The 57,671-nt window shown below is 68.7% G+C and carries 34 protein-coding genes and 5 pseudogenes; 14 read left to right on the forward strand and 25 right to left on the reverse strand.

The annotated features are described in order from the left end of the window. The 4 genes from E1294_RS15345 to E1294_RS52705 form a co-directional block, all read right to left on the reverse strand. A partial coding sequence (locus E1294_RS15345; RefSeq protein WP_220447750.1) for a hypothetical protein occupies nt 1-810 on the reverse strand: 810 nt, incomplete at its 3' end. Continuing rightward, nucleotides 807-3,188, reverse strand: coding sequence for a hypothetical protein (locus E1294_RS15350; protein WP_132509050.1), 2,382 nt, complete (start codon nt 3,186-3,188; stop codon nt 807-809). The genes E1294_RS15345 and E1294_RS15350, both read right to left, overlap by 4 nt. After that, entirely contained in the window at nt 3,185-6,817 is a 3,633-nt protein-coding gene (locus E1294_RS15355; RefSeq protein ID WP_220447751.1) for a DUF6603 domain-containing protein, read from the reverse strand. The genes E1294_RS15350 and E1294_RS15355 overlap by 4 nt, the downstream gene beginning before the upstream one ends. A 114-nt stretch (nt 6,818-6,931) precedes the next feature. Then, on the reverse strand, nt 6,932-7,717 hold the full coding sequence (locus E1294_RS52705) for a hypothetical protein (protein ID WP_165977299.1): 786 nt from the start codon (nt 7,715-7,717) through the stop codon (nt 6,932-6,934). Nucleotides 7,718-8,082: 365 nt separating this feature from the next. Here E1294_RS52705 and E1294_RS15365 point away from each other — a divergent pair, with 365 nt between their 5' ends. Continuing rightward, complete coding sequence (locus tag E1294_RS15365; protein WP_132509054.1) at nt 8,083-8,433, forward strand: hypothetical protein; 351 nt, start codon at nt 8,083-8,085, stop codon at nt 8,431-8,433. A gap of 948 nt (nt 8,434-9,381) precedes the next feature. Here the strand turns inward: E1294_RS15365 and E1294_RS52710 are convergent. Further along, complete coding sequence (locus tag E1294_RS52710; RefSeq protein ID WP_165977297.1) at nt 9,382-9,741, reverse strand: hypothetical protein; 360 nt, start codon at nt 9,739-9,741, stop codon at nt 9,382-9,384. Here E1294_RS52710 and E1294_RS58030 point away from each other — a divergent pair. The 3 genes and pseudogenes from E1294_RS58030 to E1294_RS15375 form a co-directional block, all read left to right on the forward strand. Beyond that, nucleotides 9,725-9,802, forward strand: a pseudogene (locus E1294_RS58030) (hypothetical protein); the annotation flags it as partial. The gene E1294_RS52710 and the pseudogene E1294_RS58030 overlap by 17 nt on opposite strands. A 178-nt stretch (nt 9,803-9,980) precedes the next feature. Then, complete coding sequence (locus E1294_RS57170; protein ID WP_281284437.1) at nt 9,981-10,337, forward strand: ABC-2 family transporter protein; 357 nt, start codon at nt 9,981-9,983, stop codon at nt 10,335-10,337. A gap of 204 nt (nt 10,338-10,541) precedes the next feature. Beyond that, nucleotides 10,542-11,975 carry a DUF7507 domain-containing protein gene (locus E1294_RS15375; RefSeq protein WP_220447752.1) on the forward strand — a complete coding sequence of 478 codons (1,434 nt, stop codon included), beginning with the start codon at nt 10,542-10,544 and terminating at the stop codon, nt 11,973-11,975. Between the two features lie 1,061 nt (nt 11,976-13,036). On the opposite strand, the pseudogene E1294_RS58035 reads toward E1294_RS15375, so the two are convergent. Then, nucleotides 13,037-13,468 (reverse strand): annotated as a pseudogene (locus E1294_RS58035) (DUF4158 domain-containing protein); the annotation flags it as partial. Nucleotides 13,469-13,619: 151 nt separating this feature from the next. Between E1294_RS58035 and E1294_RS15385 the strand changes: the two are divergent. Further along, nucleotides 13,620-14,129 carry a hypothetical protein gene (locus E1294_RS15385; RefSeq protein WP_220447753.1) on the forward strand — a complete coding sequence of 170 codons (510 nt, stop codon included), beginning with the start codon at nt 13,620-13,622 and terminating at the stop codon, nt 14,127-14,129. Between the two features lie 75 nt (nt 14,130-14,204). Further along, entirely contained in the window at nt 14,205-14,411 is a 207-nt protein-coding gene (locus tag E1294_RS15390) for a hypothetical protein (RefSeq protein WP_132509060.1), read from the forward strand. 75 nt (nt 14,412-14,486) lie between these two features. On the opposite strand, the gene E1294_RS15395 is transcribed toward E1294_RS15390, so the two are convergent. Continuing rightward, nucleotides 14,487-15,050, reverse strand: a complete 564-nt coding sequence (locus tag E1294_RS15395; RefSeq protein WP_132509062.1) for a GNAT family N-acetyltransferase — start codon at nt 15,048-15,050, stop codon at nt 14,487-14,489. Between the two features lie 368 nt (nt 15,051-15,418). After that, nucleotides 15,419-15,583: pseudogene (locus tag E1294_RS15400) on the reverse strand (transcriptional regulator); the annotation flags it as partial. A 29-nt stretch (nt 15,584-15,612) separates the two neighbouring features. Here E1294_RS15400 and E1294_RS15405 point away from each other — a divergent pair. Further along, complete coding sequence (locus E1294_RS15405; RefSeq protein ID WP_132509064.1) at nt 15,613-15,954, forward strand: hypothetical protein; 342 nt, start codon at nt 15,613-15,615, stop codon at nt 15,952-15,954. A gap of 19 nt (nt 15,955-15,973) precedes the next feature. Here the strand turns inward: E1294_RS15405 and E1294_RS15410 are convergent, their stop codons facing one another. The 5 genes from E1294_RS15410 to E1294_RS15430 form a co-directional block, all read right to left on the reverse strand. Beyond that, nucleotides 15,974-16,594: a response regulator gene (locus tag E1294_RS15410; RefSeq protein ID WP_132509066.1), complete on the reverse strand. Its 621-nt coding sequence runs from the start codon at nt 16,592-16,594 to the stop codon at nt 15,974-15,976. After that, nucleotides 16,591-17,799, reverse strand: coding sequence for a sensor histidine kinase (locus tag E1294_RS57175; RefSeq protein WP_132509068.1), 1,209 nt, complete (start codon nt 17,797-17,799; stop codon nt 16,591-16,593). The genes E1294_RS15410 and E1294_RS57175 overlap by 4 nt, the downstream gene beginning before the upstream one ends. A 36-nt stretch (nt 17,800-17,835) precedes the next feature. Next, the gene (locus E1294_RS15420; protein ID WP_132509070.1) at nt 17,836-19,656 is read right to left on the reverse strand and encodes a hypothetical protein; all 1,821 of its coding nucleotides are present in this window, start codon (nt 19,654-19,656) and stop codon (nt 17,836-17,838) included. Further along, nucleotides 19,641-20,408, reverse strand: coding sequence for an ABC transporter ATP-binding protein (locus E1294_RS15425; RefSeq protein WP_132509072.1), 768 nt, complete (start codon nt 20,406-20,408; stop codon nt 19,641-19,643). The genes E1294_RS15420 and E1294_RS15425 overlap by 16 nt, the downstream gene beginning before the upstream one ends. 537 nt (nt 20,409-20,945) lie before the next feature. Further along, nucleotides 20,946-21,263, reverse strand: a complete 318-nt coding sequence (locus tag E1294_RS15430) for a hypothetical protein (RefSeq protein ID WP_220447754.1) — start codon at nt 21,261-21,263, stop codon at nt 20,946-20,948. Here E1294_RS15430 and E1294_RS15435 point away from each other — a divergent pair. The 3 genes from E1294_RS15435 (at nt 21,247) to E1294_RS15445 (ending at nt 24,331) form a co-directional block, all read left to right on the forward strand. Continuing rightward, nucleotides 21,247-21,747, forward strand: a complete 501-nt coding sequence (locus E1294_RS15435; protein ID WP_220447755.1) for a cytochrome P450 — start codon at nt 21,247-21,249, stop codon at nt 21,745-21,747. The genes E1294_RS15430 and E1294_RS15435 overlap by 17 nt on opposite strands. Before the next feature lie 761 nt (nt 21,748-22,508). Further along, nucleotides 22,509-23,282 carry a phosphotransferase family protein gene (locus tag E1294_RS15440; RefSeq protein WP_281284438.1) on the forward strand — a complete coding sequence of 258 codons (774 nt, stop codon included), beginning with the start codon at nt 22,509-22,511 and terminating at the stop codon, nt 23,280-23,282. A 731-nt stretch (nt 23,283-24,013) separates the two neighbouring features. After that, nucleotides 24,014-24,331 carry a hypothetical protein gene (locus E1294_RS15445; RefSeq protein ID WP_132509076.1) on the forward strand — a complete coding sequence of 106 codons (318 nt, stop codon included), beginning with the start codon at nt 24,014-24,016 and terminating at the stop codon, nt 24,329-24,331. Between the two features lie 636 nt (nt 24,332-24,967). Here E1294_RS15445 and E1294_RS15450 read toward each other — a convergent pair. After that, complete coding sequence (locus E1294_RS15450; RefSeq protein WP_246083037.1) at nt 24,968-25,828, reverse strand: recombinase family protein; 861 nt, start codon at nt 25,826-25,828, stop codon at nt 24,968-24,970. Between the two features lie 504 nt (nt 25,829-26,332). Between E1294_RS15450 and E1294_RS52715 the strand changes: the two genes are divergently transcribed. The 3 genes from E1294_RS52715 (at nt 26,333) to E1294_RS15465 (ending at nt 29,971) form a co-directional block, all read left to right on the forward strand. Further along, nucleotides 26,333-26,575, forward strand: coding sequence for a hypothetical protein (locus E1294_RS52715; protein WP_165977301.1), 243 nt, complete (start codon nt 26,333-26,335; stop codon nt 26,573-26,575). 186 nt (nt 26,576-26,761) lie between these two features. Then, a complete protein-coding gene (locus E1294_RS15460; RefSeq protein WP_132509078.1) occupies nt 26,762-27,289 on the forward strand; it encodes a pyridoxamine 5'-phosphate oxidase family protein in 528 nt (175 codons plus the stop codon). A gap of 162 nt (nt 27,290-27,451) precedes the next feature. Beyond that, on the forward strand, nt 27,452-29,971 hold the full coding sequence (locus E1294_RS15465; protein WP_132509080.1) for an excinuclease ABC subunit UvrA: 2,520 nt from the start codon (nt 27,452-27,454) through the stop codon (nt 29,969-29,971). 345 nt (nt 29,972-30,316) lie between these two features. Here the strand turns inward: E1294_RS15465 and E1294_RS52720 are convergent, their stop codons facing one another. The 11 genes and pseudogenes from E1294_RS52720 to E1294_RS15515 form a co-directional block, all read right to left on the reverse strand. After that, complete coding sequence (locus E1294_RS52720) at nt 30,317-30,466, reverse strand: transposase (RefSeq protein ID WP_165977298.1); 150 nt, start codon at nt 30,464-30,466, stop codon at nt 30,317-30,319. A 146-nt stretch (nt 30,467-30,612) separates the two neighbouring features. Continuing rightward, nucleotides 30,613-31,155: pseudogene (locus E1294_RS58040) on the reverse strand (transposase); the annotation flags it as partial. A gap of 1,259 nt (nt 31,156-32,414) precedes the next feature. Beyond that, nucleotides 32,415-37,352 carry a non-ribosomal peptide synthetase gene (locus E1294_RS15475; RefSeq protein WP_165977302.1) on the reverse strand — a complete coding sequence of 1,646 codons (4,938 nt, stop codon included), beginning with the start codon at nt 37,350-37,352 and terminating at the stop codon, nt 32,415-32,417. Between the two features lie 19 nt (nt 37,353-37,371). Further along, nucleotides 37,372-38,124 (reverse strand): thioesterase II family protein, encoded by a 753-nt coding sequence (locus tag E1294_RS15480; RefSeq protein WP_165977303.1) that lies wholly within the window; start codon nt 38,122-38,124, stop codon nt 37,372-37,374. Beyond that, nucleotides 38,111-39,421, reverse strand: coding sequence for an MFS transporter (locus E1294_RS15485; RefSeq protein WP_165977304.1), 1,311 nt, complete (start codon nt 39,419-39,421; stop codon nt 38,111-38,113). Before E1294_RS15485 ends, E1294_RS15480 begins: the two co-directional genes overlap by 14 nt. A 2-nt stretch (nt 39,422-39,423) precedes the next feature. Beyond that, entirely contained in the window at nt 39,424-42,645 is a 3,222-nt protein-coding gene (locus E1294_RS15490; protein WP_132509090.1) for a non-ribosomal peptide synthetase, read from the reverse strand. Then, nucleotides 42,639-48,311: a non-ribosomal peptide synthetase gene (locus E1294_RS15495; protein WP_165977305.1), complete on the reverse strand. Its 5,673-nt coding sequence runs from the start codon at nt 48,309-48,311 to the stop codon at nt 42,639-42,641. The genes E1294_RS15490 and E1294_RS15495 overlap by 7 nt, the downstream gene beginning before the upstream one ends. 218 nt (nt 48,312-48,529) lie before the next feature. Beyond that, nucleotides 48,530-51,478: a type I polyketide synthase gene (locus E1294_RS15500; protein WP_132509094.1), complete on the reverse strand. Its 2,949-nt coding sequence runs from the start codon at nt 51,476-51,478 to the stop codon at nt 48,530-48,532. After that, nucleotides 51,475-52,722, reverse strand: a complete 1,248-nt coding sequence (locus tag E1294_RS15505; protein ID WP_132509096.1) for an ATP-grasp domain-containing protein — start codon at nt 52,720-52,722, stop codon at nt 51,475-51,477. The genes E1294_RS15500 and E1294_RS15505 overlap by 4 nt, the downstream gene beginning before the upstream one ends. A gap of 71 nt (nt 52,723-52,793) precedes the next feature. Further along, complete coding sequence (locus tag E1294_RS15510) at nt 52,794-56,051, reverse strand: AfsR/SARP family transcriptional regulator (protein WP_132509098.1); 3,258 nt, start codon at nt 56,049-56,051, stop codon at nt 52,794-52,796. A gap of 319 nt (nt 56,052-56,370) precedes the next feature. Then, complete coding sequence (locus E1294_RS15515; protein WP_132509100.1) at nt 56,371-56,949, reverse strand: ABC transporter substrate-binding protein; 579 nt, start codon at nt 56,947-56,949, stop codon at nt 56,371-56,373. Nucleotides 56,950-57,301: 352 nt separating this feature from the next. Between E1294_RS15515 and E1294_RS58045 the strand changes: the two are divergent. Further along, nucleotides 57,302-57,580 (forward strand): annotated as a pseudogene (locus E1294_RS58045) (DUF6444 domain-containing protein); the annotation flags it as partial. Between the last annotated feature and the right edge of the window lie 91 nt (nt 57,581-57,671).

The following is a 57,671-nucleotide window of genomic DNA, read 5'->3' on the forward strand; positions in this document are numbered from 1 at the left end:
GTCCTGGCCGGGGTCGCCGGCCAGGCGGGGGTCCTGCCAGCCGAGGTGGGCGAGGTGGTCGGCGTAGGAGGTGCCGGGCGGGCGGGCGGCGAGGACGTCGGCGTCCGGGCGGGAGTACCAGCCGATGACCTGGTAGCCGAGCGTGTCGGTGGTGGTGACGTCGGACAGGTCGTCCAGGAAGGAGAAGACGTTGCTGTTGTGGGAGGTGTAGGTGGTGAAGTAGGGGTCGCCGGTGGCCATCGCGGTGACGAACAGCGGGACGTCCGCGGCGCGTTCCGTCCAGGGCGCGGTGTCGGTGAGCGGGAAGGCGAGTCCGATGAGGACCTGGTGGGCGCTGGGCGGCATGGTGTTGCGGTAGGGGTCGGGGCTGGACCGCCAGGCACGCAGGGTGGCGTCAGAAACCAGATAGGCGCTCGACCTGTCGTAAGGATGCCCGTTGCGGTAGGCGGTGGCGCTGTAGGGGCAATCGCTCTCGATTACCCACGCCTTGGCGCGGCGGGTGGCGGTGCCACTGAACCGGACCACCAGCCACCGGTTGGGCACCAGCGGATAGCGAACCTCTTCGGTGGCCGGGTCCTGGACACCGTGGCGCAGCCCCCGGGGCAGCGTCCAGTGCAGGTGCACGCCGGTGTGGTTGTGGACCTTCGCGTTGCTTTGCCGGTCGCCTTCGTCCGGCTCCGGGCTCATGTAGTCGTTTAGCGCCTGGTAGTTGTGCTGCCAGGTGCGGAACCCATCGCGGCCCTGCAGGGCGGTGTTGACCGCGAGGGCGTCCAGGCCGACGGGGACGACGAGGGTGGGGCGGGTGGTCACCTGGGGTCTCCGTTCGGGCCGGTGAAACAGATGGCCTCGGGGACCTTGACCATCTGCATGGCCAGGTCGGCGGGCCCGACCGGGCCCACGCTGGTGCCGTGCGCGGCGTCCAGGGCGGCCCGTAGTGCGGGGATGAGCGAGCCGATGTCCAAGACCCGGCCGCTGGTGCCGGTCCTGAGGTGGTCCCAGACGGGGAAGGTGACGTCGGTGCCGATCTGCTCGCCGAGCCGCAGGCCCCCAGCAGAGTGCGGCAGCAGGTTCCGCAACGGGATCAGGCCGTGGTCTTCGACGCCGAACCGGAAACCTTCTTGAGGTTCGGCCAGTTCGACCGTCGCGGGGATGCCGTCGAACAGGCACAGCAGTACGGTGGGGGCCAGGTGGTCCATGCGCAGCACCGGCAGGAGCGCGCCGCCGGGGGCGCCGGCGCGGACGGCCAGGTTCGGCCAGCCGGACACCAGCGCCGAGCGCAGCAGCAGGCCGGAGATAGGCCGGGCTGAGGTGCCCAAGTCGTCCCCTGGATCAGCGGTGTCTGCGGCCTCCTCAGGGCCTGGGGCATCGGACGCGGTACCGCGCAACGTATCACGGTGTGCCGCCGCCACCCGGGCCGCCGCCGCCCGGACGGTCGCGGCCACGATCTGATCCTGCAGGGTGTCCCGGCTGGATTGGGCGCCGATACTCAAGGCGCCGGACAGCAGCGCGTCCAGCCAGCTCGGGTCGACGTGGAAGAACCGCAGCGACTCCTGCGGCAGCATCCGCTCATCCGGCACCAGGTGGGTGAACGGCACGGGGTAGAGCAGCAGGAGCCGCCCGAGCCACTGCGCGAGGGGGGTGAAGTGTTCGGCCAGACCGTCGCCGTCGGCGAGCGCCTTGGTGAGGGTGGCGCGGGTGGCCTCAGAGCGTAGGAAATCGTCGAGTGCCTGGGTCACATCGGCCAGTGGCGCGGCCGGCGCGGGCGGTGTCCACGGGGTGGCGGGCTTGCCCGGTGGGGTGGCGAGGGCGGTGAGCAGGTGACCGTCCAGCAGCGTGCCGAACGCGGCCCGCGCCGTGCTCGGCCCCTGCTGCCCGTCGCCGTCGGACGGCAGGTGGTTACTGGTGGCCTGGTGGTGGAGGGTGTCGACCAGGTGGTGGGCGGCGTGTTTGAACGCGAGCAGGTGCTGGGCGAAGGCGGCATCAGCCAGGGCGAGCGCCCGGCCGGTCTCGAACGCGGTGGCCAGCGACATGTCGAAGCTGCCCCAGGCAGGGTCGTAGCCGATGAGCGCATCGGCGGTGGTGGCCTGCGCCGCCCGAGCCATGGGTGCGGGCATGACGGGGGTGAGCGGCCCCCGGTACCAGCCGTAGGTGGCCTCGCCTGAGCGGGTCAGGTACGGCAGCGGCACGTAGCCGTCGTTGAGCCGCCGCGCCACCTGCCGCCGCGGCGCCGGGGTGCCGTCGGCGTCCGAGTAGGGGGAGGTCAGGCGCAGCCACATCTCCTCGCGGCCGGCCCGGGCGCCGTCCGGGGTGCGGGTGAGTCCTTCGGCCAGATCGGCGAAGTCGGCCTGCCGGTCGGGGTAGGCCCAAAACGACCAGCTGGCCAGGGACAGCAGCGCCACCGAGGTGCGGCCCTGGAAGTCCGGGTTGTCCACGAGGATCTTCTCGTGGCCCTCCAGGGACACCAGGTGCACGATGTTCTTCGTTCCCGTGGTGGAGCCGGGCGGGGCGGCGGCCGGGAAGCGGCCCGCGACGACGACGGCGAACAGCCCATCCTCCTCAATGCCCAGGATAGGCCGGTCCCCGGTGTTGGCCCCCCGGCAGTGCGCCAGAAACCGCAGCTCGCCCAGCCGGGGCGCCACCGCGTGGAAGTCGGTGGCCGCGACCTTGATGTAGGCGCACGGGTCGGCGTCGCCGACGTCGGCTTCCACCCTCAGCTCGGGTTTGAGCACGGCCGGGTCGTCGGCGAGGAACTCGGCGACCGTGCCGGAGATCGTGCGGGTGGGGGCGGTCGTGCCGCCGACGAGTTGATCGTCGGTGAGCACCAGCAGCGCCAGCCAGGGAGTACCGGCCGGCGCGCCGCGCATCGTGCGTTCCCACGGCAGCATGGGATCGCCGAGCACCACGTGCGGGAGCACCTCGGCGTACCGGCCGCTGGAGGCATCCGGCGGCTGCCTGGCGAGCACCGCGGTGGTGTCGATCGCCACCTGCGGGCCGCGGACGGTGAAGTTCTGGACGGCCGTGAACTCCTCACCGACGACCTGCGCATTTTCCTGCGGGCCGGTCCGCAGCGCGTGGGTGACCTCGACGCGGTAGTCACCCGCGGCCAGCGCGGGCAGGTAGTTGTCGTGCAGCTCGATGTCCCCGACGGGGATGGTGTCGCGGGCGGGGTGCTGCGGGCTCGGGCTCACGTCCGGCTCCCTGCGTCCTGGCTGGTGGTCTGCGGCGTGTTCTGGGTCATGGGGGCCTGGCTGAACAGGTGACCGGCGCCTTCGGCCAGGCCGGCCAGAGCGTCGTTGGGGCCGGTGAACAGCTTGGCCTCGGCCAGGGCCGCATACACCGCATCGCGCCCGTTCCTCGCATTCCCCCGGTCGGCGCGGCCGATGAGGTCCACGCACGACGAGTCGGGGACGGAAACGAAGTCGTGGTTGGCGCCAGGGTGGCGGAGCAGCGGTGACAGGCCGGGCGGGAGCTCGTCCTGGCTGTACTCGCTGAGCGGGAACACCCCGCGCGAGGGGGCCAGCTCGGGCCGGGGCGCCTGGACGTCGAAGCCGACCGGACGGCCGGGGACCACCTCGGCGCTGGGCCTGGCTAAGGCTTGTTGTAACGGGGTGGGCGGGGCACCCCACAGCGACGCGGGCAGGTTCCGGGTGCGGGGCGTGAGCGTCCAGCCGTCGGTCGGCGCGAGCGTGTCCCCTGAGTACAGCTTCAGGCGGTGCTCGCCGACCAGGCCGCCACGGTGCATGGGGCGCACGTCGACCGGCGGGCCGTCCCCGGGCTCGGGTGAGGCCAGCGGCGCCTGCCCTGTCCGCAAATGGCTGGCCGGGATCGCGGACTGGGTGAACAAGCGCAGGTCGCGGGCGCGCATCAGCCACACCGTGCCAGCGCGGCCGCCGCGGCTGGCGGTGTTGTCGATGGTCGCATCCAGGCCGCTGACCGGCGCGATGGTGACGACATCAGCCGGTTTCGGCAGCATGCTGGCGAACTCAGGCCACCCCAGCGCCTTGGTGCCGGCTCCCGAGCGCCCGGCGCCGAAGCTGATCGTCTTGGAAAAGCACGCGAAGTGCGCGGTGACCGAGCCACCGGTCGGCGGCCCCCACAACTCCAACGTGGCGCCGACCGACGCACTGATGGGCTTGTGCACGAGCCAGACGTTAACCTGGTAGGAGGCGCCGACGCTCACCGCGATGCGCGCGCTGAAGTGAAACGGCCGCCACGACAGCAGCAGGTCCGCCTGGGCGGTGAACCACGCCCGGAAGTCGCCCGCGTGGAAGACGGCGCTGAGCCGCGCGCCCGCCATCGCGCACGACGGCGTCACCGCCAGATACGCCTGCGCCGTGATCGACACGTTGTCGCTGACCGCCCAGTCGATGCCCAGCCGTGGCACCACCGGGTAGGAGGCGGGCCGCCGGAACGCCGGATGGTAGCCGCCCAGGGTGAGCACGAACTGCCCGGCGTTCGGGCTGGACCCGAACCACACTGCGCAGGCGAACCCCCCGGTGAGGTGGCAGGCGGGCGTCAGCACATACGAGGCCGCAGACAGCTGCGCGGCCAGCACGGCGCTGCCCTGGGTGGGCCGGATGACGGCTTCCAGGCCCAGCTCGGCGTAGACGTAGGTGCGGGGGGACTCGGCGGGCAGCGGCAGCTGCAGGGTCGCGGTCCCCAGCACGGCCAGCGCCAGCTCCTGGCCGAACTCGGCGGCCAGCAGCACCTTGGCGTTCACCACCTCGGCCACGCTGAACATCACGCCCAGCGCCAGCCAGTACGAACCCTCGCGCGGGGCGATCCACTGCCGCGGCCGGCCACCGGCCACGGCCGGCTCACGCCCCTCCAGGACGTCCAGCACATACGAGGGCTTGTTCCCGCCCGAGTCCGGGCCCTGCTTGTGCAGGGCCAGCAGCGGGAAGCCGGACACCTCTGCAGGGGAGGGCAGGGCCAGCTCCCGGTTGAAGCCGAACCCGGCCATCAGCCCGGTGAGCAGGACCGGCGGCAGCTCCAGCAGCGGCGCCTCCAGCTGGGCGAACACGAACAGCGACGGCGCGCCGTCCTTCAGCTGCGCATAGGAGCCGACGGCCGCCAGCGCGAACTCCTGCAGGGCGATCGTCGCCGTGCCGTCGTACTGGAACGCCACCGTGGGCGCAAGCTGGTCCTCAGGCAGGTGCAGCAGGGCACCGGAGATCTGCACCGCAGGAGTGCTGTAGGCGATCCCGAGCCCGGAGAGGTCGAACGTGGGGGCGAACCGGTCCAGCCGCGAACCCACCGCCAGCCCGTCCAGCGACAGCGACAACGGCCCCAGAGCGACCGCGGCGTCCAGCGCGAACAGCAGCACGTTGTGCTGGTACAGCACGCCCACCCGGTTGATCTGGACGACGCCGAGCTTCTTCTGCACCGAGATCCAGTGGACGTTGGAGGCCGGAGCGCCGGGCGGATTGGGCGCCTGCGATGAGTCATTCGCGTCGGGCGTGTCCGGTGGGTTGGGGCCGTCGGGTGCGTCGACGTCACCGTCGTCCGCCGGTGCGGGAGGCGTGGGCTGCCCGCCCCCTGCTGAGAGAGGGGCGTTCGCTGAGGGCACATCGAGGGCGACCGGCGTGGTCTCGTTCCCGATCCGCAGGTCCGCCAGGGCCGCCACGCCCGTCTTCAGCCCGGCCTGCGGAACAGGCACCACCCCCGCCTGCCCGAGCAGCCCATTGACCGCGGTGACCGCCGCGGGTGTGAAGTCGCCGGAGCTGTAGAGGACCTGCAGGTTCTCCACACGCAACATCCCCACCTTCGACAGGAATCCGCCCACCAGGGGAAGCTGGGACAGATCGATGCCCGCCGACAGATCGACACCGACGCAGAACCGCGCCGGACCGTCCTGAGGCTTGACCCGGATGAACTTGGCGTCCTTCAGGCCGATCCGCAGACTGTCGGGAACATCTGCTGCCAGGTCGGTGGAGAAGTGCGTGACCAAGTCCCGCAGAACGACCTCCGTGCCCTCTTGAGCGCCGTGGTAGGTGGCGGCGAACACGTCGGTGCCGGACTTGTCCTTGTCGAAGACGACCTCGAAGTCGTAGCCGGCCACATCCAGCATTCCGCTAAACGTCGTTCCCGAACCATCCCGGGTGACAGTCACACCGAGCGAGGCGTGAACCCCCTCGGCGACCACCATGTCGCCCCGGCACTCAAGGACCAAGACGCTGGCGCCGCCGCCCGTGGTGTAGGAAAACCACAGACTGGTCAACTCCAAAGACTTCACCGGCTCGGGCATCGCGCCGAGGTCCAGATCGGGGTCCAGGGCCGCGATCACCTCCGCCACGCTGAGGACCCGGTTCAATGTGGCGGCGAATATGTGGCTCCTGGCGGAGGCAGCGAAGTCGAGTTCGGCGCTGACGGTGAGCGTGCGCCCCTCGCCGAGGTCGAGTGTCGTCGCGGCCTGGAGCCTGCGCCGGGTGCCCCCATCGATCCGGCGGATCTCCAGGTCCAGACTGATCGTCTTGAACACGTCGGCCAGGAACCTGAACCTGTCCACCTCCGCCAGCGACAGGCTCACCACGGCCCCGGTGACCGGGTCGGTCCCCTTCGGGTCGTCGGAGTCGGCCACGAACCGGACGCCGAGCCGCAGCCCCTTGCCCTTCAGCTTGCCGTGCACCGACAGGTCGGCCAACTCCGCGTGCTCGACCGAGATCTCGGTGAGCTCCTGGATGTCGGCGAGCGCCTGAAACCACTCGCCGAGCGCGGGCAGGTTGATAGCTCCCCGCAGCTCGCCGAGCTGGTCGGGCAGGCTCTCCGGAATGCTCAGCGGACCACCGGTCGGCAGTTCAGCGAGCCATTGGCTCATGGCGCCCATCGTCATCGTTTGGGAGGACTGCTCAGCCATGACGGTTCCGTTTCCGGCTCGTGGGCTTCCCGTCTTCTTGTTGTACCGACCCTGTTACGTGGTCGTGCGCCGATTTCATCGCTTGGGGCGCTCGTTGGGGTGAATGAACTCGTTGGTGGCGCGTGAGCAAATCAGATACGGAATGCTCTTCATGCAGCCATCACAGGAGTGCGCCGTCCATGACGAGCCGGACATTTTCCCATGCCAATTTCGGGCCACTCGCTGAAGTTCGGGATTGGCGACATCGATGTCCTTGCCGACGAACACCATTTCGGCCATCTTGAGGCCGGTGATAGGCAGGTGGCCGGTGTTGGGTTGGCGGCCGGTGTTGGGCCGGCGGCCGGTGTTGGGTTGGTGGCCGGTGTTGGAGAGAGCGACCTGTCTCAGCAGCCGGATGGCCGCGCACGGCCTGATCTCCTTATGCACATCGGGCGGAATGAGCGCCTCGTAGCCGAGAATGGTCTTCCATCCATTGGCCTGGTTCGGAATTTCTGGATGCGTGACCTCCCACTTCCCCTTGTGGTAGGTCACTCTTTCCAGGTGTCCCGGCTTTAGCCAGTTCTGATGGAGTTCCCTATTTTTATAGCCGCTGCTGGAGGCAAAGAACTTCGACTTGCCGCCGATAATCACCTCAAGAACACCGATCATGAAAAACGCCTTGTCGGGATTCTTGGGAAAGAGACTACCGTCCTCCTTGAGCCTGTCTATGATCTTGCCGGCTGTTTCGCGCAATTTTTCATTGTCCAAAACCTCGGGAACCTGGTGAATCAGCTTTCCGTCCGGTCGTGTGAAGTCGCGCTCCTTGCCACAACGCGGACATGGGTCAGTACTTCTTCCTCCGTAGCTGCCATCTTCGTCCACCGGTAAACCATCCTCCAACTATGGCAATTCCACAACATCAGCCACGCTGGCCAACTCACGGTCAAACGGATTCTGCTGTCAGGTCCCGAGGCCTGACGGCCGAGGACCAGGCGCTAACCCGCGCGCGGAGCTCTCCCTCTCGTCGATCTCAGGGCCGATTCTTCGGTAGGCGCGCACTTACCGCACACTGATATATCCCATGCGTATGCAACGGAGGCAAATGGGGCACTTTTTCGGACACGCGTTGCGGGTAAGCATGTCATGGCCGAGTGGTGACAGTCCCGAACTGTGTGACCTTGTTGATCGTCTTTTCGACGGAGTCGCGCATTGTATCGGGCCGGCCGAATAGCACGCTCTTCGTTCACGTGAACTCCCGGCGCAGGCGGCCTGTCTACCGGTTCCATGCCGTCCGGCTGCTGCCGGAACACTCGGCTGGGGTACGCCGTGCTGGCGCCAGCACCTTCCAGGCGCTGCACGAGGCTCTGCGGTGCAAGGAGATCTGGGTGGCCGGGGCGCACTTCTTCCAGGACCCGGAGGAGGACCTGCCCAAGGATTTTGCCGCCCGCCGCGTGGAGAACTACGCCGAGCTGCGCAAGCCGCTGGACCCCCGAGACTTCATCGCCGAGTTGGAGACCGAGATGCGCGCCGAGCTGGAGGCGTTGGACGCCGCGCTGCCGAAGCTGGACTGGGCCCCTTTCATGGTCGAAGTTGAGTGAGTTTCCCCCTGTGAGGACATCGTCATCAGCAAGGACCACGGTGTTAGCGCCCTCCCGCCGACCTCGGAATCGACTCGTTGACAGCCGCACTCACCACCCCACCGTTATATCGTACAAGTATGCGATCCAGGCAAGTAAGCACTTTCCGGACAACACATGGAGGAAAGCGTGTCATGGCGAGCGGCGACAGCCCCGAGCTGCCTGAGCTTGTTGATCGTCCACTCGACGGTGCCGTCGCTCTTAATATCGGCCTGACCGAATTTCACGCTGGGCGCTCTCATGCCGCATCAGGCAACGTTCGCCCTGCGACCACGATGCGCAGCCCTAGAGTGCGCGTGGAGACAGGCCCTCCGCGCAAGCCGGGGAGTACATCCCGAACCGCCTCATCCTCAGTGAGAAGACGCTTGGCCAGCGCTTCAATAGAGCGCCAGCAACGATCAGGCAAGCGGTGGCCTCCACGCGTGAGCAGGGGGTGGGTATCCACCTTGCCCCCGAAGGGCAGGCACGTCTCTAGCGCACCCGAAGGTTCCACCGCCGCGCCCCCTGGCCGCCGCATACACCCAACTCAGCTAGCGAATGGCGGCTGCCGTACCGGACGCAGCAGGCAAGCGAGTGTAGATATGAATATATCTCGGGGCGTGCCTCGTCCACCATCGAAGATGCAGGGGATTCCATATGAAAATCGATACTGCGTTTACCGTGAGCGGCCAGTGATCTTCCTCGATGGAAATGACGCCGCGCACTGTTTCACAAGGTCTACGGTTGCCTTGATCAAGGGTGATAAAGTGTACCTTACTCAAGGCCATAAAGGTCAGATCGTAAAGTTTACCGACATTTTCCCGCCTTGCCGTCGAGGTGGAATCACAAAGGTGACTATTCATCCCCGAAGGAGCGGGCCAGTCAAGCGCAAGCTTTTGTGGTGACTGGCCGTTTTTCGAGCGTTCCGTCTCAGGCCCTGTCCTGGTCGAGGTCGGCTGGATCGCAGGGCTGGGCGGCTTGCTCGCGCTGACCTGGCCCCGGGCCGCCGACGGGTGGTGATCCAGGGTGGATGAGATCCTGCGTTCCCTGCGCCTGTACGTCCTGCTCCAGCGCGCCTGCGCCCGCGGTGCCATGCAGTACCGCCTGAACACCGCGATCGGCACTCTCAGCGGCGCGCTCTGGCAGGGCACCGGGTTCGCCTTCATCTGGGTGGTGCTGCACACCTTTCCCTCGCTGGCGGGCTGGGGACCGGCGGAGGTCGCCTTTCTGTATGGCTTTCGCCTGACTGCCCACGCCCTGGCGATATCCCATGATGAGCCTGAACGACATCCACTGGGTGGTACTCAACGGGGGGTTCGACCGCTTCCTGCTGCGCCCGCTCAACCCCCTCGTCCAGCTCATGGGCAATCGGATGGGCATCGCCCAGTTCGGCGACCTGCTCGTGGGCGCCGAACGGCTCGTCGGCGCCGGCCACAACGCGCAGACCCTAGTGGAACGCCTGACTCATCGCCTTCTGCTTCCTGGCGATCGTCGGCGGCGCCCTCATCGAGGCCGCCTTCTTTCTCGCGCTGTGCTCATTGGCGCTACGCATGATCGACACCTTCGCCCTGCGCGTCTTCGTCGACGACATCTTCAGCACGTTCGGGTCCTACCCGATGAAAATCTTCGGCGGCGTGACCGGGTGGCTGCTCACCTTCGTGCTGCCGGTCGCCTGCGTGGCGTACGTACCCGCGAGCGTCGTACTGGGCAAACTACACACCCGCCGCGCGAACACCCCGGTAATGCACAGCTGTCTTGCCTGCCACATCTTGCCATGGGCGACACGCCCTCCTGATCCCCGGGGACGCATCCCAGCTGCTCTTCGCGTCGGCGCGAAGCGTTACGCCATAACACGATTCTATTTATGCCACATTATGCGATCTTGACAGCACTTCACGACAAAGATCATGGTGGAGGCGTCCGCCCAGCGGCCTTCGGCCCTGCCCGTCGCCCTCCGCTTCGGCGTGCACCGTGCCGTCTTCCCATATGTGAATGGAGGTCATCGCGACCCTGCGCCACCGATCGACTACACAACGTCAATAAGTTTTACATAGAGTAATTATCGCCTCTCATAGCAGAAGGGACTTTTCGTGGCGTTACCCCAAAACCCCGTTCCCGGCGGCGGTGAAGAGCGAATCGCGCTGGTCAACGGCAGCTTTGAGCAGCCCGCGATCGACAGCGGCATGTCTTTCTTCCCCGACGCCTCACAGAACCAGCCCAACTCCGTGCCCGGCTGGCGCACCACCGCCACCGACCACGTGATCGAGATATGGCACGACGGCTTCAACGAGGTACCCGCCGCCGACGGCAAGCAGTTCGCCGAACTCAACGCCAACCAGGTCTCCACGCTCTACCAGGATCTGCCCACCACACCAGGCACCACGCTGTACTGGAGGCTGTCCCACCGCGGCCGGAACGGTCCCGACACCATGGCCCTGGACATCGGTCACCCCGAGGATCCGGTCCAGCAGGCCCAGATGACCGACGACAACGACGCCTGGGGCCACTACTCCGGGCAGTACACCGTCCCAGCGGGGCAGACCACCACACGGTTCGCGTTCCGCTCGGTCTCCGCCACCGGCGGGAACCAGGGCATCGGCAACTTCCTGGACGGCATCATGTTCGGGACGGCCCCCTGCGTGGTCCTCACCAAGATCGCCGTGCCCGGTGGCGAGCTGGAGGTCGGGGACACCATCACCTACCGGGTCACCGCCAGGAACGAAGGCGGCTCCCCGGCCGCCAATCTGGTGCTCACCGACAGCGTTCCTCCAGGCACCAGCTATGTCCCGGGCAGCTTGCGGGTCATCGACGGTCCCAACGACGGAGGGAAGACCGACCAGGCCAGCGGCGACCAGGCGTACGTCGACGAGGCCACCGGCCGAGTTGCCTTCCAACTCGGCGCGGGGGCCACCGACTCCGCAGGAGGAACCCTTCCCTCCACCCTGGAGGCGCCCGAGGGAACCACGGTGGAGTTCCGGGTACGGGTCGAGCGCGCTGCGGCCGGGCATACGATCGAGAACCAGGCCACCGCCACCTACGACAACACACTCGGCGACGAGGTCGAGCACCTGACCTCCACCTCCAACGCCACGGCCACCCAGATCGCGCCCTTGGCCGAACTCAAGCTGGTCAAGGCCGCCGACCGCGTCAAGGCCACCGTCGGCGAGGTCGTCACCTTCCACATGGCCGTCACCAACACCGGCCCGTCCGACGCCACCGGGGTCACCGTCACCGACCCGCTCCCCGACGGGCTGGCGCTGATCTCGGCGACTCCCAGCGTGGGCGGCTACGACGCGGCGGACGGCACCTGGAACGTGGGCGCCCTTGGCGTGGGGGAGACCGCGACTCTCATGGTGTCGGCCAAGGTCACCGAGCCAGGCGCGATCCGCAACACCGCCACCGCGACGGCGAATGAGAATTCCCCGACCGGAGAGGCGGCCGACGAGGTGACGATCTGCGCCGTCCCCGCGGCGCCCTGCCCACCGTCCGGCGGAAACGGCGGCCACTGCCGTCCTTGCTGCTGAGCGCGCACCGCTGAGGTCTCCACCCGCGGACTCGCCCGGGGCCGCGGGTGCAGAGGCACGCGCATATCACGGGATGACGTCCTTGGCAGCTTCTCGCCGCCGTGCCGCGTCATTCCGCTGCGGCACGGTCAAGGAGGTGCCCACGAACAAACCACTCTCGTGCCGCTGTGCCTGGTCGACGTCGACCAGGCCGACATGGACACACTCGCCGCGGGCCAGCCGTTGAATCTCCGCCCAATCCTCCGGCGCCACTCGCGCCGTACGACATGATCTGCCTCCGTTTTCTGCGACACCCTTCACTCAAAGCGGCCACTCATCGGCCTACGACCGGTCATTCGACTGGCTGAGACTGGACGGCGTTCCCGAACTGCTCCTACGGGCGGGACGATGGCTCCGCGATCAGGCCGCGCATCGCCACCCACCCGGCAAAGCGGCTTCGCCGCCGGCGCCCGAGAATGGCGGAACGTCAGGCTGGCCCGCAGCAGCGGCAATGGCTATTGCTCGGAGGAGCACGCCGCATGACCCAACGACAAGTTCGCCAGACCCATTTCCCGCTGTAACTCACACTCGGCCCCATGGCAATTGCGATCATCCCAGGGCCATGTCCGGGCGCGGCGGCGATGGGGTTCCCCAAGGAGCATCCTGGCGCAGCCCTACCATCGGCTTGGCCCTTCTCCTGCCGATGGACGGCTCATGGAGCCTTGACATCCGGCCCGATCGCTGACACCGATCACGCGCGCGGGGCGAACAGCACACGGGGTTCCAGGTCGAGCCGGGTCGTGGGTGTCTCCTCGGGTGGGGCGAGGTTGAGTACGAGGTCGCCCATGCGGCGAATAGTGTGCTGGAGGTAGGGGGTGATGGTGGCCAAGTCGTCGCGCTCGACTCGAATTCGCTGCGCCGCGTCGCGGGGTCCACCACCAGCATCCGTTCAAGCCGCGCACGCTCGGCCCGGTCCAGCCGGGACGCCACCATCGCGAAGAACCCGCCGTTGACCTCAGCGCGGATGCCAGCGGCCATCGCATCCAACGTCGTGTAGCCCGGCAATCACAACGCTGCCGGACCAACTCCTCCAGCGCCACGTTGATCAGATCGGCCGGGTTGTCCTTGGCCTGCACCGCGGAACGAATGGCTTGCTCGGCCACCGCCCGCACCCGAACCGCCTCGTACTTCACGCCCAGACGCTCACGCACGAACTGCCGGTGCCGCTTGGCCGTGCGATCCGCATCGGTCTCCGCGACGACCGCGTCCGGCAACTCCAGCACGCCGCGCACGTGATCGACTACCGCAGCCGGAACGTCGGTGAGTCTCGCGAAATATCCCAGCCGCTGATAGCACTTCAGCCGGACCAACAGGGCGAGCAGGTGCTGTTCGCTCTGTGTCTTGCCATATGCCCACGTGATCTCATCGGATGTGGGCGTGAACGCCTCGGCGAGCTCCCGCACCGACACCCCACGCTTGAACCGCGGGTAAGCCGTGCGATCGATCGACGCCAACCCGACACCCCAGCAAGATCAACCACTTGGACGAGAACACCTTAACCGTGTTCACGGCCACGGATACAGACCTCCCCCCGACCAGCGGTTACGCCCCACCGCGGCCCCTTTCTGGCGTACTCGGTTCCCACCCCAGAAGGACGTCGCGGACGTGATGATCTGGCTGCGCTGCAACCACGGGCGCGAGGTCAGCTACGCCGACATCGCCGCTGGCGTCAAGTTTCCGAACGGTCACCGGCTGCGGCAGGCCGTCCGCGTCGTCCGTGTGATCGCGGCCAACCGGGGCGACCGCCTGGAACGGTTCCAGCCGTCGGCCGACCCCGCCCGGCGCGACTCTGCTCGACGCCGGGTCTGGATCACCCGCTACATGCGCTCCGGTCACGGCGACGAGTTCAGCTTCCGCGATGCCATGTCGGCCGCGCGAGCGGCGATGACGTCGGTCAAGGACATGCACCGCGCCACCACCTTCGAGGCCGCCAACCCCCACTCGATCGCCCGCACGGAGTTCGCCACCATGGCCCAGGCCGCCGACGAGTGCATCACGAAGGTCGCAGGGCTCGACACGGTCGGCCCGCAGACGGTCCGGCGCGAGAACACCAGCCTGCTCACCCAGATGATCGCCGACCTCGAAGCCCGGCTTACCGAACCGGCAGCAGGCTGACCAGGGCCGCCTTCACGCCATGACTGCCGTCCCCGGACGCACCACAACCCCAACGACCCGGCCAGGAGGTCCGTCATGACCCCGCTCGAACGCACCCTCGCCAAAGCCCTCACGGAGGTCGTCATCAAGCTTGACCACAGCGACAACGACGACATCACGCCCGAGGCCACGATCAAGGTGCTGGAGCCGGTGGTCGCCCTCCTGCAGGGCCCTCTCCAAGCAGGACCGGCAAGCCCTTGCCGACCTGATCCACCAGTTCTCGCAGCAGGAAATCGACCCTGACCGGCATCTGACGGCCTGGGAGGCGCCCGAAACCCTGGGTCTCCTAGCCTGAGGACCGCTGTGTTGATGCTGTGATCAGATTTTGAACATGAACAGGGGAGCGGTGCAGAGGGTCTGCTCGGCGCCATACTCCTCGAACGTGCTGATGGGGCGAAAGCCAAGGCGGGCGGCGAGTTTCAAAGATCGCGTGTTCGCGGTCTGGGTCACGAGCGAGACCGGCTGGTCGGGGAGTTCGTCAGCCGCAGCGCGCAACGCGGCCGTTGCGGCCTCGAAGGCGAACCCCGCGCCCCATGCACTGCGCCGCAGCACATAGCCCAGTTCCAGTTCCTTGCCATCCTCGGTGACATGTCCGGGGCTATCGGTCGACCGGCGGGCGAGCATCAAGGTCCCGATAAATCGGTTCGTCGTGTTGTCCGCGATGACGTAATTGCCAGGACTGGATGTTGCGTCGGCGGTGATGACTGCATCGAAGCGCTGCTCGACCTCACTCCGAGGCCGGGGACCACCGATGTATTTCTGAACCTCAGGATCGGTCGAGAGCTCGATGAATCCTTCACGGTCGGCATCGTGCAACGCTCTGCGAAGCAGGAGCCGCTCCGAAGGGACTTCCGCGGCAGATAGCGTGGGCAATCGGCTCATAAGCCTATGATCATAGAACACGGGACCCTTGTCCGGGGCGGCCGCACTCGCCCGCGCCCGTGACGTTGATGCGCACCTGGCTGGGCCTCCAGAACGTTCCCCCTGGTTCCGCTCGCGCGCACCAGCCAGCCGGACAGGGACCTCTCGAGGGTCCATCGGCGCACCGAACGCGAGCAGCCTACTTGCCTGACGTGGCTAACAGACCTTCAAGCGGCTGACCAGCTACTTCGCTCAAGAACCCCAGATAACCATCGTTCCACCGCCTACGTAGCACTCGCGCGCCGCTGATCAGCAGCTATGCCACCTGCGACCCGTTTCTGTCGTCGCCAGAGAGAGGCGGCACCCCAGGCGGAGGACGAGCGCTGCCTTTACTGCTGGTCCTGGGCTTGTACGAGAACGTTCCCGGCCTCCGTGCGGTAGTACAGCACTGATCGTCCGGCCCGGCGGCGGCGCACGAGGCGGGCGTTGAGGAGCACCTTCAGGTGGCGGCCGATCGACCCCAGACTCTGCCCGGTCAGCGCCACGAGCTGGGTGGTGCTCTTCGGGGTGGCGTTGGGCGGCGGTGACGCGAGCTGTTGCCGCCGTGTCGGCCTCGGCCTGCCTGCACCGGGCCTGGTCGGCCTGCTCGCTCAGGCGCGCGCTCGATCTCGAAGCGGCCGCGCTGGTCGGCGAGCTCCTGGCGCACGGCGCGGGTCTCGGCGCGGGCCTCGGTGGCCGCCGTGCCGGCTTCCTGCAGCCGTTCGGCGGCGACGGCCAGGCGCTGGTCCGCCTGCTCGATCCGGTCAAGCAGGCGGCGGTTCTCACTGTGGGCGTGGGCCAGCTCTTCCTTGGCCTGTCGGTAAGGCTGACTCCACCAGCCGCCATCTGCGGCGTTCCTGCAGGTAAGCAGAGGTTGGCTCTGTAAAGGGCGGGCTGTTGGTCGACTACCTGAGCAAACCTCGTCGATATCCCTCGCCTACGGCCGCAGCGCGGTCGCGGACGCCGAGTTTGTCGTAGATGTGCAGCAGGTGGGTCTTGATGCTGGCCTCGCTGATGAAGAGTTTGGCGGCCGCCTGGCGATTGGAGGCGCCATCGGCGACGAGGGCGAGGACTTGGAGTTCGCGGTCGGTAAGGGCAGCCTTGACCGGTCTGCGTACCTGGCCCATCAGACGGCCGGCGACGGAGGGTGACAGGACCGGCTCGCCAGCGGCTGCGGCGCGGACGGCGCGCAGAAGTTCGTCGGTGGGGGCGTCTTTGAGGAGGTAGCCGGTGGCGCCGGCTTCGATGGCGGGCAGGACGTCGGAGTCCCCGTCGAAGGTGGTCAGGACGAGGGTCTTGATGTTGGGGTGGGAGTGGCGCAGGGCGGTGATGGCGGTGACGCCGTCCATTTCGGGCATGCGCAGGTCCATGAGGACGATGTCGACCTTGAGGGCTGCGGCGCGCTCGATGCCTTCGCGGCCGTTGGCGGCTTCGCCGGCTACGTGGATGTCGGGTTCGGCGTCGAAGGCGGCGCGCAGGCCGTCGCGGACGATGGGATGGTCGTCGACGATGAGGAGGCGGATCATCGGGGTTTTCCCTGGAGCGCGGGGACGGTGGCGCTGACGGCGGTGCCCTCGCCGGGCGTGCTCTCGATTTCGAGGGAGCCGCCGACGCCGCGTAGGCGTTGTCTCATGCTGCTGAGGCCGAATCCGTTGCCGTTGGGGTTGTGGATGCCGGTGCCGTCGTCGCGGATGTCGAGGAGGACCACGGTCCCGGTGTAGGAGAGGGTGAGGCCGGCGCGGGTGGCGCCCGCGTGTTTGGCGACGTTGGCGAGGGCCTCCTGGGCGACGCGGAAGAGGGTGACCTCGATGGCGGGGCTGAGGGGGACGCGGTCGCCGGTCACTTCGACGTGGAGGTCGACGCCGGTGGTCTGGGTCCAGTTGCGGGCCAGGGTGGTCATGGCTTCGGGGAGGTGGGCGTCTTCGAGCTGGTGGGGCTGAATCGCGGCGACGGAGCGGCGGGCTTCGGTGAGGCTGTCCTGGGCGAGGGTGAGCGCGATTGCGAGGTGGGTGTCGGAGTCCTCGACGCGTTGGGCGGCGCGTAGCTGGGTGATGATGCCGGTGAGGCCTTGGGCGAGGGTGTCGTGGATTTCGCGGGCCATGCGCTGGCGTTCGTCGAGGATGCCGGCCTGGTGGGCTTGGGTGAGGAGCTGGGCGTGGAGGTCGGCGTTCTCTTCCATGGCGGTCTGAAGGTCGCTGACCGCCTTCCGGTATTTGCGCTGCCGGTCCTCGATCTTGATGCCTGCGATGGAACCGCCGCCGATGGCGACGGTCTGCACGGCGATGATCGCCAGGTAGAAGGCGATGAGCTGGATGGTGGCCTGGGTCCAGTCGAGCGTCGAACCGTACAAGACGAAGGAGGTGGCGGCGACGGCGGCGAAGGTCCATTTGGAGGGAGCGAAGTTGGCGGCGAGGAAGAAGCCGGAGATGCAGTAGATGATGAAGATGGGGTCGTGGAAGGTCAGCAGCGCGGCGGTGGCCAGGACCCCGGCGAAGTGAACGGTGACGGCGACCCTCCGTCGGCGCAAGGCGGCCGGGACGAGCGTGTGGGTGCCGACAATCCAGGCGAGGGCCAAGGCGGTCAGCGCGAGGGTGCGGGGGATTCCGCCTTCGGGCTGGTCGGGTGAGGCCAGGCTGATGGCGAGGGATGCGCCGAGGGTGATGTAGGGAACGATCTCGACGACGCGCTCGAAGCGTCGTTCCCAGGTGGAGAGCGGGAAGGGTTCGTTCATCCGGGGGCGTGCCCTCCTCTCGGGTACGGATGCCTTTCACCTGGTGGCGGCCGATGAGGACGAGCTTAGGCGCATGGGGATCAGGATGGCGTAGCCGTACATGAGCAGCCCTAGGGCGATCATGAAGATGATGGTGGGCCATTGCCAGACCGGCGGGAGATGAAGGGCGAGGAACCATCCGCGGTCCTCGATGCCGACGATCTTCATGACCATGGGCACGAGTCCCTGGGGGAACAGAGGAAGCCAGGCAATGGAGTAGCTGACCGTGACACCGATGCGGTGCTGGATGGGCAGGTCCGCGGTGGTGGGCTTGTCGGCCTGGGGTGACGGGCCGTACTTCATGAGGTTGAGCAGATCGATCCCGTGGCTTTCGAGTCTGCGGTAGGCGATCCTGCCGAGTCCCCAGGCACTGAGGGCGCCAGTCAGCACACCGGTGGCGATGCCGGCCCAGGGGTGAAGGAGGATGGCGCCGGCGGCGGGCAGGGCGGTGGCGGGGACCGCGAGGAGCACGAGCCAGGCGAGGCTGGTTTCGGCGGTTTCGTCGGCACCGGTGCTGAGCGGGTTGCCGCCGCGCTTGTGGGGGTCGGTGCCGGGGACCAGCGAGGTGACGGCGAGCAGGACGATGACCCCGGCGCCACCACCGAGCAGGGCGGGGAGCAGGCCGAGCACCCACGGCCAGGCCCAGGCCAGGCCGCTGACGAGGGTGCCGGCCAGGGAGAGGAGCACTGCGGCTGGGCCGACGATGAGGAGCCAGGCCAGTTGGCGTCCGCGGACGTCGGCGCGTTCCGCACCGGGGGTCATGAGGGTGAGCCACAGGGCGGTCCCGTCGGCGCCGTAGAGGTTGACCGAGGACGCGGCGGCCATCACGATCGCGATGAGTCCCGCGAAGGGAAACATGATCCAAGCGTCGAGGGTCAGGAGCAGGAGGGGGCTGACGATGGCGTAGGAGAAGGCGGTGGCCAGGAGCTGGATGCGGACCAGGTCGCGCCACCACGCGCGCAGTTCCTTGGCGGCGGTGATGCGGGCGCCGCTGGTGCTGGAGAAGGGGCGGGGCGCGCCGCGGCGGGGCGGCACACCGCCACGTGCGGCGGAGACGACGCGCCGCGACAGCAGACTGGCCCAGACGACCAGGAGGAGGGCGATCACACCGGCGTTGGCGACGAGGATGGCGAGGGCGAGGGGCCAGGGGGCTTCGATGGCGGCCACGCCCCATCCGGAGGGAAGGACGCGGACGAGGACCTGGGACCAGGCGGCGGTGTCGGTGCCGCCCAGAGCTGCGACGGGTGCCCAGCCGTTGCTGCACAGGGCGATGGCGGTGCCGGTCACGATGCCGACGGCGGCCGCGGTGGTGCGGGATCTGACGAACAGCCCGATGAGCGCCACGATGACGCGGGAGATCATCACCATGGTGATGAGCGTGGTGAGGGCTGCTGCCAGGCCGAAGAGCACTCCGGCCGGGCCGAAGCGCCAGCCGTACACGGGCAGGGACAGTAGGGCGATGAGATTGACCGCAGGTGCGGGACCCGCGAAAGCTCCGGCGAGCAGTGCCGCCGCGATCCGCCCTGGCGTGGCCGGGAGCATGGAGAAGTATTCGGGGCGGAGGGCTTCGCTCCCGCCTCCGATGAAGATGGGGCCGAAGATCCAGCCGGAGAGCCAGACGGCCAGGGTGAGGGGTAGGTAGGCGGGCCACAGGACGGCGACGGCGATCGTTGCGAAGGCCAGGATCAGTCCGGCCGAGACGCCGACGTAGAGGTTGGAGGCGTTGTCGCCGCGCAGGGAGTTGCGCATGAGTGCCAGCCGCATGCGGATCATGTGCTGTGCCAGGGCGGGCGGGCCGGTGGTCAGGAGGTGAGCCATGCCAGCCCCTCCGTTCCTCCGGTGCGGGCGCCGACGAGTTCGACGAAGGCGTCGTCCAGGGTTCCGGCGCCACGTACATCGGCCAGCGGTCCGGCGGCTACGACGCGGCCGTCGGAGATGACACCCACATGGTCACAGAGCTGCTCGACGAGGGCCATGACGTGGCTGGAGATGATCACGGAGCCGCCGTTGGCGGCGAACCTGCGCAGGATGGTCCTGATCGTGGCTGCGGAGACGGGGTCGACTGCCTCGAAGGGCTCGTCCAGGACGAGCAGGCGGGGCGCGTGCAGGAGGGCGACGGCCAGGCCGATCTTCTTGCGCATGCCCGTGGAGTATTCGATGACCAGGGTCCGCTCGGCGGAGTCGAGTTCGAGGATCTGGAGGAGTTCGTCGGTGCGCTCGGCGACGACGGCGGGCGGCAGGCCGCGCAGCAGGCCGAGGTAGGTGAGGACCTCGCGGCCGGTAAGCCGTTCCGGCAAGGCGTTACCGTCGGGCAGGACGCCGATCAGTGCCTTGGCCTGGACGGTGTCGCGCCAGACGTCGACGCCGAAGAGCTCGGCGCTGCCGGCGTCGGGGTGAAGCAGGCCGACGGCCATGGCCAGGGTGGTGGTCTTGCCGGCGCCGTTGGGGCCGACCAGGCCGTAGAAGGATCCGGCGGGGACGGTGAGGTGGATGTCGTCGACGGCCACGTGGTCGCCGAAGGCTTTGCGGAGTCCGGTGGTGCGGAGGGCGGGCTCCTGGTGTGTTGGCATGCCTTGAGAATCCCGCGGGGCGGGGGGTGGCGGATCATCCGGCCGGAGAGCGGGATGGTAGATTCCGGCATCAACCGATCGGTTGATGCGGGGAGAGCGGCTGGTCCGTGAGGCGGGTCCCAGCGCCGCTGTCCACCGGCACATGGTTGGCTGGCTCGACCAGACGCTGAACAGGCGCAGCTCCGCGTCAAGCCCATAGCGTCGCGCCCCCTTTTCGGCGTGGGCGACTCACGCAGAACCCACCGCCAAAGTGCCGACTTGTCAATCGGTATCGGCACTTCGTGGGTTCTTGGGACACCGCACAGCACGTATGTCCAGGATCTACTTCCGCCTGCCGTACCCATGAGCGCAGCGCCTCGCGATGCACACCGAGCCGGTCGGCCACCCGGGCAATCGCCCCGGTCTTGCCCCGGTCTCCTCACGCAGGTCGAACACCATCTTGACGGCGCGATCGCGCAGCTCTTGGGGGTACTTCCTCGGTGCGGGCACGACTCCCAGCCTTCCAGTCTTGGGAGCCTCCAACCAACCCGGGGCAGCTCACATGAGCGAATCGATCGGTTTGGTGAACGCGGTCCCGGTCTTATGGGTGGGCACGTCGAGCAGACAGACCGTGTCTTGGGCGAGCACATCGGTGGCGTCACCACGAATGGTCTGCCCGTCGTGCTGCCAGCGGATGCAACCCACCCGCAGGCGGGCGATCTCATCGCTGCGCTGGCCGCTGAACAGCCAGGTCAGTGTCACCGCGCGGACCAGCTCGAGAGGGTAGAAGAGGCCGGCCTGGGTGACGGGCAGGTCGTCGGCGGTGAGGTTGAGGCCGGCCCAAAGGAGCTTGCCCCAGATGTCGTCGGCGATCACGCGCGGGTTGGGGCCGAGCAGCGCGGCGATGCTGCGTGGGGTGGCCAGGGCTCGTTGCGGGTCGAACCGGCGGGGCAGCCATTCCCACTCCTGGCAGTCCCGGAAGAACGTCCTCCTGCGCTACTTCACCATCGCCGACACGGTCTCCTCCCGACTGGCCACCGAAGACGTGGAGGTCGGCGGGGCCAGCATCAAGGCCGGCGAGGGCGTCATCGTCTCGACCTTGTCGGCCAACTGGGACCCGGCGGCGTTCAAGAATCCGGCCGAACTGGACGTCGAGCGCGGGGCCCGCCACCACCTCGCCTTCGGCTTCGGCCCGCACCAGTGCCTCGGCCAGAACCTCGCCAGGATGGAACTGCAGATCGTCTTCGATACACTGTTCCGCCGCATCCCCACCCTGCGGCTCGCCGCACCGGCCGAGGACCTGCCGTTCAAGAACGACGCCGTCATCTACGGCGTCCACGAACTCCCGGTCACCTGGTGAGCAGGGACATGATGCGCATCAAAGCAGACACCGGCCTCTGCGTCGGCTCCGGCCAGTGCATACCGAGCCGGCCGTGTCCGCCCAAGACGACGACGGCATTGTGGTCCTGCTGACCGCCCAGCCCACGACGAGACGGCACAGGCGTGCGCCGCCGTCAGTACCAACTTCGGTTAGATCTTGGTGTTCTGTCGCCTGTGTTGGAGATCTCCGGTGCGCACTCATTCCCGCTTTCACGAAGGGTCCTCCTCTGAGGGGTCCCCGTAGCTTCGGCCGAAAATCCAACAGATATGCCTCTGGCCTGCATAGAGAGGTAGGGCCCAGGTCTGGCCCACCGGCCGGAGACCTCTGCATAAGCACAGGTGAGCGGCATATCCGTTGGATCCTGCGCCATCACTACCGGGAGCCCTTCCCGGCGGATGTTGGCCGCCACCTCACGAAGCGACGGCGCGGTGATCAGGTAGTCCACCTCACCCGCCTGCTCCATCGCGAACCGTTCCAGATGGTGACGGCCATCCAGCAGCCGGGTCACTGCCTCTGGCGGGCTAGAAAACCCCTATTGCCGCAGGCCCCTGACGAATAGGCTCGCGCTCATGACCGACGGCGACTGGAGGGATGGCGGGTTCAGGCAGCGTCGGCCCTCCGCGGAGACTCTCGCCTGGGTTGCGGCGTCAATGGGTCGGGGCAGTCGCATCGTTGGCTATCGCCGATTGACCGGTGGCGTCTGCTCCGCCGTGAATCAGCTGACTGTCGAGCGATGTGGAATGCGAACGTTCGTCGTACTGCGGCAGTACCCGGGCGGGCTTGGCCTGCAGGGGAGCTTGGAGAAGGAGATCGCCAACCTTGGTGTGGTGGCGGGAAGCGGGCTCCCGGTTCCAAGCATCCTGGCTACTGATGTTGCTGGTGCTTCGACGGGGGGCGCGCCATCGTTGCTGATGACACGGTTGCAGGGGCATGTTCACCTCAATCCAGCGGAACCTCGGTCGTGGATGACGAGGATCGCGAAGATTGCTGTATTGCTGCATTCCCTCGATCTCCCCGCGAAGATGTTCAGACCTTGGACGGATTCTTGGATCGCCCCTCTAGACGGGTTTCAGGTGCCGGTCGACGCGCAGAAGCCGGCTGTGTGGAAGGCGGCGTTTGGTGTCATGGCGGCGGCGCCGCCAAAGGACACTGCCGTCTTTCTGCACTGCGATCTCCTGCCTGTCAACATGCTGTGGTCGCGCGGGAGGATTACTGGGCTGACCGACTGGAACTCCATCCATCGGGGGGCGCGCGCGATTGACGTCGGGCACTGTCGGCGATACTTGGCGGCGCTCTACTCGCCCGAGTGGTCGGAGCAGCTTCGGTCGCTCTATGAGTCGATCGCCGGGGTGACTCTCGATTCGTGGTGGGACCTGTATGCCCTGCTGCACTATGACGATAGCGGGCCGAAGTGGATCCGTAGTCAGGTCGCTGGGCGCCGTCCCGTCGATGTGCCCGGCATGACTTCCCGGGTCGAGGTCGCTATCGAGACAGCGCTACGGCGCCTCGGATAACTGCGGGTTCCCTGCTGGTCGCCCTTCCGGTTCTGGCATGCCGCACAGACCCCTGCACGAAGGCCGGTCGCACTCGCATCAAGGGATCCCGGTAGTGATGGCGCAGGATCCAACGGATATGCCGCTCACCTGTGCTTATGCAGAGGTCTCCGGCCGGTGGGCCAGACCTGGGCCCTACCTCTCTATGCAGGCCAGAGGCATATCTGTTGGATTTGGGGGTCAGAGAGATTTGGAACGCAATCCGGCGTTAACAGGGTTCTCCCAGGTCAGTGACCCCCTGCCGCTACGGTCTCCCGAACGTGGTTGACGCCGGATTCCGTTCCATCGCAGAGACGGTTGCCGGGTCTCGATGCAGTGAAGGTGCGGCGGGTGCACGTTGAGCAAGCTCATTCACTGCCTGTGGCCGTTCCTGGGTCCCGATTCGTATGTCAAACGTTGCCCCGCGCCCTCCCCATGTGGCGGCAAAGGGGCAGGACTGCTGCAACTATCGGGGCATAGCGTGGCGCTCGCCATCGAAACCCCCCGGAGGTGGTCATGAGCGAATCGTTGCCGGTACGCGCACCGATTTACGTACGTCACTTCGACAAGCTCGTCGATCTCGCGCTGGCCGCGATCACCGTGGTGGTGTTCGTCGCCGCCGCTCTCGCCACGTTCGTGCAGTCACCCTGGACGGTGCGATCCAGCTCGCTCTGGTCCTCGCCGCGCTCGTGCTTTTCCGGCGGCGCTGGCCCATGTTCGTGCTGCTGTTGTCGGTCGCCGCGATCTTCGTCTACCACCTTGCCAGCTGGTCGCCCGCCGGGTGGATCTGGCCGGCCTCGGTCGCCTACTTCACCGCGGCGGCAACGTCGCGATTGCGGTGGGTGGCGGCCGTCGGCATCGCCCAGTTGGTCTACTCCGCCATCGACGCTCGCTGGATCATCGACAGCAACCTGACCCGCTACCTCATCCACACCATCGGCGAAGGGCTGCTGCTGGCCGTCCTCATCGGCGCGGGACTCGCGTACGCCGCGACGCTGCGCTGGCAAGGACGCCAGCACTCCGCCGGTTGAAGGTCAGGGGGCCCGGGCGCCCCACCTCGCCCGCCTCCCGGTGCGATCCGCGCAGTTGGTGCGGAAAACTCAGGGCGCTCTTGTTTGCAGGAGGACGTCACATGGATCTCTTCGGAGGCCGCCCCGGGCCGCGCCGCCCCGCCCACCAGTCGAGGAAGGCGCTGGTGTTGAAGGTGGGGCGCCCCGTCACCGGGTCGGCGGTGTAGGGGCGGCCATGGCTCGCCCCGCTGCCGTGCCGTGGACAACGCCCTGCTGATCGCGCTGCGATCCACGTGAAGGAGGCGGGCAAGTTGAGCTGCGGAACGGGCGTCATCGAGCACGGGCTCCAGGTCGAGGGCCTCGCTGTTCGCCCTGCTACGGGGACCGTCTTCATCGCGCGCTCTCACCCTATCTGCCTGCCCTGGCGGTCTTCAGGGCATCTCACAAAATTCGCAACGATTGGTGCTGATTCTGCAGAGCCGGGCCGGGCGGAGCTGATCTGGGCGACATCGTGGTGATCGATGACCGGCTGGTGGAGGGGATGGACGCGGGCGCGAACGCGGTGTGTACTCGGTCTGCCGCCGCGCGGCGGAGGCGATCCGCCTGGCATAGCTTCCGCGTTCAGCCGTTCCGGGGGCGTTGACGGGCGGGGCCGGGTCAGCTTGCGGTCTGCTGGTCGTGGTCGCGCAGCATGCGCAGGACGGTCGCGGCCGAGGGGTGGCGGCCCTTCTTGGCGCCGCTGGTGATGACGAGCCGGGCGGCGATGTCGCGCAGGCTGAGGTTCTGGGCGCGCAGGTGCAGGGCCATGGACAGCATGTTCTCGTCGGTGACGGCGGCGCCGCCGATGGCCTTGCCGCGGGCGCGGGCGGATTCGTGGCCTTCCAGGGTGCGGTCGCGGATGTACTCGCGTTCCATCCCGGATAGGGCGGCCAGCACGGTGAACACCACGCCCGAGGGGTCGTGGGAGCCCTGGAGTTCGCCGGTGAGGAACTCCAGGCCGATGCCCGCCGCCTTCAGTTGCTCGGCCAGGGCGGCCAGGTCCAGGCCGCGTCCGAGCTGCTTGTGCTCGTGCACCACGAGCGTGACCGCCACCCCGGCCGCGCGCAATTCCCGGGCCAGGGTGACGGCCTTGTCGAGCTCAGGGCGGCTGGTGGCGCGGGTGGAGATCTTCTCGGCGAAGACGCGGGTGATGCCGGCGGCCTTGAGCGCGTCGAGCTGGGTGTCGAGGGACTGGCGGACGGTGGAGGCGCGGGCGTAGCCGATCCGCGCGTGCCCGGCCGGCTCGGCATCGGCCGCGACCGGGCGGGGCAGCTCGATCCACAGGGTGCCGGGCTTGCGGAGGGCCGGGGTGGGGACGTTGAGCGCCTTGGCGAATGCGGGCACGAGCCGGAAGCGGGCGGTGTGGTACTGGACGGCGACCTTCCCCTTGCCGGTGCGGCAGGGCGAGCCGGCGGGGGCGGCGCAGGAGGTCATCGGGCAGGCGTGGGCCTCCACGCGGAGGAAGTCGTCGTCGTGCACCCAGAGATCGTTTCATAGGAGTGTTTCACGCAGCTACCCGTTTGCACCGACTCATGAAACAACGTTCGCCTTGGAGCCCCCGGCCGGAGCCGGTGTTTCATAGGTGTTCGCTTGTGAAACACCTCACCAGCCCGCGCCGTCAGGGTGTGGGCGAACCCTTCGCATCGCCCTGGCCGCCTTCGCCAAGTGAGCCGGTCTGGAGATGCGGTCGCAGTAGCGGCAGATGCGGTCGATGATCTGATCCGCGGTTTTGGTCCACCTGAACGGCCTGGCGTTGTCGTTCCAGGTCTTGATCTAGTCCTCCACAGCGGTCTTGAGAGCATCCAAGGAGCAGAAGTTGCCTCGCTCCAGACTGTAGTTCTGCGTCGCTCCAGCTCGGCGAACCCGCGTTCGACCTGGCTGATCCAGGAGGAGTAGATCGGGGTGAAGTACAGCACGAAACGCGGGTGGGGCCAGCCGCCAGGCATGCACCACCAGCGCCTTATGCGGGGAAGGTTGTCGCAGATGAGATGGACCGCCCAGGCCCGGCTCGACCTGGCGGTCGATCTCGTCCAGGAAGTCGCGGAAGTCGACGGCGCGGCGACGGGCCGACAGTTCGCCGATCACCCTGTCGGTAGCGGTGTCGAGCGCAGCGGACAGACGGCCACCCGGGCCGCCGGTGTTCCGATGGGGGACTCCCAAACGGAACACCCACGAACGGCCAGAACTCCAGCCACAAGACTGGGGGTCGTCATCGAGACGACGTGACCGCTCGCCACTCCAGGCGGCGGCTGGGACAAGTCCAAAGGAAGGACGCCGGCCGGGCGCCCCGGCGGTTTTCGCAGGACGGCCGAAAAACATGACACAAGACGTCGGGTTTTAGAGCGATCATCGGTTCACCGGTCAGCGCCGATGGCGCGTGGACCGGGGCCCCACGGATAGACAAGGACCTCAATGCGCGAAACCCTCGAGGAGCTCAAGGAACTTCAGGCTCTCCTCGAAGCCTCCCTTTCCCGCTCTACCTTGCACCTCCGCTCGATCATCAATACCGAGAACACCCTGACCTCGGAGCAACTCACCCGGATCCTGACCGGAATGTGCACCCTCGCCCTGGCCACCGTGACGGCGAAGGGCGAGCCGCGGATCAGCGGCGTGGACGGGCACTTCCTGCACGGCAAGTGGCACTTCGGCACGGCGCCCGGCGCCGCCAAGGCCCGCCACCTGGCCGCCCGCCCCGCCGTCAGCGCCGCGCACATGCGTGGTGAGGACCTGGGCGTGTTCACCCACGGCACGGTGGAGATCCTCAACCCTGAGGACAGCGAACCGGCCGAGGACTGGCCGGACCTGCTCGCCTACCTCAAGGATTTCTACGGCGACTTCTCCGACTGGGGCAACGACGTGGTCTACTACCGGCTGCATCCGCACTGGATGACCGCCTACGCCCCCGGCGTCGACAAGCTCACTTCGGTGCTGCGGTCCTGATCTGCAGCACGGGCCGCCTCGAAACCGGCCACGTGCTGAGGCGTCTGGTGAAGCGGCCGCTCGCCATCGTGACGAGCGGCCGCGTGGTGGCGTGATCGGTTTGTTCGGCATGGGTGGGTGTCTGCCTGCCCATGTTCTGTGTTGCGAGAGGATGGACGAAGGTTGACTGCGTTCGTACAGGACGTCGCGGGTATCGAGTGCGAGACCATCGAGGTGGTGGGGGCCCGTACCAACAATCTGCGGGACGTGTCGGTGAGCATCCCCAAAGGGCAGCTTGTCGCCTTCACCGGAGTGAGCGGTAGCGGCAAAACCTCGCTGGCCATCGATACCCTGCACAATGAGGCGCAGTTGCGGTATCTGGAGGGGCTTTCGCCGTTCGTGCGGCAGTACATCACCCAGCGCAACCGGCCGAAGGTCGACCGCATCCTGGGACTCGGCGCGACGCTCGCGGTCGACCAGCGCCGCCTGAACCGCAACCCCCGCTCCACGGTCGCGACGATCACCGGTATCGATGGGCACCTGGGGCTGCTGTACTCGCGCCTTCCGGGAATCGGCGCGGACCCGGCGGCGGAGAGCGGGCACGGGCATCTGACGACCGCTCACTTCGACCGCAACACGCCGGAAGGGAGCTGTGCGGACTGCCACGGCGTGGGCGGGCGATGGCAGGCGCAGGAGGACCTGGTCATCACCCACCCGGAGCTTCCGCTCTTCGAGGGGGCCTCGCCCTGGTACGCGAAATGGCGGTCGGGGGAGCATGCGTTCGTGCCGGCGCTCGCCGAGAAACGCGGCGTGGACCTCGGCCGGCCATGGCAGTCACTGCCGGAGGAGTTCCGTCACTGTGTGCTGTACGGCACAGGTGAGGAGAAGATCGAGGCGACCGTCAACATGACGAACAAAAACGAGACGGCCCAGGTGACCTACACCTCCAGCCAGCCGCTGCGGGGCGCGCTCGCCGAGGTGGAGCGGGTGTTCGTGAACGCCCAGACCTCCAGCGCCAAGCAGCGCTACCTGCCGTACATGCGCAAGCAGCCGTGCGGCACCTGCGGCGGCAGCGGGTACGACCAGATGGCCCGGTCGGTGCGGCTCGGCGGGCTGACCTTCCCCGACCTGCTCGAGGTGGACGTACAAAAGGTACGCAGCTGGGCGGAGCGGGTGGCCGGCGACCTGGGAGCCCGGCAGCGCGAGGTGGGCGAGCCGCTGCTGCAAGACCTGGGCCGCAGGCTCGCGATCCTTGACCGGCTCGGCCTCGCCCATCTCCAGCTGTCCCGGAGCGCGGCGACGCTGTCCGGGGGTGAATTACAGCGAACCCGGCTCGCCGCGCAGCTCAGCACCGAGCTGAGCGGCATCGTCTTCGTCCTGGACGAGCCCGGCACCGGGCTGCATCCGGCGGACAAGGCACACCTGCTCGACATCGCCCTGGAGCTACGCAAGGCCGGCAACACGGTACTCCTGGTCGAGCACGACCCTGAACTGATCGCCCGGGCCGACTGGGTGATCGACATGGGGCCCGGCGCGGGCCGCCTCGGCGGTGAGGTCCTGGTGTCGGGGCCTCCCGCCAACGCGGCCGCCCACCCGACGTCATTGACCGGCCGCTACCTGGCCGGCGAGGGGCCACGGCTACGCCGGACCCGCCGTCCGGCCAGGGAGGACACCGGCTGGGTGGAGCTGCATGACTTGCGTGCGCACAATGTGACCGCGAACCTGGTGCGATTTCCCGCTGGCCGGCTCACGTGCCTGACCGGGGTGAGCGGCAGCGGCAAGAGCAGTCTGCTCGGCGCGCTCGCGGCGAGCGTGGAGGCCGCCCTGAACGGGACGATGACCGACACGGTGCGACAGGTGACTGGCCTGGAGGGGTTCGATTGGGTCGCCGTCGTCGATCAGGAACCGCTCGGGCGCACGCCGCGGTCCAACCCGGCCACCTACAGCAAGGCGTTCGACATTGTCCGCAAGCTGTTCGCCGAAACCGACATGGCGCGCGGGCGCGGGGTCAATGCCTCCTGGTTCAGCTTCAACACCGCGGGTGGTGGCCGATGCGAAACCTGCACCGGTTATGGCCGCAAGCTGGTCGACATGCACTTCCTCCCGGATGTGTGGGTGGTCTGCGACGCGTGCGAGGGTCGGCGCTACAAGCCGGAGGCTTTGGAGATCAGGCATCAGGAGCTGGCTATCGATCAGGTGCTGGAGCTGACCGTCGCCGAGGCTGTGGAGCGGTTCGCCGAGCCCCGGCAACTCGCGGAAATCCTGGGAGCCTTGAACCAGGTCGGGCTTGGCTATCTCCAGCTCGGCCAGAGCGCCACAGAATTGTCCGGCGGCGAGGCGCAACGGCTGAAGCTGGCGTCCGCGATCCAGCGCGGTGCCGCGGGCCGCAAGGCCGGCCTTGTCGTTCTCGACGAACCCGTTTCGGGTCTGCACCCGTCTGACATCCAGCGTGTGGTGGATGCGCTCGATGTGTTGCTCGACTCGGGCAACACCGTCGTCGTGGCCGAACATGACATCCCCGTCGCCGCGTCCGCGGACTGGGTGATTGACCTGGGGCCGGGGGCCGGTCCGGACGGGGGCGCGGTGATCGCGGAGGGAACCCCGGACGCCGTCGCGACCGCGGACACTCCGACCGCCGGTTTCTTCCGGCGGTACGCGGCGGGCCTGCCGCTCCTGGAAGTGCGAGAAGACGCGTGCTGCTGAGAGGGCGGGGCGCGTCTTGCTATGTGGCAGATCCCCGAACGGGTGTGCCGCATCGACGGCTTCCTGGGCCGGGCCCCGCCGCCGACGCCCTGCTGCAGCGAGCCATCACGGCTGCCTGTGGCGCGGGCATGGCCCTCTCCTGATCGAGGGTCAGGGTCGGCTGGAGCATCTGCCGTTCGGTCTCCGCCGACGACTTCACGGTGCCCTGAACTGCTGACCGCCATCGAAGCGGCGCGCGGCATGGTCGAAGACAGCCTCGGGCCTTCGCGGACACCACCTCGCGGACCGGCCTCCAGACCACCGGGGAATCGAGGAGGAAGGTCGCCAGGGCCGGGGCATCCCCCATCAATCCTCGTCGTAGGCGTCGTCGGCGTCAGGATCACGCAAGGCCCGCCGCCCGCCGCCCAGCTGCGGACGTTGAAAGGAGTAGCGGCCGTGCACGTTGATGTGCCGTCTGATAAAGGGACTGAGCCGGGCCGCGTCGTCATCCAGCACCGGATACAGCGGTCTTCCTCAGGACCCAAGGGTCGCCGGCCGCGGAACCGTTCTGGATGCGCCTGGAAGGCCGCGTGGAGCGTGGCGATCCGGCGGGCCTGAACGTGCACGGCGGTGCCGTCGTGCACTGAGGCGGGCGTGTGCATCGCGATCCCGGAATGACGATGCTCGTGATTGTAATAGCGGAAGAACTGGCCGCAGAAGACGTTGGCATCTTCGATGGACCCGAACCGTCCGGGAAATGCCGGGTAATATTTGAGTGTGTTGAACTGCGCTTCCGAGTACGGGTTGTCGTTGGACACGTGCGGCCGGGAATGCGATTGATCGATGCCGAGCAGTGCGAGCAGGCCGGTGACGGTGTCAGAGGTCATCGACGTGCCACGATCGGCGTGGATGGAGCGAGGCGCGACGGCGTCGTTGGCGGCGATGGCGTTCTGGATGAAATCTTTGGCCAGCGTGCCGTTCTCGGTGGGCCAGGTCTCCCAATGAATGACTTTGCGGGAGAAGATGTCGATGATGACGTACAACAGATAGTAGACGCCTCGCACCGGGCCTTTCAATTTGGTGATTTCCCACGACCACACGAGGTTGGGGCGGTCGGCCTCCAGTTCGGGTTTGCTGGTCGGCGGGCATACGGCCTGGGCACGCCGCTCGCCGCTTTGCCCGCGTTCGCGCAGCAGGCGGTACATGGTGGCCTGCGAGCACAGGTAGACACCCTCGTCCAGCAGGATCGCCCACACCTGGCCGGGCGACTTGTCGGCGAAGCGGGCAGAGTCGAGCACCGCCAGCACCTGCTCGCGCTCGGCGTCGGGCAGTTCGGCCGGGTGGTGGAACGGGCGGCGCGGCCCCTGCACGGGCGGGCGCGGGTTGCGATGGCGGTGCACCGTGGCCCGGGACTTCCCGAACAACGCGCATGCCCGCACCGTGCCGACCGACTTCTCCAGGGCCGGGAAATACTCGTCCAGGACCCGGTTCACCTCGTGTCGGAGTCCGCGCTGCTTGAGGTGTCTGAAGCAGCGCGAATGCTTTTCCCGCTATATCCAGCGCGGTTTTGGTCCTGCCCAGGTCGCCGGCCAGTTTCTCGTTACGGGACTCGAGTTTCGCGGTGTCGGCCTTAAGTTTCTTATTCTCGGCACGCAGCCGGGCCAGTTCCCCCGACTCGGCGCTCTTGTCCGGCCGGCCGGACGTGGCCGGGAGTGTTCCGTGCTCGGCCTGCTTTCTCCAGTGCACGATATGGGAGTGATACAGCCGTTCCTTGCGGAGCAGGGCGCCCCGCTCGTGCTGCCTTCGGGCAGCGCGTCGAAAGCGGCCAGGATCCGCGCCTTGTAGGCCTTGGTGAACGTCCGTCGTTTGGGCCGGGCCGGCTGCTCATCGGTCACCTGACTATCCTGCCCCGTCATGGCGCTCTGGTCGGCGAGGGTCATCGTCACTGTCTCGATCGTCCTGTCTCGCCCTGCTTCACATCAAAAGAATTCATCTGTCCCATGTATCACAGCAGTCTGACAGAGAGGGCGGCGGCCCCGGCAACGACACCCTGGAAGACACCTCCGGCACCGACATCATGAGTGGCAACGTCGGCAACGACGACATCAATGTCCAAGACGGCCAAGGCGGCGAACCGCCAACGGCGGCCTGGGCACCGACACCTGCACCACCGACGCGGGCGACACCACCAGTAGCTGCTGATCCCGCCATCACACGTGCCCGGCTCTCAGGCGGGAGCCGGGCATCCCGCTGTCCTGCCCCCGTGCGGCGGCTTGCGGAGCGGTACCACATCTCGTTTGACCCGATCCGGAACCATCCTCGGCCAGATAGCTCTGGGTCTCCCCGGCCATTTATCGCCGGAGCTCACATCTCTGGACCGCGAACGGCTGGTGCCATTTGGCAGCCGACGAGGCCGGCGGGTGTCCGCCAGCCTGTCGGTGCGTTGCTACCAAGCATGCGCTCGTCAGCGGCGAATCGTCCCTGTTGCTCGGTGCTGGGAGCGGTCGATGCGGCCGATGGCCTCGACAGTGCCGGCTTCCGGGGACTGCTGGAGCGTGTCGATGCGGGCCGCTAGATCACGGAGGCGGGGGAGCGCGAACAAGTCCGTCAAGGAGATGCCCGCGTTGAGACGTTCCCGGATCCGGGTGACAACCCGCAACGCCGCCAGTGAATGCCCGCCGACAGCGAAGAACTCCGCGTCCCGGCTTACGTCGGAATGGCCCAGAACCTCGCTCCAGATAGCGGCCAGGGCCTTCTCGGCAGGCGTCGCGGGCTCGCCGCCCTCACTGCCGTCGGCTGCTGCCGGGCGTGGCAGTGCGCTGCGATCAATCTTGCCGTTGGGCGTCAACGGGAACGCCTCCACGCCGTCCATGATCATCCAGACGGACGGCAGCATCTGAACGGGCAGCGTCTCCGTAAGCGTCGTCCGCAGGGCCGCAGGGCTGATAGATGCTCCAGGTCTCGGAATGACGTAGGTCACCAGCCGCCTGCCACCTGCCGGGTCGGCATCCGCCATCGTCAAGGCGTCTGCCACCTGCGGGTAGGCGCGGATCGCGTGATCGACCTCGTCCAGCTCTATCCGGGTCCCGCGGATCTTGACCTGGCCGTCCATACGGCCGAGGAATTGCAGGCGGCCGTCGTTCGTCCAGCGCACCAGATCGCCTGTGCGATAGCCGCGCGATCCGTCGGGCGCCGTCATGAATCGTGCTTCGGTCAGTTCGGGGCGGTTGAGGTAGCCACGGCCCACGGCTGCTCCGAAGATCAACAGCTCTCCTGGGGTGCCCCGGGGGACGAGCCGGCCGCAGGTGTCCACCACGCTCATCCGGGTGTTCGCGATCGGCCGGCCGATGGTCACCGACTGGCCCGGAGCGATCTCAGCGTACGAGACCGAAATCGTCGTCTCCGTGGGACCGTAGCCGTTGAACACCCTGACGTTCAGGGCGAGAAGTGCTTCGGCGAGCGACTGCGGCATCTCCTCGCCACCGCACCAGATCTGCCGCAGGGTCGGGGGCGGCGCCGAAGTGTGGGTCGTATACAGCCGCAGGGCGGCAGGGGTGACGTCGATCACAGTCGCGCCGTGGCGGCGGATCAGCTCGTGCAGGACCGCCGGATCCGCTGTCGCCTCCGGGGCGATGGCCGTCCGCCCTCCCACGGTCAACGGCAGCATGAGCTCGCGCCCCGCCGGGTCGAAGGACAGGGACGTGAGGGCGAGGAAGCAGTCGTCGGCACCGAAGCCGTGGCTTGCGGCGTACGCATCCATCTGGTTGACCAGGGAGGAATGCTCGATCATGGCCCCCTTGGGGTGGCCGGTCGAGCCGGACGTGTAGATGACATAGGCGAGGTCGCCGCCGTCGAGCCGCACGTCGGGCCACTCCTCGTCGGCTGCCTGGGTGCAGTGGTCCGCGTGGATCACGTCCACCTGGTCGCCGGTCTTGATGTGGCCTGCCGCATCACCTGCCGTCAGCAGATGAGTCATTCCGCTGTCGGCAATCATGAACTCCAGCCGCTGCGCCGGATATCCAGGGTCCAGCGGCACGTACGCGCCGCCTGCTTCCCAGACCGCGAGCAGGCCGGCCAGCATGAGGCGGTCGCGCGGCATGCACACGCCGACCAGCGAGCCCCTGGTCACCCCGCGGTCGCTCAGGACGGCGGCCAGCCTGCGGGAATGGTCGGACAGTTCGGCGTACGTCCAGCTACCCTCCGCATCCTCCACGGCAACGCTGCCCGGAATCCGCTCGGCCACGGTGCGGATCTTCCGGGGCAGTACGGTCGGATCGTGGTGCCGGATCGGTCCGGTGCCCAAGGCGGCCAGCGCGGCGCGCTCGTCGGGACCGATTACGTCGAAGTCGGCCACAGGCTGCCGGGGGGCATCGCAGGCCTCCTCCAGCACGCGGCACAGCTGGTCCGCGAACCGCTCCACGGTGGCCGCGTTGAACAGCTCGGTGGCGTACTCCACCTGGCCGGCCAGTCCGGTTGTTGTGGGGACGAAGCGTACGGTCAGGTCGAAGTGAGAGGACGTCACCGGTTCCGGCTGCCGCAAAAGCTTGGCGCCCGGCAGGTCGAGCGCGACAGCCGGCACGTTCTCCAGCACGAACAGCGCCTGAACCAGCGAGGTCGAGACCGACGAGCGCTCCGGCTTCAGCTCCTCCACCAACTGTCCGAAGGAGACCTCCTGGCGTGCCAGCCCGGCCAGAGAGTCGTCCTTGACCCGCCGCAGCAGCTCTGCGAAGGGGGGGTCGCCAGCGAGGTTGGCACGCAACACCAGCGTGTTCACGAGAAAGCCGAGAAGGCCTTCGGACTGCACCGTGGTGCGATTGGCGACCGGCGAGCCGACCAGGAATCGCTCCTGACCGCTCCACCGGTTCAGGACGATGTGGTAGGCCGCGAGCAGGGTCATGAACAGCGTTGCGTCATGCTCACGTCCCAGCCGTTCCACACGGTGCAGGAGGTCAGCGGGTATGTGGAAGGACCAGGCCGCACCCTCGAAGGTGCGCACGGCAGGACGAGGGCGATCAAACGGCAATTGAAGGACGTGCGGGTAGCCGGCGAGGTCGTGGACGTACTCGTCGCGCAGTGCGGTCACCTGCGCTGAGCCAGCGCGCTCGTGCTGCCGGCGAGCGTACGTGCCGTACTGCACCGGCGCCGCCACGGCCGGCCCCGGCGATCCAGCCAGCCGGGCGCGGTAGTGGGTGGCGACCTCTTTGAGGAGCAGGCCCATTGACCAGGCGTCTATGACGAGATGGTGGAGGACGAAGACGAGACGGGTCTCGGGCCCGGCGTTCACCAGCGCCACGCGCAGCAGGGGCGCGCTGGACACGTCGAACGGCCGGGACGCCAAGGCGGAGACGGCTTCCTCGACGGCCGCCGGACCCTCGGCGTCGACCAGCTCCACGTGCGGCCGGAGCTGCTTCTCCACGATCTGGACCGGGTCGCCGTGGACCACGGCGAAGCGGGTGCGAAGGATCTCGTGTCGCGCAACGACCTCGCCGAGTGCCCACTCCAGTGCGTCCAGGTCGATCCGGCCCTGGACCCGATACACGTCGCTGACGTTGTGGATGGCCGTGCCGGGCGCCAACTGGCCGGCCAGCCAGAGTTGCTCTTGATTCGGCGAGAGCGGAGCCGGCTCCAAGGTCCCTTCCCCCTCGGCCGGACCACCGGTGTCCGCGGTCGCGACAGCAGAGTCGGCGCCTGTGTCCGCTACCCGGTCCGAGAGCAGAGTGGCGAGCGCGCGGGGCGTTGCGGCGGTGAAGAAGTCGCGGTATCTCAGCTCGGCCCCGTACCGGTCGCGGATGCGCGCGAGCAGCATGGTCAGTTGCAGGGAATGCCCGCCGACCGCGAAGAAGTCCGTGTCGGCGGATACCGGGAGACCTCCCAGCACCACGGCGAACAGTGCGGTCAGTTCGTCGACGGCGGCTGCTCCGTCCGCCGCGCCTGCCGGAGCGTGGTCGTGCGGGGGCTCCGGCAGCGCCTCCCGGTCGAGCTTGCCGTGGGGCGTCAGCGGCAGCTTGTCCAGCGCGACCAGGGTGTCCGGCACCAAGTACGGAGGGAGCGCCGCGGCCAGCGATTCTCGCAGCCCTGGCACGTCGCCCAGCCCCGGCCCGGGGACGACATAGCTGACGAGGCGCAGCTCACCGTCCGGGCCGGTCCGGGCCACCGTGACCCCGTCGCGTACGCCGGGTAGGACCCGTAGCACCGCGTCAACCTCCGCCGGCTCGGCCCGATAGCCACGGATCTTGACCTGGTCGTCGATGCGGCCGAGGAAGTCGAGGGTGCCGTCCGGGTTGAGGCGGGCCAGGTCGCCGGTCCGATAGGCACGGCGGGCGAAGGGCGCCGAGACGAACTTCTCCCGCGTCAGCTCGGGTTTGCCCAGATAGCCGCGGGCGACACCGGTGCCCGAGATCCAGATCTCGCCGGCCTGCCCAGGGGCGGCGAGCTGGCCGTTCTCACCCACCAGGTGGATGCTCGTCCCCGCGATCGGCTTGCCGATGGAGGGTGGAAGAGTTTCCCCGTTCGGGTCCGAACCGGCGGGTGCGACGATGCCCGACGTGGCCACGACTGTGCATTCTGTGGGCCCGTAGTTGTTGACCAGGGTGTAGGGAAGGTCGACCGGCCGGGTGCGCAGCCGGTCGCCGCCGGTGAGCAGCAGCCGTAACGGCAGGCGGCCCCGATCCGGGTGCCGGATGGCGTACTCCGCCAGCAAGGTAGGCATGAACGCCACAGTGAGGCGCTCGGCCGCGCACCAGTCGAGCGTCTCGTCGAAGGCCTTCCGCACCTGGTCTGGGGCGACATGCAGGCTTGCCCCGGCCGCGAGTGCCGACCACACCTCCCAGACGGCCGCGTCGAAGCCGGCGGCCGCGAGGTGGGAGCAGCGGTCCGTGGGGCCGATCCCGAAACTGTCGCGGTGCCAGCGCACCAGGCCGGCCAGTTGGCTGTGCTCCACCATCACGCCCTTGGGCGTCCCCGTGGAGCCCGAGGTGTAGATGACGTACGCAAGGTCGTCGAGCTCTGGCGGTGCGGGCCAGTCGGCGGAACCCGTACTGTCGAGCAGGTCCGTGCGGACGACCTCCGCTCTGCCCGCCGGGATGCGTCGGGCCAGCGCGCTGGTGGTCAGCAGCGCTGTGCAGCCGCTGTCGGTGGCGAGGAATTCGAGGCGCCGTGTCGGATACCCCGGATCCAGCGGCAGATACGCGGCGCCCGCCGCCCACACGGCGAGCAGTGCGGCGATTCCGTCGCTGCCACGAGGTGTACAGACGCCCACCAGGTCGCCGCGCCGTAGGCCACGCTCGCGCAGCGCGGCCGCCAGGCCACCAGCCCGCGTGACGAGGTCCGCGTACGTCAACTGCCCGTCCTCGGCGCTGATCGCGACCTGGCCAGGCTGCCGGGCGGCCATCCGTCGGACCATCGAAGGTACGGTCTCAGGCTCACCGGACGCTGTCATGGGTGCCTCCCTGGGCAAGGTGCAACGTGTCGTCGAGCAGCGCGGCGACCGTCCGCGAACTGCCCGTACCGAAGGGGAAGAAATGGCCGCCGTCCAGCATCCGGACGGCGAAGTCGCCGGTCACGGACCGCTGCCAGGCGCCGGCTTCGGCCGCCGGCACGCTCTCGTCGCTGCGGCCCAGATAGAGCCGCAGCGGGCAGGGCAGCGGCACGGCCCACGCATCGGTGTAACCCTCGGCTGCGCGCAACTCCGTACGCAGCCGGTCCAGCACGGCATCGAGCAACTCCGGTTCGTCGAAGACCTCCTGCGGAGTGCCGCCCAACTGGCGCAGCAGCTCGCGCAAGGTGCCGTCGTCCTCCCGGCTGAACCGGCGTCGCGGCGGCGAGGATGGGGCCCGGTAGGCCATGGCGACGAGGGCCGCCAACCGGTCTGCGGCACCGGCCGCCACCAGGTGCTGCGCCGTCTCGTAGGCCAGCACGGCTCCGCGGCTGTGTCCGGCCAGTACCAATGGGCCCTGGAAGGTGAAGAGTTCGGGCAGTAACAAGCGCGCGGAATCCGCCAACGCGCCGTCGCCGACGGCGAGGTGCAGCGGCCAGGGGTCGACGACACTCAGCCGGACGTCCCGCCCGAGGTGCCCGGCCCACTCGCGGAAGTGCGCGGAGGAGCCGCCCGCCCCCGGGAACACCACCACATGGAGCCGGGCGCCGAGTGCCTCTTTGAGGCTACGGATGTACAAAGTCGCCTCGCGATTCGTCCTCATCGCCGCCGTCGGGGCGGCGTTCGGGGCCAGTGGCCGGGCCGTCCTCGGCCGTTATCCTGACCCGTCGCGGCAGCAGCCAGGCCGCCGCGAGGATGTGCCCCAATGCGCCGATGACCAGCGTCGGCCTGATGCCGATCCACTCGCCCGCGAGTCCGCCGGCCATCGCCCCCAGCGCGTATGCGCCGTACGTGATCACGTAGTTTCCCGCGTGCACCCGGCCCTGCATGCGCGCCGGCGTCACCTGCTGGCGGTAGGTAAGCTGCGTCGTGGAGAACACGATCATGCCGATCACGAAGATGCCGTGCGACGCCACCAGGTACACGCTGACCAGAGGGAGCGGGCCCTGTGCGAACGGCAGTATCAAGCAGCCGGCAGCCATCACGGCCTGGCCGGCCACCAGAGCTCCGGACACGCCCAGCCGGGCGGTGACCCGTGAGGTGAGGAAGCCGGTCACCAGCGCTGTGCAGCTAGCCGCGCTCAGCAGCAGCCCTGCCAGGAGCGGGCTGAGCCCCAGGCCATCCATGACGAACAACAGGTAGAGAGACACCATCATCGCGCTGAAGAAGTTGCTGGTCGCGGCGCACAAGGTGATGGCTCGCAACTTCGCTCCGCGCAGAACGAACCTCAGCCCTTCCCAGATCTGCGGCTTCTCGTGGACCTCCGTATCGGGCGCCCTTCCCGGCAGCCTCACCCGGGAGATGAAGCACGCCGACACCGCGTAGCTGACGGCATCGACGATCACCGCGAAGGGCGCGGTCAGCGCTTGTACGAGCGCGCCGGCCAGCGAGCCCCCCGAGACCTCGGCGAAGGTGGTGACCTTCTGGAGTTTGGTGTTGCCGTCCAGCAGCCTGTTGTCACGCAGCAGGTCAGGGACGTACGCCTGACCGCAGATGGCCGAGAGCACGCTGAACGTGCCGACCAGGAAGGCGATCACCACCAGGGCCGCGATGGAGAGCGCGTCGAGTACGTGCAGCACCGCGATGGCCAGCAGAAGGACCATGCGGGCGAGATCGCAGTAGACAAGGAGCGAGCGCTTGGCGAAGCGGTCGATGAGGGTGCCGAAGTGCAGCCCGAACAACAGTGCCGGAAGGAACTGGCAGAAGAACAGGACACCCTGGTCCAGAGCGCCGGCTCCCAGGCTGAGGATGGCGATCACCGGGATCGCCATCGAGGTGATCTCACTCCCGATCAGGGATATGGACTGTCCGGTCCAGAAGCGTGCGAAGTCCGGTTCGTCACGCAGCCTGAAGAATTCGCCCTGCGTCCTCGCCATCGTCATGGCCGTCCGCCGGTACGTGCGCCGCGGCGCCTGGCTGCCGTCTCCTGCATCGAGCGGCGCTGTGCCGCGGGCGAGCGGGCCGGCGGGCCGCCGGTCGCGCCCGCCCGGACGGCGAGCGCGGCGATGCTGGGATACGCGAAGAAATCGGTCAGCGGCACGTCGATGCCATACCGGCGGGACAGCTCCTGCTTGACCCGAACCGTCGTCAGCGAGGTGGCCCCGAGGTCGAAGATGTTCTCGGCGACGCTCACCGAGGGGACGCCGAGCACGTCGCACCACACGTCGTGCAGGTCGCGTTGCAGCCCGTCAGCGGGCGGCGCGTGCCCGCCGGCCACCGTGTCCGGCTCCGCCAGTCGTGCCACGGCCTGGCGGTCGCTCTTACCGCTGGGCGTCCGTGGCAGGCTGGACAAGGTGAGCACACGACGCGGGACCATATGGTCAGGCAAACGGCCGCGGGCCCACTCTCGGGCCTCGCGGGTCAGGTCGCCGGGCGGTGCGTCAGCCGGGTCCGGGACGACGGCCGTGACGAGCAGCCGCTCACCGGAGGCGTCGGTCCTCACAGCGGTGAGGGAGTCCCCGATTCCCGGGTGCGAACGCAGCACGGCGTCTATCTCGTCCAACTCGATGCGATTTCCCCGGATCTTGACCTGGTGGTCGGCCCGGCCGAGGAACCGCAAGGTGCCGTCGGGGTTCCAGCGGGCCAGGTCGCCGGTACGGTAGGCCCGCGTCCCGTCCGGTCCGGTCGCGACGCGGCCGGCAGCCGTCGCGGAGGAATCGGTGAAGCCGCGCGCGACGCCCGCGCCCGCGATCCACAGCTCGCCGACTGCGCCGATCGGGGCGAGGCCCCCCGCTGAATCGACGACAAATACCCGGGTGCGGTCGATGGGGCGGCCGATGGACACCGTGGCAGGGTCCGTAATCTCGGCGCGTGTGGCCCAGATCGTCGTTTCGGTGGGCCCGTACACGTTGTGCACGCGCACCCCGAGCCGCAGGAGCCGGCCGGCCAGGGCCGTGGACAGCTCTTCGCCGCCTGTCAGTACCTGTCGCAGTTGCGGCGGCGGGGTATCGGCGTGGTCGCAGTAGAGCCGCCAGGTGGTCGGGGTGGCCTGTGCGATGGTCACCTCCTGATCACAGAGCACCGCGTGCAGCCGCTCGGGGTCGCGGGCGGTGTCGGAGCCGGTCACCACGACGACTCCGCCGACCACAAGCGGCAGGAAGAGCTCCAGCCAGGCCGGGTCGAACGACATGGACGTCAGGGCGAGCATGCGGTCGCCCTCGCTCAGGCCCAGCGCGTCAGCGAATGAATCGATCTGGTTGGCCAGCCCTCGGTGTTCGATCAGGACGCCCTTGGGCTGCCCGGTCGACCCGGAGGTGTACATCGTGTACGCCAAGTCCTCCGGCCGGGCGGGCGGCAGGTCAGGGGAGGCGGAGCCGGATGGGGAGAGGTCCTCGACGAAGACGACCGCGGCGCCGGGCCCGGGTCCGGTCCAGTCGGCGAACGGAAGTGTGTCCGCGAGCTCCTTGGTCGTCAGCAGCAAGCGGCTCCCGCTGTCCTCGGCCATGAACGCCAGCCTGGCCTGCGGGTAGCCCGGGTCGAGCGGCACATACGCGGCCCCGGCCGTCCACACTCCGAGCAGCGTCGAAACCATGAACCTGCTGCGCGGCAGGCACACGGCGACATGGTCCCCGCGACCGGCACCGAGTCGCAGCAGGGCGGCTGCGACGGCGTCGGCGTGCTGCAGCAGCTCACGGTAGCTCCACGAGCCGTCGGCATCCGTGACAGCCACCCGGTGGGGGTGGGTGCGCACGTAGCGGCGGATCCGCTGGGGGAGCGGCTCGGGCGGCCCGGCGGGCTCCCGTCCGGCGCCGAGGCGTAGCAAGTCGGCCCGCTCGGCGGGACCCAGGATGTCGATCTCCGACACCCGGCGGCCGGGGTCCCTCGCCAGCTCCGCCGCGGCAGTCCGCAAGTGCTCAGCCAACCTGTGCGCTGTTCGGGCCTCGAACAGCTCGGTGGAGTAGAAGATCTCTCCGGTCAGCCTGCCGTCGGTGGCCGGAGTCAGGTTCACGGTGAGGTCGACCTGCGCCGTAGCCGTCTCCAGATCTTCCGCCACCAACCGCGTGCCGGGCAGCTCCAGTCGCCCGGCCGGGGTGTTCTGCCAGCCGAACATGACCTGGACGAGGGGATTGTGCCCGAGACTGCGCTCAGGAGCGAGCTCCTCCACCAGCCGCTCGAACGGGACGTCCTGCCGGGAGAACGCCGCGATGCACCGGTCCCGTACGCGCTCCAGCAACTCCTCTGCGCGGGGGTCGCCCGTCAGGTCCCCGCGCAGTACCAGCGTGTTGGCGAAGAACCCGATGAGCTCTTCCGTCTCGCTGCGTGTGCGACCCGCCACGGGCGTGCCCACCAGCAGGTCCGATGCCCCGGACCACCGGCTGAGCACGAGAAACCAGGCGGCGAGCATGGCCATGTAGAGCGTCGCCCCAGAGCGTTGGGCGAGCCGCTCCAGTGCGGACACCGTCTCGGCAGGGATGTCGAAGCGGTGCACGGCGCCGACGAAGGACGGCACCGCTGGACGCGGCCGGTCGTACGGGAGCTCCAGCAGATGCGGCACCCCGGCCAGCTCGTCCGCATAGGCGCGAAGCTGCCGGGCGGCATCTGCGGATTCGGCCTGAGCCCGTTGCCAGATCGTGAAGTCGACATACTGGAGGGGCGGCTGGTCCAGCCCGGGTACGGTGCCGTCGAGGGCGGCCCGGTAGAACTCCGAGATCTCGGTGACGAGCACGCCCATCGACCAGCCGTCCGCGACGAGATGGTGCAGGACGAACGCCAGCACGCTCCCCTCGGTCCCGCGGATCAGGGTGACCCGGACGAGTGGCGGCCGGGACAGGTCGAATGGCTCGCACTCGAAGGCGTGGAGCGCGCGCCGGACGTCTTCGGTGTCGATGACCTCGACCGTCGGCTCCGCGGCCGGCACCACGATCTGGACGGGTGCGCCGTCAGCGGAGCCGAACGACGTGCGCAACGACTCGTGGCGCGCCACTACGGCCGTGATGGCCTGACGCAGGGCTTCGACGTCCACCGTCCCGTCCTGCACGCGGTAGCAGCGGGCGACGTTGTGCTGTGGGGTACCGGGCACCAGTTGCTCGACGAACCACAGCCGCTGCTGTGCGAACGAGGCGGGATAGGCCTCTGGGAGCGTGCTGTCGCCGGTCACCATTGCTCCTCCCTGTCCATGATCGCCGAAAACGCTTCGCCGCGCGCCATCGTGGCCACCAGGAGGTCGTTGTCCACCACCGGAGGGGAGGCAGGCGGGCGGTGGTCGAGCAGGTGCCCCATCGGGAGGTCGAGCGCACCGGGATGAAGGCCGAGCGCGGCATCGCGCAGGGCCGTCAGATACTCCGCCAGCCGGGCGGCGGGTTCGTAGCCGGAGAGGACGAGGTCCACCCGGGCGTCGTCGCTCGGGAAGGCGTCCAAGCGCAGCCGGTGGTCCTGTCGTGCATACGCGACCGGGGCTTCGTCCACCAGCCGGAACCCGGCATCGCTCTCGCCGACATGGGCCGGCGGGGCGTTCTGGTAGACGACGTAGGAGTCGAAGAGCGCCCGACCTTCCCGCACGCCCGCCAGGTCGTCCAGGACGGGCAGAGGGATCATGTCGTGTTCCATCAGATCGAGGAGTGCTGACGACGCTCCACACAGCCAGTGCCGTACGGAGTCGCCCTCGCCGGCCGACCAGCCCACCGGAAGCGTGTTCATGAACATCCCCATGGCGTGCTCGATGCCCGGCACCTCTGCGGAGCGCCCGGAGGTCGTGACCCCGAACTGGGGCTGTCCGCGCACGTCGAGACGCGTGTGCACCGCTCCCCACAGCCCTTGGACACCTGCGGCGGAAGTGACGCCTGCCGCCCGGCAGGCCGCGGCGAACGGCCGCATGGTGGCAGAGTCCAAGGTGGTCTGCACGACGTGGAAGTCGCGATTGGACAGCCGCTCGACGGGTGTCACCTCGAAGTGCTCCAGCGACTCAGCCCGTGCGCGCCACCAGTCGCGCACGCCACCGGCTCGCATCTGCTCGGTGCGCCACGCCACGTAACGGCGGTAGTCGAACTCCGTGGCCGGCGGGAGAGCCCCGCCGGTGCTCCCGGCCAGACGGTGGTAGGCGTCCAGGAAGCGGCCCAGGTAGATGGTGAAGCTCCAGCCGTCCAGCCGGCGGTAGTCCATGGTGATCACCCAGCACCCGTGCTCCGGTCCCAGCCGCAGGAACGCGAACCTGGTCGGGATCTCATCGGCTGGGTCGAAGCCCCGCTCGCAGTCGGCCACCAGGAAGTCCCGCAGCATGCGCTCGGCGTCGCCGCGGCCTGACCAGTCGTGCTCGATGATGGAGCCGGCCTCCGCGATGCCAGGGCGCTGGACCGGCCCGTCGGCAGTGGACACCAGCCCGGTGCGCAGGATCGCGGTGGTGGCGATCGTCTCGTACCAGGCATCTGCGGCCGCCTTCGCGTCCACGGCGCCGTGGTAGCGCAGTACGCGCTGTACGACGAAGACGCCGTCCGTGCCGCGGCCCGGGAGCCGGCGCAGCATGTGCTGCTGCAGCGGGGACGCCGGGACGAGGCCGTCCGCATGCTGCGTGGCTGGGCGAGACCCGTCGACCTCATCAGGTGAGCGGCCCCTCGTGTCCAGGAACTCTGCCAGCCGCTCCACCGTCTGATGGGCGAATATCGAGCGGATCAGCACGCTGTGGCCCGCCTGGCGCACCCGCGCGGCCACCCGGGTGCTCTTGATGCTGTCGCCTCCGAGCTCGAAGAAGTTGTCCTGCGCGTAGACCTCTGCGACGCCGAGTACCTCGCAGAAGGCGTCCGCCACCAGCCGCTCGGTAGGGGTTCGCGGCGCCGTGCGGCCAGTGGCGGCCGGCTGCGTGGCAGGTATGCGAGCCACCGCGGCGCGGTCGATCTTGCCGCTTTCGGTCGTGGGCAGTGCGGTGACGGGGACCACCGTGCTGGGGACCAGGTAGTCGGGAAGCAGCTCGCGCAGCCGATGACGCAGCAACTGGGGCAGGGCACGCAGCGCCTGTCCCGCAGCCGGGGAATTGGTGTGCGGCGGGCTGACCGGATGCCGGACGACGATGGGGGCGCTCGCCTGGTGGAACAGCGCCGCCAGGCTGCCGGGAACGCCCGACGGAGACCATGTGACCTGGGCCTCCAGACCCAGCTCCTTGGCCAGTTCGGCCAAGTCGTCGGGGTGGATTCCGCCCTTTGCCGCCGTCCGGGCGTTGGGGATGCCGTCCACCGCCAGCACGCGGCCGCCGGCCGCCTCCAGCGCCGCGCGCAGCCGCTCGAGCGTGCCGACGGCGGTGGACCAGTCCATGTACTCCGCAGCCTCGGCCGTCTCCTCGTGAGTGGAGAGCAGGACGTCGTAGCGGTAGGTGGTGAGCTCGTTGCCGGCCCGCCCCGGCTTCACCGTGACCCGCGCGTGCCGCAGCGGCAGCACCGTGTCGGCGAGCTCAGCGAAGTAGCCGGGGTCGATGAGCAGTTCGGTCTCCTCCGCCGCCCGGCGGCCCGCCTGCGCGGCCAGCCCCGCCGCGTCGCCGGCGGGGTCGTGGTGCCGGAGTACGGATCGGTGGAAGGCCCCGGCGAGCGCAAAATTCCTGACATCGCCGACGAAGATGCAGCCGCCGGGGTTGAGCAGCCCGGCCGCGGAGCGCAGTACGTCGCTCAGATAGTCCTGGGCCGGGAAGTACTGCACGACCGAGTTGAGCACCACGCAGTCGAAGGAGCGGCCCTCCTCCTTCAGCACGGACAGCTCGTGGGCCGCCAGCCGACGCAGTTCGAGCCGGTCGGTGAGGCCGAGCCGTGCTGTCTCGCCGGCCAGATGCTCCAGGCCGACAGCGGAGACGTCGACGCCGAGATAGCTCTCGGCACCCGGTGCCAGGCGCAAGGCGAGCAGCCCGGTGCCGCAGCCGACCTCCAGGTAGCTGCGGGCCCCGGTGGCGCTGATCGCGTCGACTGTGGCGTTGAGCCACTCCACCATTTGCGCCTCGGGTATCGGCTCGCCGGTGTAACTGCTGTTCCAGCCCTTGAAGTTCAGCCCCGGCGAGTGCGTCGGTTCGCCCTCCTCGTATGCCCGGTCGAATACGTCGGACCAGTCGGCCACGGTGGCCGCCTCACGTCTGGCGCCCAGCCGGGCGGTGTCCGCCACCACGTAAGCCACAAGCTGACCGTCGCCGGCAGCATCCGTGCGCAGCAGCACGACCGCGTCCGAGACCTCCGGCTGCCGGCGCAGGCAGGTCTCCACCTCGCCGGGTTCGACCCGGAAGCCGCGCACCTTCACTTGATCGTCAATGCGGCCGAGGAAGTCCAGCAGTCCGTCCGGGCGTCGGCGGACCAGGTCGCCGGTGCGGTAGACGCGGTCACCGGCGCTGCCCGAGAAGGGGTCCGGCAGGAAGCGCTCCGCGGTGAGATCCGGCCGGCCGAGGTATCCGCGGGCGACCTGCACTCCGCCGATCCACAGCTCGCCCGGCCGGCCGACACCGACCTCATTGCCGTACTCGTCCACCACGTACGCCCGGGTGTTGGCGACCGGCCCTCCGATCGACGGCACTCCGGCAGCCGGATCCCATCGCCAGTACGTGACGTCCACCGCGCATTCGGTCGGCCCGTAGAGGTTGTCGACAGCGATCCCGCAGTCGGCGTGGACACGTTCGCACAACTCCCGGGACAACGCCTCTCCGCTGCAGAAGATCCGGCGCAGCGCGCCGCCCGCCAGTGTCTCGGACGCCAGCAGCGTCGACAGCGCGGTGGGCACGAAGTGGAGATGGGTGATGCCGAAGTCGCGGATCTCGAAGGCCAGTTGCCGCGGCTCCCGATGTGCGTCGGGGGAGGCCAGCACGAGCGTCGCCCCGTACATCAGGGGCCAGAGGAACTCCCACACGGAGACGTCGAAGGTGTAGGTGGTCTTCTGCAGCACCCGGTCACCGGCCTGCAACCCATACTCCCGCTGCATCCACACGAGGCGGTTGAGGATGGAGCGGTGCTCCACCATCACGCCTTTCGGCTCTCCGGTGGAGCCGGAGGTGTAGATGACGTAGGCGAGGTCGTCGGAACCGCCGTCGAGCCGTGGCCAGGACGGGTCCTGCTCTCCCAGCAGCCGCAGCGTCGCGGGGTCGTCCAGGCAGACGATGGCGATCCCGGGGTCAACGCCCGCCAACGCCGACCGGCAGCTTGTCGTGGTCAGCAGGACCTCCACGCCGCTGCCACGGACCAGCTCCGCGATGCGCCCGGCGGGCTGGCCGGGGTCGAACGGGACGTATGCTCCGCCGGCGGCGAGGACGCCGACCAGAGCGGGTACCAGCTCCGGCGAGCGGCGCAGGCAGAGACCGACGAGCCGGTCCGTTCCCACCCCGTGCCGGGAACGCAGCAGTCGCGCAATGCGCCCCGCGCGGTCGGAAAGATCCTTATAGGTCAATTCGAGGCCGGCCGCTTGCACGGCGATCCGGTCGCCATATGCTGCGGCCCCGGCGGCGATGCGATCCGTGACCCTGGTTCCTGGCCGCAGGTCGCTGTCCGTGTCGTTCCATTCGGCCAGTTGCCGTCGTTCGGGCCCGGTCAGCATCGGCGCGGTCGCGATACGCCGCCCGGGTTCCGCGACCAGTGCCCCGAGGAGGTGGAGGTAGTGATCGGCGAAGCGGGCGGCCGTCTCGTCGTCGAAGAGGTCGACGGCGTACTCGACGAAGCCGGTGTATCCCTCGTCGCGGGGAAAGAGCTCCAGCGTGAGGTCGAACTTGGTGGTGCCGGTGCTCGCGGGAAGCGGCTCTAGCCGCGCGCCGGCCAGCTCCATGGCGCTGGCCGGCGCATTCTGCAGGATGAACATCACCTGGGCGAGCGGGTTGTGGGACAGCACCCGCTCCGGAGACAGCTCTTCGACCAGCCGCTCGAACGGGTACTCCTGGTGGGAAAGGGAGTCGAGCCAGGTTCGCCGCACCCGATCGACCATTTCCGCGAAGGTGGGATCGCTTGAGAGGTCTGCCGGCAGCACCAGCGTGTTCACGAAGAACCCGACGACCGATTCGCACTCCACCCGTGGCCGGTTGGCCACGGGGGTGGCGCAGGTGAACCGGGAACGTCCGCTCCACCTGTGCAGCAGAACGTCGAACGCGGCCAGCAGCACCATGTACGGCGTCGCGGCGTGCTCGCGGGCCAGCCCTTCTACCGCGCGGCGCAGGGCCGCAGGCACCTCGAACCTACGCCGGCCGCCCCTGAAGCTCTGCACTGCGGGGCGCGGCCGGTCCGCGGGTAGCTCAAGGACCTCGGAGCTGCCCGACACGGCGTCCTTCCAGTAGCGGGCGTGCGCTCGGTACCCCTCGGTGTCCTCCTGGTCCCGCTGCCAGAGCGAGTAGTCGAGGTACGTGATCGGAACCGGGGGAAGCTGGGCGGGCGTCCCGGCGGCGAACTCGCTGTACAGAGCGGTGAACTCGCGTATGAAGACGCTCAGCGACCAGCCGTCCGCGACGATGTGGTGGATGACGATCGCGAGCACGGACTCGGCCGGGCCGGTGCGGACTAGCAGGACCCGCAACAGCCGGCCGCAGGAGAGGTCGAACGGCTCGCGGAAGAAGTCGGCCAGCAGCCCGTCGACGGCTGTGTCCGAAGCCGTTTCGGTGCGCACGTCCGTGATGGCTTCGGAGGCGGGGACGATGATCTGGACGGGTTCGCCGTCCACGCTCTCGAACCGGGTGCGCAGCGCGGGATGCCGATCGACCAGGCTGTGAACGGTGCGCTGCAGTGCCGACAGGGACACGTCTCCGGTGACGCGATAGCTGCCGGCGATGTGGTAGGCGCTGCCGTCCGGAAGGAACGAGCTGAGGAACCAGATCCGCCGTTGCCCTGCTGACATCGGCGCGTGGGTTCGACCCGTCCGCGGGATCGCCGACGTGGAGTGCCCTGCCCCACGGCCCCGGCGCAGTGCGGCCAGCCGTTCTCGCTGCTCGTCTGTGAGCGAGCGTGCGTGGTGTTCGTAGGACATGCCGAGGACCTTTTCCATTCGTGTGCCGATTGACGGTTCGCTTCGTTCCTGATCGTGTGAATGCCGGCCTGGAGCTGGCCCGGTGCCGGTCAGCGGCCGGTGACGACCGCGACGAGTAGCTCGTCGACCGCGCGGGCGAGCGCGCGCGGGGTTGTCGCCGTCAGCGGGAGGTGGACGGGGATGTCGACGTCGAACATGGGCCTCAGGCGCGCGACGAGCTGGGCGGCGGCGATCGAGTCACCGCCCGCGGTGAAGAAATCCTCGTCCGGCTCCGGTCGGGCGCCCAGAATCTGCTCCCACCAGTCGCGGACGGCTTCCAGGAGCTCGGCGATCTCGCCGTCCTGTGCGTCGGCGGCCGGCTCGGGTTCCGTTCGCGGCCGCGGCCTGGTGCCGTACGGGTCGATGCCGCGCCTCAGGTCCTCCAGAGCCGGGTGAAGCACGGGTGCGGTGAGGAACGTCCGCGGCGGAGCCTCGGTGCGCAGCCCGCGGTCGGCAGCGCTGTAGACGCTCCAGTCGACTGCGCATCCGCGCCGCCACAACTCGCCGACGGCCCGCGGTACGAGTGCCGCCGGGTGGTCCGCGGGCTCCTCCGGCAGCACCGGTACGCAGTTCTCGGCGGGAACTCCGCCTTGCCGGGCCGCCCGCAGGAGCCCCGAGCCCAGGCTCAGCTGCACATAGAGAGCCGTGGGATACGCGCCCGCCACAGTGCGCAAGGCCCGCGCGAACTCAACGGGCTCGCGTAGCTGGGCGCCCCAGTACCCCGGGTCGGTGGCCTCTTCTGGGCGCAGCCACTCGCCGCTGCGGCACGAGATCAGCGGGATGCGGGGAGCATGCAGCACCCGCGCGGGCAGTCGCGCGGCGAAGTGGGCGGCGGCGGGTGCCATGCCCGGGTGGTGGAACGCGTGGGACGTGTCCAGGGGCCGGTATGTCAGCCCTCGGTGGTCGAGCCATGCCAGCAGACGGCTTGCCGCCTCGGGTCCGTACGAGATCGCGGTGGACGTGGGCGAGTTGACGACGGACACGCACGCATCTTCCGGCAGATCGCGCAGCAGCTCCTGACCTGCCCTCACGAGGAGCATCGAGCCCGCGGGCATCGCGGCCATGGCCTCGGCCCGGCGGCAGATCGCCTCGGTCGCATCGGCAAAGGTGAGTACCCCCGCGAGGCAGGCCCCGGTGAGCTCGCCGACGCTGTGCCCCGCGATCGCGTCGGGGTGCACGCCGGCAGCCGCGAGTGCGGCGTGGACGCCGGAGGCCAGCAAGTGCAGTGCCGGCTGCGCGACGCGGGTGTCCGGTGTGAGCCGTCCCTCGGTGAACGCCGAACGGACCTGATCGGCTGTCCTTCCGCCCGCCGCTTCCGCGACGACGTCCATCCCCTCGTCGACGATCCCGGTGAATGCGGGGTCGGCCCCGTAGAGCTGCCGGGGGGCTCCATCCTTCAGCACGCCTTGCCCGGGCAGCAGATAGACCACGGCCGGCGTGGTGGCAGGCGCGGTCGCGAACGACTCGGGGCCGGGCCAGGCCGACCGCGGGACTTCGCCCTCGGCGGGCACCACGGCCACAGCGCGGACCGCGAGCGCGGGCCGTCCCGTGCGCAGGGTGTGTCCCAGGTCATGGCGCTGCTCGGGCCCTCCCGCGGTTACGGCCTCCGCGAATGCGGCGGAGGTCTCGGCGAGCCGCTCCGGGTCGTCCGCCGACAACGGCAGCAACTGCCAGGCGCGGCGCTTCCCGCGGACGGGAGATCCTCCGGCCGGAGGGTCACCGATGATCAGGTGGGCATTGGTGCCGCCCAGGCCGAAATTGCTGACGGCGGCGTACCGTGGTTCCGCACCCCGCGGCCAGGGCTGGCACTCGCCGGAGAGCCTGAACGGTGATCCGCCCAGATCGATCGCGGCCGCGCCCTCCACGATCGGCAGGTTGGGCGGGATGCGCTCGTGCCGCAGGGCCAGCAGGCAGGCGATGGCGCCTGCGGCGCCTGAAGCGGCCGTCAGATGACCGACATTTGCCTTGATGGCGGACAGCCGGATGTCGCCGCGCGTGGCGCCTGCCTCCCGGAAAGCCAGAGTGGCGGCTTCGATCTCCAGGGGGTCGCCCACGGCCGTCCCCGTGCCGTGCGTCTCGAACATGCCGATACGATCGGCCCTCAGCCCGGCCACATCGAGTGCCTCGGCGATGAGGGCGGACTGCCCGCTCACGCTCGGCGCGGTGTAGCCGGCACGGTCCCTGCCGTCGCTGTTCACGACGGTGGCCGCGATCACGCCCAGGATCGGGTCGCCGTCATCGACGGCGGCGTCCAACCGCTTCAAGAACAGCGCCGCTATCCCGTTCCCGTCCACGGTGCCGTCCGCTCCAACGGTGAACGGCTCGCAGCGTCCCCGCGGCGAGAACACGCCCCCCTCGGAGTAGAAGTACCCGGCGTCCTCCAAGTCGATGGCGGTCCCGCCGGCGACCGCCGCATCGCATTCGCCGGCCAAGATGGCCTGGCTCGCGAGGTGGATGGCAACCCCTGAGGTGGAGCAGGCGGTCTGCACGCTGATCGCAGGGCCGGTGAGCCCGAAGCAGTACGCGATCCGCGTGGCGAGGAAATCGGCGTTGTTCCCGGTGACCAGCCACGTCTCGTCCAGAGCACTGTCGGTGTGCCTGAGCCGGCCGCGAAGCATCGGACCGTGGTCACCGATCCGCGTGCCGACGTACAGGCCCACTTGCCCCCGCAGGTCCGCGATGTGGTGACCGGCGCTTTCCACGGCGCGGTAGCACGCCTGCAGCATGGCCCGATGCTGCGGATCGGTCAGTGCGGCCTCGCCGGCGCTGAATCCGAAAGCGGCGGCGTCGAACGTGAGGGGATCGGCCAACGGGTAGGCGACGGGAACGTACTGGGGATGGGAGTAAGTGCGATACGGAACGCCGCGTCGGGCCAGCTCCGCCTGGTCCAGCTCACGCCGCCCGCTGCGGCCCTCGGCAAGCAGCCGCCAGAACGCGGCCGGATCGGCCGCCCCGGCTGTGCGGATGGACATGCCCACGATCGCGACCTGATCAGTCATCGACAGGCCCGCTTCACGGCCAGGGCGGCCGCGGCCACCAGCTCCACCAGTTCTTCGTGCCTGCCAACGGTCCCCCGCAGCACCGCGAGCTGCTGGAGGGAGCCGAGCCGCCAGCTAATGCGCTGTCCATCGCGCACGCGCGTCTCCACCCACTCCACGGCGGGCAACTCGGCGAGCGCCTCGAGTGGAGCGATGGACACCATCTCGCTAGTGTCCTGAGGACACACCACGAAGTACTGGAACACGACGCGTTCCGGTGCCGTGCCGGAAGGTAACTCCGCGGGCCGACCCAGCGCCACCGACATCGCGGCGCGCACCATGTCGACGCCCGTGGCGCGCAGCGTGAGCTCGCCGACCCAACCCCCCAAGCGCCCGTTGACCTCTATGATCCGCGGCCCCTGCGGGGTCAGCTTGACCTCCGTGTGGCACAGGGAGTCACGCACGCCCAGCGCCGTGATGGCCGCATGGGCGAGAGCGGTGATCTGCTCGGCCTCCTCGGGAGTCACCATGGCGGGAATCGCCTTGCCGGTCTCCCGGAACGGTGCGGCCAGGGGGAAACTCCCGGTGATCCCGAACGTCGAGATCTCCCCGGCTTGGACAACCGACTCGACGGACACGTAGTCGCCGAGCGGCGTTCGTGCCGGGCCATCGGGCAGCAGCTCTTCCAGGACGAACGGACGGTCGGGGCCGACCTCGAAGCGCCGCGCCACCGCCGTGCCCTCCGCCGCCGACTCCACCCTGCAAGTGTCGACGCTCGCCGCGCCATGCCGTGGCTTGAGCACGGCGGGAAAGCCGACCAGCTCGCCGGCCGCCGCCACGTCCTCCGGCCCGTACAGAGGCACGCAGGCCGTCGACTGCACTCCCCGCTCCGCCAGCACCTCGCGCTGCCGGAGCTTGTCGGTGAGGTCACGGGCAACCGCCTCATCGTGCCCAGGCGTTCCGCAGGCCCGAGCCAGGGCGGCCGCTCCGACGATCTGGTGCTCGGCGCAGGTCATCACACCCGAAGGGCGGAGCGCGATGACTTCCTTACAGACCTGCTGCCACGGCAGACCGGTGATGTCCACGACCTCAGCCAGGTCTCGCATCAGCGGCAGCTGTTCCGCCACGTGCGGCAGCGAACGGTCCGCGAGGAAGACCAGCTCGCACAGCCCGCGGGCGGACACGGCGATCTGCATCGCGGACGCGCTTCCCACATCGTGCAGGACGGCAAGCAGCGGGGCCGGGGTTTCGGCGGCATGGTCCATCGGACCCCCTTGGCAGTGTGGTCAGCGAACGCTGGATGGCCTGCCCCGGAGCCTGGCACCGGACCGTTCGGCTACCGTATGGAATCCGCATGGGCGACGAGAAGCGGGCATGCCGACTCCTGGCCCGCGCCTACTCCCATTTCAGCGAACAGGCCATGCGCGCGCCGCAGCAGCCAAGTAGCCGCGGGACCGCCCATGGTCACCGCCCGGAGCCGCCCGAGGGTGAGGAGCACCCTGGCCTGGACCAACCGCTCACCCGACTGCCCACTGCGCAGCAGGGCACGGGCACACTCGGTCTCGGAGGCGGCGTGCTCCCCGAGGGCCAGCAGCGCGACCGCCAGTACGCCGTGCGCCCGGGCGAGCACCACCGGTGCCTTCTCCTGCGCCAGTGCCACTGCGCGCTCCGCATCCGCACGCGCGTGCGACAGCCTCTGTGTGGCGCAGGAGATCTCCGCTCTCGCGGTCAGCGCCTCCACCAGTCCCTCCGCGTAGCCCGTACGCTCGGCGATCTCTACAGCGATCCGGACGTGCTCCGCGGCGTCGGCGGTCCGGCCGAGGCCGAGTTCGGCGCGAGAGCGCCAGGCCAGGGCGTCTACCTGGCAGTTCTGGTGCTCGACCCGGGCGGCGATGCTCAGTGCCTGCTCCTGGACCGCGATGGCCTCCGTATAGCGGCCGGCGTCGCAGTGCACGCGGCCGAGATACTCGAGTGACATTCCCTCCGCGAAGGCGGAGCCTGCCTCCACGGCGCACCTGACCGCCCGGCGCAGCACAAGCTGGGCATTGCCGAGTCTTCCCTGCTTCTGACGTATGAGGCCGAGATTGCTGCGCGCGAGAGCCTCCAGGTGTTTGGCCTGCGCCGACACCGCCAGCGGAATCGCCCGCTGGAGCGCCTCTTCGGCGCTGGTCAGCCGGGCGAGGGTGAGCTCGGCGGAGGCGACGTTGTTCAGGCATTGCGCCTGGCCGTACGCGCTGCCCAACTCCTGGTGGATCTCTGCCGCGGTGGCGTACAGTCCGACCGCCTTCCCGGGATCGCCCAGTTGCTTGACCGCCACTCCGCAACCCACCAGCGCGTATGCCTCGCCCAGCCGCCAGCCCGTCCCGCGGGCCAGCAGCAGCGCCCGCTCGTACGCTTCCAGCGCCCCGTGCAGATCAGTCAGCCGCCAGCGGACATGCCCCGTGGAGAGGAGCATCGCCGCCGCGCCCTGCCCGTCATGCTCCTTTTCTGCGGCCCCCAGCGCGAGGTCCACCAGCCGCAGCCATTCGGACAGGGAACGGCGGTGGTGGAGCAGATCCTGCAGCGCGTCCACGATCAGCCACGCGTAGCGCCGGGGACCGTGCTCGGCCACATGGGTCAGCAGGCCGACGAGGTTGTCCCATTCGGCGTCCAGCCAGGCCTGTGCGGCCGGGGCTCCGTCGAACTCCTCGGGGCACACACCGGGGGGCGGCGGTTCACCGGGCAGGATCGTGTCGCGGAACCCGTGCGCCTGGGCCACTGCCCGCACGGAGTGGAGGCTGTAGTCGAGCAGTCGCCGCACGGCGTTCGCCCGGTCATCCGCGGCCTCCTCCGCCTGGGCGCGTTCGGCAGCGTAGTCCAAGACGAGGCCGTGGACGCCGTAGCCGAGCTTGGTGCCGCCGCTGACGAGGTGTACCCGCGCTGTCGAGTCGAGCAGATCCTCGGCTTCGGGAAGTGGCAGGCCGGCCAGTGCGGCCGCGGCTGACACGGAGATCCGTTTGGCCGGTACGAGGCCGAGCAGCCGGAACATCCGGCGATCTGCCGGCTGAAGTGACAGATACGACAGGTCGAGAGCGGCCCGCACCCCCGCGTGCGGCTCACCCGCCAGATGCAGCCGCGGCAGCCTCCCGCGCCGGGAGAATTCCTCGACTATGTGGCGGACTGGCCGATCGCCCTGCTCGGCGATGCGAGCGCCGGCTATGCACAAGGCCAGGGGCAGGTAGCCGCACAAGTCGGCCAGCCGTTCGGCGGCGCCGTCCTCGTCCAAGAGCTGGCGACCGCCCACCTGCTGCAGCAAAACCAAGGCATCGTCGCGCCGCATCACATCGAGAGTAAGGCGGCGCGCACCGTCGAAGGCCACCAAGCCGCTGAGCCGGTCCCTGCTGGTGATGAGGACGAGACAGCCGGGGCCGCCGGGCAGCAACGGCCGCACCTGGGCAGGTTCGGAGACGTCGTCGAAGACCAACAGGCAGCGCCGGTCAGCGAGCAGCGAGCGGTACAGCGCCGCCTGGGCGTCGAAGCTGACGGGGATGCTCCGCGACGACTGGCCGAGCGCCTGCAGCAGCAGCGGCAAAGCCTCGTCCGGTCCCATGGGTTTGGCTGTGTCGAAGCCACGCATCCCGAGGAAGAGCTGCCCGTCGGGGAACCGGTGCGCAGCCCGATGGGCCCAGTGGAGGGACAGGGCGGACTTGCCCACGCCGGCGGGGCCAGCGACAACGATCAACCGTTCTTCACGGGCGTCGAGTTCGTCGATCTGGGAGAGTGCGGACTCCCTGCCGACGAACCGCCGAATGCCGGTCGGCAACTGCCTCGGGACATCCGGCATCGGCGACGGGCCGACGGAGGGAGCCGGCGCGCCGTCCAGCAGTTCCTGGTGCAGGCGCTGCAGCTCGGGCGTGGGCTCGACGCCCAGCTCGTCGACGAGTCGCCGCCGGTAGCCGCGGAACACCTCCAGCGCCTCGGGTATCCGGCCGGTCGCACGCAGAGCGCGCATGAGCTGACCCCTGGGGCGCTCGCGGAGGTCGTAACCGTCCATGCGGCCGCGTAGTTCGGCTACGGACTCCTCGTAGCGCCCCAGTGCCAGACTGGCCTCGGTCCTGGTCTCGAGCGCGGTCAGTCTGAGCTCATCGAGCCGGGCCGCCTCCTGGAGGGCCAAGAGTCCCGGCGCGTCCGCAAAGGGGTCTCCCCGCCACAGTTCCAGCGCCCGGTTGCAGAACTCGATCACCTCGTCGTACCGGTCGAGCTCCGCCGCCCTGATCGCTTCGGTCACCTGATGCTCAAAGAGCGAGGTATCCACGGTCGCACCGTCGACCTGGAGGAGATAGCCGGGCTGCCGGGTGATCACCAACCGGGCGCCGACGTCGCCGCAGCACGCGCGCAGCTCTGCGATCAGCGCGCGCACGCGGGCCCTGGCACTCCTCGGCGGCTTGCCCTCCCAGAGGCGGTCTGCGATCTGATCGGCAGGCACCACGCGTCCCGCCTCGAGTAACAATATGGCGAGCAGGGCACGCTGCTTCCCGGTCAGGGCAACGGGGGCGCCGTCCACGACGAGCTCCGAGGGTCCCAACAGGTGTAGCTCGATGTGCATTGATCCCATGGGGTGACCGTAATTGAACGAGCGGTTGCCGGCGTGGGCCGAGGCGCTATTCCGTTGCCTTCGGGCGTGGCCGCCGTATAGGGGTGGCCAGGGCAGCGCCCTCGGCCAGCCTACTGGCTGCTTCGTGATGCCAGGGCTCGAGCGTGCTCGGCCAATGAGATATGTGGGTGCCCGAAACTCGGCCGTTGGGGCTGACCTGGGGTTCGGCGTTCCGGTTGCTGACAGGGATGATCGCTCTTCATGGCGCTGCGGTTGTTTTTCGATGTTCTTCTTTCAGAGGGAGAGGTTGCCACCGGCTCCCGCTGAGCCGGTGACGTGCCTACGCACCGATAGAGACGCCGAACTCGGCTTCGCTGACCTTGAACATGGGATCCCAGGACTTCCACTCGGTGTTGGTGTGGACGGCGATGGTGTGCTGGCCGTCGGGGGTGCCGATCGCGAAGAATAGGTGCCCCAGAAGCTGCCGCCGATCCCGCGCACCGTCCGGCCGCCGGTCGCCTGCTTGTCGAGCTCGAACAAGCCCGGGCCGTAGCGGGAGTGCGGCACCCAGTAGCTGCCCTCGGTGGAGACGGTGGCGTACCTGCTGGGGGTCGCTCGCGATCAGGCGCTGCGCCTTTACCAGCGCGCGCTGAAAGGCGGCCAGCGTGCGGGGGTTCTCCCGGACCCACTCGTCGGTGGCCGTGATGCCTGCGGTGTGCAGGTTCGCGAAGTCCCGGCTCATCGTGTCCGCGACGATCCGCACCTGTCCGGTCTCGCGGCCCACGGTGACGAACGGCTCGGCCAGCAGGGCCGCGGAGACCTGTCCCGCGCGGAGCGCTTCGAGTATTTCGGGATAGGAGCGGGTCCGGCAGTGGCTACCACGTCCGGCCGCGCCCGCCACCAGCCGCTCGACGTGCACCGCGCGGACCGGCGCCCAACGGGCCAGCCGCGCCTACATGAGATTGTTGGGGCTCGGTCATCTACGCTCACGAAATCCTGAGACATGGTCACTGCTACCATTACATAGTGCTGAAACTCCCGGGTTCGACGTAATTCGGAGCTTCTAGAGAGTGCTGTGGCCGGAACATGCAGGTCAGCGGCTGGGGGCGGACCTCCCGGGCCGAAATTGCCTAGAGACGCGATTTTGATGATTCACCAGCGCTGGCCTGGGCTTCGGCTCTATCCTCTGGAGTCGTGTACGTAAGCATTCACGTCGTGCGCAAGGTGTAGCGGTTCGGGCCGCTGCGTGACTGTCCGTCACTTTGATCAGTCTGGCCATTGGTGATGTGATCGTCAGATGTCCGGCCTGGAGGGAGCTGTCCCGCAAGGAGCTGATCGCTCTGAGGCGCGCGCTCATGGCCGAGAACGCCACGCTGAAGGCGGAGGTCGCCCAGCTGCGCGAGCGCGTGGCCAAGCTGGAGCGGCTGGTCTCGCGAAACAGCGGCAATTCTGGGATGCCGCCCTCGGTCGATGACCTTCCTGGCCGTAGGCGGCCGATGGAGCGCACCTCCGACGATATCGCCGGTCGCAGGCCGGGTAAGCAGCCCGGCGCCGACGGCAAGGCGCTGGCCTGGTCGAACGAGGTCGCCGAGGGCGACACCGTCGAGCACTTCCCGGACGGTCCATGCCAGTGCGGGGCCG

Origin of the sequence: Nonomuraea diastatica (genome assembly GCF_004349015.1) — a bacterium.
Lineage (GTDB): Bacteria > Actinomycetota > Actinomycetes > Streptosporangiales > Streptosporangiaceae > Nonomuraea > Nonomuraea diastatica.

Bases quoted from the DNA above. Each gene is read 5' to 3' on its own strand.
- E1294_RS57175 (WP_132509068.1), bottom strand. From the start codon at position 17,799: ATGAACGAACCCTTCCCGCTCTCCACCTGGGAACGACGCTTCGAGCGC.
- E1294_RS15505 (WP_132509096.1), bottom strand. From the start codon at position 52,722: ATGGACCATGCCGCCGAAACCCCGGCCCCGCTGCTTGCCGTCCTGCAC.
- E1294_RS15435 (WP_220447755.1), top strand. From the start codon at position 21,247: ATGTCGTCGGCGATCACGCGCGGGTTGGGGCCGAGCAGCGCGGCGATG.
- E1294_RS15490 (WP_132509090.1), bottom strand. From the start codon at position 42,645: ATGGTGACCGGCGACAGCACGCTCCCAGAGGCCTATCCCGCCTCGTTC.
- E1294_RS15475 (WP_165977302.1), bottom strand. From the start codon at position 37,352: ATGGTCCGACGGATGGCCGCCCGGCAGCCTGGCCAGGTCGCGATCAGC.
- E1294_RS15395 (WP_132509062.1), bottom strand. From the start codon at position 15,050: ATGAGCCGATTGCCCACGCTATCTGCCGCGGAAGTCCCTTCGGAGCGG.
- E1294_RS52710 (WP_165977297.1), bottom strand. From the start codon at position 9,741: ATGTCGTTCAGGCTCATCATGGGATATCGCCAGGGCGTGGGCAGTCAG.
- E1294_RS15440 (WP_281284438.1), top strand. From the start codon at position 22,509: ATGCGAACGTTCGTCGTACTGCGGCAGTACCCGGGCGGGCTTGGCCTG.
- E1294_RS15425 (WP_132509072.1), bottom strand. From the start codon at position 20,408: ATGCCAACACACCAGGAGCCCGCCCTCCGCACCACCGGACTCCGCAAA.
- E1294_RS15355 (WP_220447751.1), bottom strand. From the start codon at position 6,817: ATGAGCCAATGGCTCGCTGAACTGCCGACCGGTGGTCCGCTGAGCATT.
- E1294_RS15510 (WP_132509098.1), bottom strand. From the start codon at position 56,051: ATGGGATCAATGCACATCGAGCTACACCTGTTGGGACCCTCGGAGCTC.
- E1294_RS15390 (WP_132509060.1), top strand. From the start codon at position 14,205: ATGACCCCGCTCGAACGCACCCTCGCCAAAGCCCTCACGGAGGTCGTC.
- E1294_RS52715 (WP_165977301.1), top strand. From the start codon at position 26,333: ATGAGATGGACCGCCCAGGCCCGGCTCGACCTGGCGGTCGATCTCGTC.
- E1294_RS15500 (WP_132509094.1), bottom strand. From the start codon at position 51,478: ATGACTGATCAGGTCGCGATCGTGGGCATGTCCATCCGCACAGCCGGG.
- E1294_RS15460 (WP_132509078.1), top strand. From the start codon at position 26,762: ATGCGCGAAACCCTCGAGGAGCTCAAGGAACTTCAGGCTCTCCTCGAA.
- E1294_RS15485 (WP_165977304.1), bottom strand. From the start codon at position 39,421: ATGGCGAGGACGCAGGGCGAATTCTTCAGGCTGCGTGACGAACCGGAC.
- E1294_RS15495 (WP_165977305.1), bottom strand. From the start codon at position 48,311: ATGTCAGCAGGGCAACGGCGGATCTGGTTCCTCAGCTCGTTCCTTCCG.
- E1294_RS15445 (WP_132509076.1), top strand. From the start codon at position 24,014: ATGTTCGTGCTGCTGTTGTCGGTCGCCGCGATCTTCGTCTACCACCTT.
- E1294_RS15420 (WP_132509070.1), bottom strand. From the start codon at position 19,656: ATGGCTCACCTCCTGACCACCGGCCCGCCCGCCCTGGCACAGCACATG.
- E1294_RS15410 (WP_132509066.1), bottom strand. From the start codon at position 16,594: ATGATCCGCCTCCTCATCGTCGACGACCATCCCATCGTCCGCGACGGC.